Source organism: Paenibacillus pinisoli (genome assembly GCF_003605435.1).
Lineage (GTDB): Bacteria > Bacillota > Bacilli > Paenibacillales > Paenibacillaceae > Pristimantibacillus > Pristimantibacillus pinisoli.
Window position 1 is genome coordinate 230,687 of record NZ_QXQB01000005.1, and the last position, 57,277, is coordinate 287,963.

Consider the following 57,277-nt stretch of genomic DNA (forward strand, 5'->3'; position numbering starts at 1 on the left):
GGACGAACAATACGCTGACTACAAAATAAAAGATCATCAGACGCGGCAATATCTTTTTCTTGCTATAGAAACATACTAATATGAAAATAGAAAATGCAAATAACAATAGATTGTAAATAAGCTCAAACAGGATAAGCGGTTGCCACAGGGCATGGTATATAATCGAGCTTTTGTCGGTGAAGAGCTCCCATGATCCGTCTCCAAAAATGCTTAAAATGCTTATCAGTTTGAGCATTAACAAAAACATAGTACTATAGAGGCCAATCTGAACAAGTACCAGCCACCCCCCTAGTCCTGAAATTAATTGCGGGTAAGGCTGAGTGTTTGGTGTGGCCTGCGTTTGCGATTCCATTGATACACGTCCCTTTGTCAGTTATAAGTGTGAGTTATTTCGGCTTTCTCAACAAACCCTTTCCAGGTTTGTTTTTCGTCACCCAAATATACCCTATAATCACTTATCGTCACATCAAAGGAATTTATTAAGATAATGTATCTATTGTATCGTCAATAAATAAATGTATTCTGAACGCGATATGATCTTTTGAAATAAAGCACAACGACCAAACATTCAACGATCGAGGCAACTATCCACCATGCTTCGTTACCCAGTACCTCTTGTGCAAGCGGAATTTGTGCTACAAGGATTAGAAATATAAAACCGTTCAACAAGCCAACTAAAAAGAAGATGATCATCAAACGAGGTAAAAATGATCTCTTGCTATAAAAAAAGACTAGGATGAATATCAAAAAAATAATTTCAAAAATACTTACTGCAAAGAAAAACCACATAGCTGGCTTCCACATGGGATGATACATGATAGAACCTTTTTCTACCAGAAAACTCCATGCTTCATTTCCAAACATGCTTACTGATCTTATTATACTTTCAATTAACTCTATTAGATTATAATAGAGAACAATTTGCATGAGTATTAACCAGCCTCCCAACCCTGAGACATAGAGGCGCAATGGTTTGTACTTTTGCGTTGATTGCTGCATATTCAGAAATACACATCCCTTTATTAGTTTAAGGTTGAATACAATATGAACCGCTCATTTCATTAATGCTCTTCCCGTTCGGATGGAGTATGCATAGTCCTCCCTGCCATGGCTTAGCGCGAGTTGACTGGCAGCGTCCCAGTCATAAGAGACCGATACATGCTCGATTTGCCATAACGGCTGGTCTGGCATACGATTCATAATTACGTATTCCGCAAGTGGTGTAAGCGACTCCATAACATGCGGATGCGGCCACTCATCATCATAGGCAGGCAAGCCGACGCTTCCCGCATTAATAATATGTTTTCCGCAAGGCAAATATATGGATCTGTATACGTGGCTATGCCCGCACAAAATATAGGTTTGGGGAATATCTTCAAGCTCAAGCGATAACTGCTCCGCGCTTTTATACCGAACGCCAGCCTCGCTGACCTCTTCTAACATGACTATCTCCAAGATTAATAATTTGATTAATGCCTCTGCGCTCCATATCTGACAATACAGCCTCCAATGCCAAATGATTGCTATGAATATCAGAGATAACCGCTATTGATTCCATAAGTTCATATCCTTCCTGATTAATAAGCAATTTCCCCAACAATTGCGATAACATAAATAGCCACAACAATAAGGGGACCTATCAGCAGACGAAAAAAACCGACTTTTTTATGGATAACAGTCAGTTTCAAATCTCGATCCCAAGTTGTCGTCTTAGCATTTCTCAGATCATGATAGCCCATCATGTTACATACAATTGTGATCAGGCTTATCCCGAGTCCCATCCCTTTCAGCCATACGATGCTGGCTCTCTTGAACGCGATATCTCTCGAGATAGCTCCGCCATCTGCCATTTGTACTTGTATGCCCATCAATTTTTTGCCTGGTGTAGTACCGAAAGCTGCCATATAACCCCATTCAATGAACATCCACAGGAAAACCATCAAGATCGTCACCCAACTGGATATCCACTCAAAACTTGCTTCATGCACATATTGCCATATCAAACCTATCACCATGCTGTGCACCAAAACATCAAAATGTCTGGCCCAAAACCGGATCCAGGGTCTTTCTTTCTGTACTTCTTGTGTAATCGTCGCTGATTCCAATTCGTACCCTCCATGAATAGGAAATACTGGAGTCAATAAAATTCCAGATATTCATATTAACATAGATATGGAAAATTGTGCTTTATTATTTTCTGCCTGACCGCTTCGTTCAGTTTCAGTGCTCAACCTTCAATCAGCTTATAGTATCGAATATCGCCTTTATCTGTTTCCGCTATTAAGATATCCCCGCGTTCCTTAACCTCATAAATTTTTGTTCCTATTGGGAGTTTGCTGGCTGTACCATTCACAAATTTAGCGGGATCATCGGTTTGAAGCGAAATTCTCGACAATAACGTGTCTTTCGTCAGCTCGGTTTCATTCACCCAATCGCTGCCTGCTATGAGCACGACATGACTGTACATCATGATGTCTGCTGCCGGATTTCGCTGCAACACCATTTGTGGAGTTGGATTTCCCAATACATGTTCCTCAAATGAATGGTTCTTCCTTTCCTCCTGCTTAGCCTGATCAGATCCGCATCCAGCAAGCAATAAAGCTGTACATACAATCAATATCCAAGCTCTCATATCTGCAACCCCTCTCCTATAAAAATGCTATAGATAATACCCTTCGCTCTCAGGCAACGCTTGATTAGCCTCTTTATTTCTTACCATCTCTATAATCATACTTGTTAGACGTTTGAAGCCTCTATGCGTTTGGTTTTCATTAAACTCACCATTCCAATGGATGTTTTGCTCTTTGCCATCTACAAGGATTTGAAAATGATAACCTGAAGCCGGAATAACATTCATGCCTTCTATTTCATTTGGATAATTCCATAATCCAATTTCATTCATTAACTCATATACCTGCTTCATTTCCTCATCAGTTAAGCTCAGATTCGTTGTAGCAGTCCCGGCTGTCACAAGATCTTTGGTATATGTCCCTTGAACCGTATCCAGCACGTTTTTATTCATAACGCCATAGGAAAACACAAAATCAAATGAAGCCGGTTGTTCACTCTGTTTTGGTTCAGCTGGTGAACAACTGAGGAGCGACAACAACAATAAAGCGGCAAGAATTTTCATCATTCATCTCTCCCATTCAATCATCGCGATATTCAGTAAGGACTTATTCTCTAGACGACAAAGTTAACGAAAAAGTTGTAATGATTCCCAAAAATAAGAATACAAAAACAGCGACCCTAATGAAAGAGTACGCTGCTCCAAAGTCATATTCACTTATGGCAATTATAACTACGACTCCAGAATCTTATTATACAAATCGCGCATGGGTAGCAGGTTGCTGGCACCACTGACTCAGAGAGAGACCGTGTTATCCGATATTGATCGTTCCAATCTTCCTTAACAACGAACCTGCTGCTTTTGTAAATTAGCCTCTATCGAAGACTATCTGTTAATACAACCTTTTCTCATAGCTCTCTGTCAATCCTTCTCTAATCTTCTCCACTGTGAAGGGCTCTGAATTAACATGCGCGGATATCATATGCGGGATAGAGGGCAGCTCACTTTGCTCCGCCCAAGTGTCTGGATTCCATGCGCCTGACCGTTTGAACGACTTTGCACAATGGATAAAAGCTTCCTCAACTCGTACGCCAATGCCGAGTAGCGGTTTTTTTCCGTTGGCTTTCATCCGTTCCAATAGTTCATCATCCTTAATGACATACGCTTCCCCATTCACTCTAAGCGTTTCCTCTAATCCGGGAATGAGGAAATTCAGGCCGGCTCTTGGATTAGATAGAATATTTCGCATGGAATCAATCCGGCGATTTCCTGGTCGCTCTGGAATGACAATATGCCTGTGATCAATGATGTAGACGAATCCTGGCGCATCGCCGCGCGGAGATACATCGCAATTGCCATGAATATCAGAGGTAGCCATGAACAAAAGCGGCGACATCGCAATAAAATCCCGGCAGTGACTGTCCAGCTCCGTTATCGTCTTCCTCTGGACCACTTCACTTGGAAAACCAATCAGCTCCCGAATCTCCTCTTCCGTTGCAACGATATCTTTGAATGGATTCATCCCTTCACAGCCTTTCTAGCTCATCATACAGAAAAAAAAGCAATGATAATCATCATCAAAAAAATGAATAAAATATATTTTAACAATCTGAATTTCAATTCAAGTACATCTCGAACTTGTTCTACCTTTGTATAATAATGAAGATTGCCAAATATTATGGTTAGCGCTATAACAACTACAACGAATAAGAATGGGTTTTCTTTTATTGACGAGAAAAATAGTGGAATGGTTATTCCGCATACAACAACAAAACTGACAACGAAATACTTTAATCGATTCAACAATACAAATCGCGCACGATTGCGAATGCCTACAACTAAGCTCCCAATGGATAAAAGAAATAGCAGACTAAGTATGATTATTGGAACTATTATTCTTATGCAGCCCCTTCCTAATCAGTTTCTCCTAACTACTCCATCACTTGAAGCACTAGCACATATTTAGAATGCGGCAAATAAACCGCGCGTATTGTACGAATTTCATAGTTGGCTATAGCATAAACACTTTTTAACTCAATAGTTTCTTGATTCTGATTTTGGATTTTAATGTCATGCCATAGGGTTTTACTTTTAGTCGTAATGGTGCTCGAATCAATATTCTTGCCTATCACAACTTTAACTTCATTGCGTAAATAAGGACCTATATCAAAAACCACGGGAGAAAATACTGCGAAAAAAAATACAATGAGCCCTATTCCGGCGATTCCTACAATTGTTCGAATCGCTCCTCTCTTCGCTCGGTTAGTGATATGATTCAACCCCGAAGTAGTTAATAAGATTAAATATATACCCAATAATAAAATGTATATCGAAAATACGAACCAAAACCAAAAGTAGTTCAGTAAAAAAATACTGGCGATAAAAGGGGTCATAAAGATAGCTGCAAAAAAATTATTTTTAAGAAGTTTACTCATTCACTTTATTAGCTTAAGCTGTCTACAATCCTTTTGTAATAATTCGTACCGTAATAGACAGCCAGTCCATTATTATGAAGCAACATATTTAGTTTCTCCAAGTCCTGAATGAACGCATCGTCAGCGCTTAATATATCGGATCGCAAAAAGGAAAATGCATGATGTTCGGAGGTTATGCCTCCTTCAAAAGGATTCTGTTCAATCGACCAGATGATGTATTGTGCTCTATGGACCACATCAACATAATACCCGCCGCAGCCGAATATCCCGCAAGTACAGGTGAACATGGAGTACTTCCCTGGACATAAAAGTGACTCGAAAAACATGTTTGCGACGAAAACCTCATCTTCATCAAATTTTCTGTCATTCACATAAACTTCGATCGAGGCGTCAACCACGGCGGCTAACACGCGCTTGTATTTAGATATGTTCTTTTATGTAATCCGTTGATTGATCCGAACTTTGAATGACAGTTTATCTACTGTATTCATTTCTAAAGTTCCTTTATGCTATGTCATCTTTAAATGGCACTCCGTCTGTTACTGATTTCATGATTTCTTCTAACTTATATACGATTTGTTGCTTATCTTTAGTGCGAAATTGATATAGAGGTGTCGACCAGTTGTTTATTTGTTGTTCTTCGTCATATGACAACTCAATTAGATTAATGGTATACATCCCTTTTGTGCGATTAGAAGGATACCAGCCTAAATCAAGAATTTTAAACCGTTTGTGATTAGATAATTGTAAAAGGTCTTCCGCTAGAATATTATCTAGTTCGAAAAATTGATTATATTCCACTCGCCAGCCAGCGGAAATCCTTAACGGCATTAACTGGTCTATCATTCGTTATTGCCCTTATACTTTTGATACTGCTTCTCCGTTGTATTCCACGTCCATATTCCAAAGCCGACTCCTGCTACGGAGAAAATAACGAGCGAAATGATCAACGTTTGATACAGCTCTTGATTAAAGGCAATCTCTTGATGTTGGATGTATGTCCATACCGCGGTGTATAACAAGGCCATAGGAATTCCCCATCCTAATAAGCCATTAAAAATAACGTAGTTTTTCTTGCCCTTGGCACGTGTTTGCTCCCACTTTTCCCATTTCGATTTCATTTGTTTGCACCATCCTCTTTATTGATTTAATAGTCAGTTAGCCTATTATACGTTTTGCTTAGTTATTTGGAAACAATAACCACCAAATTTATGTAGAAGAATTATCATTATTTATACTTTTACCTTTATTCGTATTCCATATCGCAACTTCGCAATTCAGAAGAAATGTGATGCATACGAACAGGTTATACTAGCTTTATACCAAGAAGAGGAGCTGTGAATGATGTCGATTAAGCTTACCCCGTATCTGGTTTTAGAAGGCAATGCTACGGATGCAATCGCTTTATACCAAGAGGTATTCGGCGCAGAAGTTCTGATGCGGCAGGCGTTCGGCGATCTGCCGCCTAATCCGGAGTTTCCGCTCCCAGATTCTGTGCTTGATAAGATAGCTCATGCTCATCTGAAGATTGGCGAGTCAGAGCTTATGCTCTACGATACCTTCCCTGGATCGCCTTATACACGCGGCAATAACATGACGGTTTGTGTTACGCTGCCAAATGCAGAACGCGCAACCCAAGTTTTCGAGAAGCTTGCTGATGGCGGACATATTGTACAACCGCTCCAAGCGACATTCTTCAGCCCGGCCTTTGGCACGGTCACAGATGCGTTCGGCATAACCTTCACAGTAACGACAGAAGCTGCACAATAATTCAAACTCCGCTTCATTCATCTCCTCCTCACATAAAAAGGCCCTGTCCGCTTCAAAGAGCGGCATAGGGCCTTCCTCTAACCTTCTATTAAAATACTTTCGTCGTCCAGCTTTCGCAGTTCCACGTCTCTGTCACAACATCACGGTAAAACTCCGGTTCGTGAGAAATAAGCAGGATGCTTCCTTTGTAAGCCTTCAGAGCGCGCTTAAGCTCTTCTTTCGCATCTACGTCCAAGTGGTTCGTCGGCTCGTCAAGCACAAGCAAGTTCGTGTCGCGGTTGATCAGCTTGCACAAGCGTACCTTCGCCTTCTCGCCGCCGCTCAGCACGGTAATCTTGCTTTCGATATGCTTCGTTGTCAGTCCGCATTTCGCCAGAGCGGCGCGAACCTCGAACTGCGTATACGAAGGAAACTCTTTCCAGATCTCTTCGATACAAGTGTTGTAGTTGGCTTCCTTCGACTCCTGCTCGAAGTATCCGATCTCTAGATTGTCGCCAAGCTCCACGGATCCGGATACGGCTTGAATCTCGCCCAAGATGCTGCGAAGCAGAGTCGTCTTACCGATGCCGTTCGCCCCGACCAGAGCAATCTTCTGGCCGCGCTCCATACGCAGATCAAGCGGACGGGATAGCGGCTCGGAGTATCCGATAACAAGATCTTTGGTCTCGAAAATAACGCGGCCAGCCGTTCTGCCTTCTCTGAAGTTGAACTGCGGCTTCGGCTTCTCCTTCGCCAGCTCAATGACATCCATCTTGTCGAGCTTCTTCTGTCTGGACATCGCCATGTTGCGCGTAGCTACGCTTGCTTTGTTACGTGCGACGAAGTCCTTCAGATCCGCAATTTCTTGCTGCTGGCGCTTGTATGCGGACTCCAGTTGCTGCTTCTTCATCTCATACACTTGCTGGAAATGGTCATAGTCGCCAACATAACGAGTCAGCTCCTGATTCTCCATGTGATAGATCAGGTTAATAACGCTGTTCAGGAATGGAATATCATGCGAAATAAGAATGAACGCATTCTCGTATTCCTGAAGGTAACGCTTCAGCCACTCAATATGAACCTCGTCCAAATAGTTGGTAGGCTCGTCAAGAAGCAGGATATCCGGCTTCTCCAGGAGGAGCTTCGCCAGAAGCACCTTCGTCCGCTGACCGCCGCTAAGGTCATGCACATCCTTGTCCAGTCCGATATCGGTCAAGCCAAGTCCGCGCGCCGTCTCTTCGATCTTGGCGTCGATCATATAGAAATCCTGATTGGTTAGCGTATCTTGGATCGTACCGACGTCTTCCAGCAAGCGCTCTAGCTCTTCAGGCGATACATCGCCCATCTTGCCGTACATGTCGTTCATCTCCTGCTCCATATCGAACAGGTATTGGAACGCGCCCTTCAGCACATCTCGAATCGTCATGCCTTTCGACAATACAGCATGCTGGTCGAGATAACCGACGCGCATCCGCTTCGACCATTCCACCTTGCCGTCATCCGGCTGCAGCTTGCCCGTAATAATGTTCATAAAGGTGGATTTGCCTTCACCGTTGGCGCCAATAAGACCAATATGCTCGCCTTTCAGCAAGCGGAATGACACGTCGTTGAAGATGGCGCGGTCTCCAAAGCCGTGGCTCAAACGTTCTACATTCAATATGCTCATGAATTAAACACCTTTTCTGTTAGACTTCATACTCGCTATATTATAAGCGTTACAGGGTGCTCAACTCAATAACGAAATTGCTGATTTCCGTCGAAAATAGCCTTTAAACCCGATATTCTTCCCTTTTCTGAACGCGAGACAAGAAGTGGTTCATTAATACGGGAAGCGAAATCAGAATGGGCGGATCATCGAGCTTCGGCGGATGCAGAGACACATTCAGATGCGGCACCTCCGCTCCTGGACTAACGACTACAGCGTCCCTTGACCTTGTGCGCAGCGTCGATTGCGGCAGCAGCATATCGATAGCGCCCGTGCCCCAGGAAATCGTCGTCGCCATCAAATAATAGATGCCGGGCTCTACATTCGGAAATTCAAAGTCGCCCAGTGTGCCAAGCAAGGTGCCGTGCAGAGGGAAACCCTCCGGAATCGGCTTCGGGAACAATCCGATCAGCACCACTCCTGAGAATGGATGCTCCGAGCTGATTGTACCTCTTACGGTAGTATGCCTCGGCTTGCAATATTCCAGCGTGGTCCAGTCCCTTAATTGTTCCAGCAATTGAAGATGCTTGCTGGCGTCATGGGCAGTATTGCGAAATTGCGCAGGTGTCATGCCAACCCGTTCCGTGAATCGGGTCGTAAAGGTTCCTAGGCTCTGTTGGCCAATCTCCAGGCTGATATCCCTGACGCTCAGGTTGGTTTGCAATAGGAGATCCTTCGCCTTCTGCAGGCGCAAGGATGATACGTAGTACATCGGCGAAATTCCCATTCGTTCCTTGAACAATCGGGTGAAATGATACGGACTGTAGGAGACATGGCTGGCCAATCGCGATAATGGCAACGGATCATAGATATGCTGATGAATATAAGCAATGACTTCATCGATTTCGGTGGTCGTTGTGGTCACGTCATACACCGTCCTACCCAGGTCTAAAGCAAGACGGTTCCGCCGCCTTGATTCTTCCATAGTTTAACACCATTCCTAAAAGCGATCAAGTGTTCCCTTATTCCGATTGGCATGTTTGAAAAAAGGCCCCCATGCTCTTCGGCTTGCCGCCGAAATGGAACATGAGGGCCTCTATGATTTACTTAAGCATTCGCTGGATTTTTGAACGCTACATCCTGTTCCTTCTCTTTCTCCTTCTCTGGCATTGCGTTAGAGGTGCGGAGCGGAATTTCTCTCAGGAAGAACGATAGCAGCAGAGCTATGACGACAAGCGCTGTACCCGCAAGGAATACGGTCGTCAGCGATGCGCTGAGGGCATCGCGAAGCGTCTCAATCAGCTGGGAGATTATCGGCTGCACATCCGCTGGAAGCGTCGATTGCAGCTCAGCCAGCTTCGGCTGATCCAGCAGCATCTCCGGATTGTGGAACATCTCCAGCTGCTTCGCAAGGGCTGGATCGATATTCTCGAAGTTGAAGCCTTCTGCCGATGCCGCTTCCTTCTCCATATTGCGCACCAGGCTCGATTGCATGATCGTGCCCATGACCGCAATGCCAATTGTGCCGCCAAGGTTACGGAACAGCTGGGACGAAGCTGTAGCAACGCCGAGCTCGTTAGGCTTCACAGCATTTTGCACGGTCAGCGAGAAGACCGGCATGCCAACACCAAGGCCAATGCCGAAGACGATCATCGCGGCGACAGCAAGCCATACGCTGTTCATGAATGCCATAATGAGCATGCCCGCGATCATAATCGGCAAGCCAAGAATCGCATATTTCTTGTATTTGCCGGTTTTTGAAATTTGACGGCCGATAACCGTACTCATAATAACCATGGCTATAGACATTGGCATCGTTACGTAACCGGAGTAAGTCGGCGAGATGCCTTCAACACCCTGTACGAAGAACGGCAGATAGATCAATGCGCCCATCATGCCGGCGTTCATCAGAAAGCCGATTACATTGGAGATCGTAACAATGTCGTTGCGGAACAGATGAAGCGGAAGCACTGGGCTTTTGGCTTTCCATTCCACGAAGATGAAGATAACGAGCGATAGAAGCGCTCCCGCGAACAAGCTGAGTATTTGCCAGGAGCCCCAGTCATACTTCGTGCCTGCCCAAGAGAAGCCGAGCAGAATGCCGATAATCGTCAAGCTCAGGAAAAGCGAGCCCACATAGTCGATCTTCTCGGACTTGTTCGTCTCCACTTTCGGGAAGAGGAACAGAATCATGAAGAATGCGACAAAGCCAAGCGGCAGGAAGATCCAGAACAGCCATTTCCATGCGAAGTTATCGACCAGCCAGCCGCCAAGCGTAGGTCCGATAACGCTGGAGAAGCCGAATACGGCCATCATGACTCCTGTCCATTTGCCCCGCTCTCGAGGCGAGAACAGATCGCCGACTGCGGTGAATACCGATGCCATAATAATGCCGGCGCCGACGCCTTGAATACCGCGGTAAATGATTAATTGAAAAATATCCTTCGAAAAGCCGGTTAAAAAAGCGCCTATCATAAAGATGACGATACCCGCCAATATGAACGGCTTCCGTCCGTATATATCGGACAGCTTGCCGACCAGAACGGTGGCGAGTGTCGATGTCAGCATGTAGATCGTAATGACCCAGCTGTAATATTCCATGCCGCTCAACACTGCGATGATACGCGGCATTGCCGTACTGACGATCGTCTGGTTGATGGCGGAAAAGAACATTGCCATGATGATGGCCATCATGATTGTTATTTTGCGCTTATGGGACAAATGTTCCATTGGTTCCTACTCCTTCTTTCTCTTTGTATAAATTGATTAATAATGGCTTTATCGGCTTTGCCGTCCATGGCATTTGGAATTCTCCTGCCCGATCAGCACCATCTTCTCCAGCACTTCAGTCGCAATGCGGACCTCATCGGGATCCAGCTTATCAAGGTAAGCCCCGACAATCTCTTCTCGCATCGCTTGCGCCTTCTCCAGAATTTTAATGCCGGTTGGCGTAAGTTCAACCAGAATGACCCTGCGGTCATCCGTATCATGCGTCCGTACCACGTAATCCGATTTTACCAATCGATCAATCATGACCGTTACCGCGCTTGGCTTCACATCCAGCTTCTCCGCAAGCTCCGTCAACCGGCATCTCCCGCTCTGTCTGATGTAATGAAGCATATACATCTGAGTTCCCGTGACTTGGGAGTCGAGCCGATCCACGATTTCTGAAGCAAATAGCCGGTTAAGCTGCGTGACCGAACGCTGAAAACGACTGACGAGCGTTGGCATAGAGACACCCCCTTCTAATTCATTTAGCACTAAACACTTTAGATCTATAAACTTTAGATCTATATATTTAAACTATTTAAATAATAGTCGCCTAACCGCTCGCTGTCAAGCGCCCAATTGAAGGTTAAATATCGCCAGTTTCTTGAAAGCGAATACATGGCGGGACTGCTGATTTGAACAAAAATCCATAAGAAAAGGATACCCTCCATCATGGAAGATATCCTTATTAAGACCGTTATTTCTCCAGAAGCTTCGCCCAGAATCCGCCTCGGAAATGCCTCGGTTCATGCGAAATGACAAAGGCTTTCGGCGCTGCCGCCGATATCGAATCCAGCAGCTTTTTCTCCGCGCTTCGCTTCACCAGTACTTGCATGACGAGCCTTGGACCGCTTCGCCCCTCACCCTGCCAGACCGTTACTCCGTAACCGCTCGCCCGCAGCTGATCAGGCAAATTTGTATTTACCGTATCTGCAATGACTTGCACGACAGAATAGCCAAGCGCAAGCGCTTCTTCAATACGGCTGCCAAGGTAAACGCCAAGTCCGAAGCCTGCGCAATAGGCTGCCATGTAGATTGGCGTCGACAGATTGTTCAGCACGAGCTGCAGCCCAACCAGATACACGAATACTTCAACGGTGGAGAGAAGCGCCGCTGCCGTGCGCTTTCCTTTGATCACCAGAATAAGCCGCAGCGTGAACATCGATACATACGTGATGTTAATACCCAGAATTAATGCAACGATCAAGACCGGATTCGTCACCAGGATCTCGTCGCTATAAATTCCGGCCTTGGCTTCTGCCCCGAATACGGCTGTACCAGCCGATTGTCCACGCTGTTGTAAACCATAAATACATTGCTTCGCGGGAATGGCGAGATATTGCTGCTGGAGCCATGCATCAAATTGCAATCGAACAGCAGCACGGAGCCCGCTTTGCCGACGGGCATATGAATGCCCTTCTCCTCCGCCATGGCGCGGAGATTGTCATGATCGGGAACGCCATACTCTTGCTTGCGGAGCGAATCCTTGAAGTGATCATCCGGTGTCTTGCCTACACAGGAGATGAATGTCTGATGAGAGCCGGGAATGACCATAAGCGGACCGTTGTACGCGTAGTTGTCACTGAGCGCAATGGAGCAGCTGAGGGCGCGCATGGCCGGCATGCCGTCCTCTGCATGCCATGTCTCGAAATCAGAATGCCAATAGAACTCTTTTCCTGTAAAGCCTGGCTTAAAGTTAATGCGGGATTGATGGATGTACGTGCCGGAGCCAAGCAAATAGGAAGTAATCGCCTGCAGCTTCGGATGCTTCGACAGCGCCCGGAAGATTTCATTGTTCTCGTGGACAGCGAATACCGATCTCACCTCACGGCTTGCCGGCTCGCGAATAACATGCTCCGCATCGCTGTCGCGGTAGCTTTCCTGAAGCCGGTTCAGCTCGTTCCTCCATAGCATCAGCTCATTTTCCGAAAAAAACTGCTCCAGAAACAAATAGCCTTTGCGTTCGTAGAAGGAAGATTGCGCCTCGGTTAGCGGGCTATCGGGCGTCCATTCGCTATAGACCACTGGATCCTTTCGTTCCAATCTGGAGGGCATCTCCTCCACCCTCGTTGGATAGAGGTCGTTCTCCGCCATGCTCGTCCTGCCGTTCATTAGCTTCAGCTCCTTTTTCATCAATAGGGTTTATGGAAAAGAACTTCATGCTTATCGGACTGCTTCGCCGTTCTCATTCATTAAAGGATACACGCCGTCTTGATCATGAACCTCCGCGCCGGTTAGGGGCGGATTGAACACACAGACCATGCGGAGCTGGCTCCGGGCGCGCAGAAGATGCTTCTCATGACCGTCCAGCGCATACAGCATGCCCGGACATATCTGGTGCGTCTCCCCGCCAACAACTTCAATCTCGCCTTCTCCTTCAATACAGTACACGGCCTCCACATGATTCCGGTACCAGATAAGCGTCTCCGTCCCGGCTTTAATAATCGTATCGTGCATGGAGAAGCCCATCCCGTCCTTCTTCAATAGCAGCCGCCTGGAATTCCACGTCGGCGCATCGATATCGTGCGAGCTTCCTCTGATTTCCTCCAGTTGCTTCACAATCATCGCATATCCCTGCCTTTCCCTAATTAGCCTTTCGCTTGCAATGCCGCTCTCGGGCTTATTCCTTCATATAAATCAGACAATGCCGCCTCCAGCAGCTGAAGGCCCTTCTTCAGCAAGCTGTCCTCTATAGTCAGCGGCGGCATCAGCTTCGCCACCTCATCGCGCGGCCCGGACGTCTCCATAATCACGCCTCTCTCGAACATCAGCTTGCATAAGCGGGAGGCGTCTTCCGGTTTGTGAAAGGCAAGTCCCTGAATCATGCCTTTGCCTCTCGATTCCGCTATCCGGTCACTGTACCTGGAGGCCATGCGGCGCAGGAAGTCCGCTATGATCTCGCTTCGATCGCGGATTTGGCCCGCAAGACTGTCATCCTCCCAATACCGGAGCGCGGCGGAGGCTGCTACAAAAGCCAGATTGTTGCCGCGGAATGTGCCGTTATGTTCGCCAGGCTGCCAGAGATCATGCTCCGGCTTAATCAGCGTTAATGCCATTGGCAATCCGTATCCGCCAATCGACTTGGACAAGCACACGATATCAGGTGTAATGCCCGTTGACTCAAAGCTGAAAAATGTTCCCGTTCGTCCGCAGCCCATCTGCACATCGTCGATGATCAACAGAATGCCATGCTCGCGGCATATCCGCTCAAGGCTCCGCAGCCATTTGCCGCTGGCTGCAGAGAGGCCGCCTTCGCCTTGCAGCGTCTCCACGATTACCGCCGCTGGGGTATCCAGTCCGCTGCCGGGATCCTGGAGCAGCTTCTCGAGCAGCGCTGTCGTATCCACTAGCGGCCCCAAATACCCGTCATAGGGCAGGAAGGTTGTGCCGCTAAGCTGTACGCCGGCTCCTCCGCGCTTGAACGCGTTGCCTGTAGCGGACAAGGAGCCCAGCGACATGCCGTGGAACGCATTGGTGAAGCACACGATATTGGTTCTGCCCGTCACCTTTCTCGCGATCTTAAAAGCGCTCTCGACCGAATTCGTGCCCGTAGGACCAGGGAACATCACCTTGTAGTCCAGTCCCCGCGGCTCCAGTATCGTCTCTTGGAATCGGAGAAGGAAAGCTTCCTTCGCATCCGTCGCCATATCCAGACTGTGCGTAATGCCGTCCTCCAGCAAATAATCAATCAGCTTGGAGCGGATTTGCGGATTGTTGTGTCCATAGTTAAGCGCGCCCGCGCCTGCAAAAAAATCGATGTACTCCTTTTCATTCCGATCCTGCAGCAGCGCGTTGCTGCCCTTCACGAAGACGGTCTCAAAGCTTCTGCAATAGCTTCTCACCTCAGATTCCAACCGGTTGAACACGGTTAGCGGTTCCTTGACAGTTGTTGCCTTGCCAATCCATTCAGTCATGGTTATCCTCCTTTTTAGTGAACGTAACAGCATCTCATCTCTTAAGGGTAAAAGGGCCGATTCGGAACAGCAGCTCCGCCTCATGGCTCTCAGGGAACATGGATGCGTCATACAGCTCCGATATGCTGCACTCGCTTTCCAGCTCGCGGGCTGCGGCCATGAACCAGCGGCGCGATGCCATATTGCCGGGACTTATCGTCGCTTCCAGAACCTGAATATCCGCATTGTTATCGCGCGAGAGCACGTCCTTCAGCAGTTTCCCGCCAATTCCGTTGCCCCGAAGGACAGGATCGACGGCAATCTGCCATACGAACAGAGTATCCGGCTGGGCAGGCTTGCGGAATGCGGATAAGAATCCGCAGAGCCGGCCTTCACGCTCGGCAATGCTGCAGGTCTCGCTGAACATGTCGCTCAGCATTAAGTAGCAATATACAGAATTAACATCCAGCCCGCCTGCACGCTTAATCAGCTTCCAGATATGCCCTCCATCACTGGCGACAGGCCGGCGGTAGACAATGGCTGACGGTTGAATTCCTTTCAATCTCTCACCTCCTGCAGCCGGTTCAGAAATGTGCGTAGCCTCTCGCTCTGGGGCCTCTCGAAAATATCCTCCGGCGTGCCTTCCTCCACGATTAACCCTTCGGCTCCGAAGATTACGCGATCCGCCACTTCCCGGGCAAAATCCATCTCATGCGTGATCAGCATCATCGCCGTCTCGCCTTCCTTCGCAATCTCTTTAATGACGGCCAGCACCTCGCCTACAAGCTCGGGGTCCAGCGCTGAAGTCACCTCATCGAAGACCACAACCTTCGGCCTCATGACGAGCGCTCTAGCAATCGCGACGCGCTGCTTCTGTCCGCCGGACAGCTGCGACGGATAGCTGGAAAGTTTATCGAGCAGACCGACCTTCTCCAGCATAGACTCGGCGCGAGCTCCGGCATCCTCCCGGGTCAAGCCAAGCACTGACGTCAGCGCCAGCGTCACATTCCGCTCTACTGTCAGATGCGGGAACAGGTTGAAGTGCTGAAACACCATTCCTACCTTCTCTCTCATGGCACGCAGATGCGCCTCGTTCGCCGGCTTCCATCTCCCCTTTTTGTCTTGCATCTGCCAGAGCGGGACGCCATCGATGGACAAGGATCCCGATGTCGGACGCTCCAGCGTCATCAGCATTCGGCCCAGCGTCGTCTTGCCCGACCCGCTTGGTCCGATAAAAGCCAGCTTTTCGCCGGCATGCATTTGAAGATCAATTCCTTTAATCACTTCCAAATCGCCGAAAGACTTCGTAACGCCGCGGTATTCGACCAGAGGCTTGCCTTTCTCGCCATAGAGGCACTCTTCGCCCTGCCGCCAGACCGCTTGCGATTCCAAAATCCCTTCATTGTCTTGCGCTAGTTGGGTCATGCCGCACACTCCTTTCTATGCTGATGTCCGCCGTCTCCATCCCTTCTCCAGCCTCCCTACCAGGAATGACATGATCAGGCTGACAACAATAAAGATGATGCCTGCAATCGTATACGGCTCGAATACCCGGTACGAGATCGACGCCTCATTCTTGGCGCGGAGCAGCAGCTCAATGTAAGTGATAGCCGACAATGTAGGTGTTTCCTTGAATATCACAATCAAATAATTGCCCATAATGGGCAGCACCGGCGGTATCGCCTGGGGCAAGATGACGGACAGCCATGTCCGGCGCTTCGATAAATTCAGCGCGGTGGATGCCTCCCATTGTCCCTTCGGCAGCGCATCAATACCGGAGCGATAGACCTCCGACATATAGGTCGAATAATGAAGACCCAATCCAATCGCCCCTGTCCAGAAGGCGGTCATCGATACCGGCACCAGCATCGGCAAGCTGTAATACAAGAAGAACAGCTGCACAAGCAGGGGCGTACTTCGAATGAAATGAGCTACGCCGCTGGCGATGCGCCTGACCGCAGTGAATCTGGAACGGACAAGCGCAGCAATCGCAAGCCCGACCGTCGCGGCAATGATGAATCCGCTGAATGCCGCCAGCAAAGCCGCTGGAAGCGCCCGCAGCAGAACCAAGCTAACCTCCATCGCATAATCCCAGCTCCACATCCCCTCACCTCCATGCCGTGAGCTTGCGCTCCAGCCACTTGACCGGCACTGCGATACAGGATGCCATCACATAATAGATCAGCAGCAGCAGGCCGAAGATAAGCGGCGTGTCTGTGTAGTAGTTGTTGCGGAGAATCATGGCTTCATAGGTCAAATCTGCCATCGTAATGAAATAAACAAGCGACGTAGACTTCAGCATCTCAATCCAGAGATTGCCCATCGGAGGCAGCATTCTCGCAATTGCTTGCGGCAGGATAACCGACCGCATCCGGGCTAGCGGAGACAGATTCAGGGCGACAGACGCTTCGTATTGCCCCTTCGGTATAGCCTGTATAGCGCTTCTGACGATTTCCCCTCCGTAGGCTCCGATGTTCAGCCCGATTGCAAGGACGGCAGACCAGGTTTTCGACAGGTCCAGCCCCGCGATTGGCAATGCAAAATACACCCAGAACAAAAGCACCAGCAGCGAAGCCGCCCGGAACAGCTCAATATATCCTCCCGCAAGCCAGCGGATCGGCTTCAGGGCAGATAGTCTGCCGAGACCAGATATAAGGGCCAGCAGCATAGCCACTACGCCGGATAGCAGCGTAATCTTCACCGTCACTAGAGCGCCCTGCGCCAAATACGGCAGCCACTGGCTTATCGTACTCATCATGTTATTGTCCGCACAGCTGCTGTGCGGTGACATCGCCCGGCAGCTCTTGCTCCGTAAATCCGAACTTCGTCAAAATATCCAGCAGCTCGCCGCTTTCCTTCATCTTCGCAAGCTCCGCATTAAAGGCGTCGCGGAACGAGGTATCATCCATTCGGAAAGCTGTCGCGCCATAGCCGCGTACGCTCTCTCCATCCACAAGCGGCTGCTCGAAGTCCATGACCCGTTCTATGCCGGGATCGTCCGCCGCATTAAGCCTGGATTGGAGCGCCGGCCCGGTCATCGTCATCGCATCCGCTCTGCCGGACTGCAAGGCGCTGATCGCCGCATCCTGATCCGGCACGATGACCATCTGCTTCTCTGCAACTCCGGAAGCGGTCAAATAGCCGATCTCTACAGCGCCCGCCATCACCGCCACTTTGGCATCGCTGTTCTCAGCTATCGCCGCATAGCTGTCAAGCTGGAGAGGATTGCCCGCTTTGACCGCCAGCCCTTCTCCGATGCTGTACTCAGGATCTGCGAATAATACAGCCGCACATCGGTCAGCGTTGATGAACATGCCGGCTGTGATCATATCGAACCGCTTGGCTTGCAGGCCAGCGACCAGAGCGGAGAATTCCGTCAGCTCGCCTCTCATCTCTCCGATGCCAAGCCTCTCAAGAATAACGCTGGCGATCTCGACAGCCTCGCCTGTCAGCTCGCCTTGCTCATTCTTATACGCATACGGATTTTCACCCGCGAAACCTACCGTTATGTACCCTTGCTGAACCGCCTTCTCCAGCGTCGTCAGCCCCGCGCCATTGTTTTTTCCGTTGCCGCCATTCGTATCAGCCTCATTGTTCACGCCGCAAGCACCAATAAGCATGATGGTCATCAGCATGAAGGCCAACCATTTTCCGCGCAATTTGCATCCCAGCCTTTCCCAGTTTTTTGTTCTCTTCAAGGCTAACATGAATCCAAAGCTCCGGTCATTTCCAGGAAAAGGCGATAATATATCGTATGCTGGGCTAACTTTAGCTGAGGGAGGCTCACCCCGCTTCTCCTCCTTTTTCCTGCCATATCCTGCCTGATCGTTCCGGATAATCAAGTTTACATAACGGATGAAGTATGTTATATAAATAATCCTTATATATATTTCTGCTTGATTAACGTTTTCTAATTATAAATTTTTCTTATAAAAATATTGTCGAATGTTCCCGCTGCTTTCGTCCTCTTGTGTTTCATTTCGTCAAAAAATAACGGCTTCCCGCAGCGGCATCATTGCCGGCGGGAAGCCGTTTGACATTTCGATAACACAGCACCCTAATCGAATCTATAGCTTGCTCATCCACAGCACATACGAATGGCGGTCACGCTCCGCTCCCATCGCGGTGAGCAGCTTGGCAGCCTCAGATTGAGAAACAGGCTCTCCGTTCCATTCATCAATGACAATCTTCGCAAGCCCTTGCCGATGCAACACCGCGCTGAACATCGAACGCAGCTTCTGCATGCGCTGCTTCTCATTCTGCTCGCTGTCTGCATGAACTTCAAACACCTTCTTGCCGTTGCCCTCCAGCCAATATTGCCATTCTCCGCCGTCCAACACAACGTAGCTGCCCGCTTTCCTGGCATAGGCAGGCGCATTTGGCGTTTTTGCCGGCCAGTCGATGAACAGTCCGTAAGGATTAGCGGGATCGAGCGCTGACAGCACCGTAACCTTCCCCTCATCCTTGCCGGGCAGCGGGCTGCTCAGAGCTCTGGCGATATCCGGTGTTGTGAATTGCATAGCGGCGGCTCCTTCTACGAATACGCCCCGGGTCAGCGTCCCCCACTCTTCCAGCCTGGACAGAATAGGCAGCACCTCATCCCAGCGGAATGGCGTATAGGCCGATATAAGCTCCTTTGTAATAATGCCGTAGCTTTCTATCAATTGGTGAATCCAGCGGGAAGCGGATTTTCCTTGCAGCTCGGCGCCTGTTGAGACTGAAGGATCCTCCGGTCCGCCGCCAGTTGTGCTGGCGCCGGGCTTGCCGCCCAGCGTACCGGTCCAGTACCAGCGGCCGAAGCCGGATCCTGTGCGCGCCCAGTCCTTGCCTCTCTTGCCTATTCCAAGCCTGAGCGGCGCGAACTGATCATTGGATGCATGCCCCTCCCATGCCAGCTCCAGCAAGTCTTGCAGCGTCTCGCTTGGAGGCTTGCCGTACTGGCGGCTGAGCTGGGTCAGGAAGCTTGCCCCTCCTTCCTGAAGCAGGCGGAGCAGCTCGGGATGCGCCGTTGATCGGGTCAGCAGCTCATCGGCATAAGGGGCCAGCAAAGCGGAGTTCGATGCCAGGAAGAACGCAATCCTTCCCTCCTTCTGTCCGCTTGCCTTGCTGCCCAGCCAGATCACTTCTCCTGTGGCGCATAGCGCATCCAGCTCTTCCTTCCTGTAATCCTTCAGCCTTGAAGGAAACAGGAAGCTCTCCCAATGCGACGCCGGGAGGAACAGTCCTTGCAGACGGCTTATGATAGCGAGCAGCCCCTCTTGGCCTTGCAGCTGCGCCCCTTGCAAGGCATGCTGGCGATAAGCCAGATAGCCGCACCACCTCGCAGGCGCTATCGCGGGTACCTGCCCGCGCGCTTCACCAATCGACAGCCGGATCATTTGCTCGGCCGCCTTGCTGCTTGTCCAGATCCGCTCCGATTCGTCCGCGGCAAACGGAGCCTGTCTGATGATATTCTGCCGCAGCAGCTCATCTGTCAGTTGGCGGGCAGCCTTAAGACTCAGTGCCGGATACCGCTCGCAGAGCTCCGGCTCCGTATAGGACATCCTCCCTTCCGCATAGCGGCTAATGACGAACAGGCATGACGAAGCCGACTCCGGAAATGAAGCATAGATGTCCGCTTCGTCCGCGCATATCCAGCGAAGAATCGGCTCGGCATCTTCCGGCCCTCGCAGATCGATCTCAAGCACAGCCCCGGCAGCTGCCAGCGACTGAATCCAGCCAGAGGCATCGGCTCCCGCAACCGAGATCATCTCCGATAAGCTCATATCCCCGCGAATCTTCAAGCTGCTTCGCAGATCTTCAGCAGAACCAATCTTGCCGGAGCGCCGGACGATCCGCTCTTCAACCTTGCGCAGCACATCTTCCGAGACGCTTCGCTTCACCGCATCGCGCCCGAACAGCTCACCTGCGAGGTCTTTGCTGATATGAAGCAGGCCGGCCTTGGTCGCCGCATCAAGACCATCGCCCTCATACAGCCTCATATTGACGTAATCGGCAAGAAATTGTGTGGCCATCGGCGATGGATATTCCGTTTCCCTTACGACGACCTCAATCTCCCCGCCTTGTATCGATGCCAACAGCGTTCGCAAGGATACAAGATCGAGGTAATCGTACAGGCATTCCCTCATCGCTTCCGTCAGGAACGGGAATGATTCGGCGTACGGCAGCGATTCGCGCAGCAGCTCCTCGCTGCGCAGCCGCTTCTGCCACATGGGGACTCGTGTGAAGCTTCTGGCAAGCAGCAGCGACGTCTCCGCGATGCGGCGGAAGGCAATCGCAAGCAGCGGCGAGCCCGTCACAGCTTCCGTCAGCAGCGGCTCGGCATTGGCAGGCGTCACTTCCCAGATCATTCTTAGCCAGGAGGCATCCCACTCCGGCAGCACGAACTCAATACCATTGTCCTTCGCGTTGCCGTACAGCTGATAAGGCAGCGAGCGCTCGAACTGCCGCTGGATGGCGAGCAGCCAAGTCCGGTTCAGCCTTCTGCCATACGGATTCAGGATGATGACATGGGTCTGGTTCATCATATCCTTGTAATGCTCGATCACAATCCGACTAGCTGTCGGCAGCGAGCTGAAGGCATGCTGGGAGACGATATAGCCAAGCAGCTCTCCCGCTGTATAATCATCCAAGCCATATTCTCTCCCCAGCCACGCCACCACAGCGTCCAGGCGAGCTTCGCCAGCCTGATAGGCCGAGCGCCAGTTGCTCCACTGCTTTTGTCTGGGACGATCAGGTGACGGATCAAGCGCCAGACGCTCCGACAGGCTCTCGATTAGCTCGCCGACCTTCATGCCGAGCGCAAGCGTGCGGCCGGGACCTTCATTGCGCCAGAACGGCACCTCGCTGAAGCTGTTGGCAGCTTCAGTGACATAAACCCTGTCCTTGTCGATCTTGCGGATCATCCAAGAGCTTGTCCCGAGCAAGAATACGTCACCTACCCGGCTCTCATGCACGAATTCCTCGTCCAGCTCGCCTAGGTGGGTGCGACTGTCGAGATGATGCACAGGAAAGTGGGAGGACTGCGGGATCGTGCCCGCGCCGGTCATCGCCGCAATAGAGGTATTGCCTCTCTTCGATAGCAGCCCTGTATCGCGGTTCCAATCCAATATCGGCCTCGCAAAAGGATACAGTCCCGCCAGCACCGCAAGCGTGCTCATCAAGTGCTCCTTCTCCAGCTGCCGGTAGCTGTAGCTGCCAAGCAACAGCCCATACAGGGCATCTACCGTCAATTCGGCTGAAGCCACTATGGCAATAATTTGCTGAGATAGAACATCCAGCGGCTTCTCGGGCATGCGGATCGGTTCAATCTCCCGATTCGCAATCAGGCCGCCCAGAACGGCAGCCTCGGGCAGTACGCCGCGCTGGCGAACCACAATTACTCCTTTCGATATATCGCCGACTGCGTGGCCTGCGCGTCCAATGCGCTGTATGCCGGATGCGGCTTCCAGCGGGGAATCGATCTGGATCACCAGATCGATGTGGCCTACATCAATGCCAAGCTCCAGCGATGAGGTCGCCACGAGACAGCGCAGCTCGCCGTTCTTCAGCAAGGCTTCCGCCTCCAGCCGCTTCTCCTTGGACATGCTTCCGTGATGGGACCTCGCCATCTGATAGCCGGCATGATCGTTAATGCGCAGCACAAGCCGCTCGCACAGCCTGCGGCTGTTCACGAACACCAGCGCCGAAGTGCAGTTCGCCATCAGGTCGAAGATGCGTTGCAGAATCGGCAGCCATACGCCGTCTCTCGTCTGTGCCGGCACACTTGTATCCGGCATCGTCACGCGAACATCCATTCGCTTCTCCATCCGGCTCTCAACGATATGTACGGGCCGAAGTGAGTAGCCGAGCGGGTATTGCTCTTCCTCTGGCGCTTCCAGAGGAGGCGGACTGCCAGCTTCACGCTTCGGTTCAAGCCCGCCGAGGAATTGCGCCACCTTCCACATTGGTTTCTGGGTCGCCGACACTCCGAGCCGCTGGATACGAATCCCGTCAGCCGAGTTATGCTGGAGACGTTCCAGCGACACCGAGAGATGGGCTCCGCGCTTGTCGCCGGCCAGATCATGAATTTCATCAATAATCACATACCGGACTTCACTCAGCATTCCTCTGCCTTGCTCAGAGGTCAACAGGATGTACAGAGATTCCGGCGTTGTAATTAGCAGCTCCGGCGGGTTCTTCAGCATGGACGCCCGCTGGGAGGATGGCGTATCACCCGTCCGTACGCCGCTTCGAAACCCGGGCCATGGCAGTCCGAGCTTCTTCGCCTCCTCCTCCAGCCCTCCGGCAAAGGACAGCACATGATGCTGTATGTCATTGTTAAGCGCTTTGAGCGGCGTAATATATAACAGCTTGACCCCTTTTCGGACCGGCAATTTGCCGCCGGCTTTCGCTTGAACAATCGCGTTCATGCAGGGCAGCAAGCCTGCCAATGTCTTTCCTGATCCAGTAGGGGCGGCAATTAACGTATGCCGTTCCTCCATGATGGACGCCCACGCTCTTGCTTGCACATCCGTAGGCTCGCCGAACGAGCTGCGGAACCAGGACATGACCGCGGGATGCCATACTGCGCTATTCCAATCGTACTCAGGCATAACTTTCAACTCCAACCGGCATAATAGTGACATTCTAGTCCTTGCCATCTTATGTCCAATTATAGCAGTGATTGCAGCGGCAGAATAAGGAAATCATTCGAAATCGGTAAAGGAGTGGCATAATGAACGTTTGGGATGTGGCCATTATCGGAGGCGGACCGGCCGGGCTGAGCGCTGCGCTGGTGCTTGGACGCGCACTGCGTTCTGTAATTGTGATTGACGAGGATAAGCCGCGCCACGCCGCCGCGCGCAGCTCGCACGGCTACTTGACGAGAGACGGCATCTCTCCGACCGAATTCAGAGAGCTTGGTCGCAAGGATGTCCGCGCATACGAACTGGTTCGGATCGAGCATGATACCGCTGAAGAGGCCGTGAAACGAGACGAACATTTTCATATACAAACCGCAACAGGGAAGTCCTACATAAGCAAATATCTCATTGTAGCGACTGGCGTCCGCGACGAACTGCCCCCCATCCCGGGCATACAGGAGCGTTATGGCGTCTCTGTCTTCCCCTGCCCTTATTGCGATGGCTGGGAGCACCGCGGCGAGCCGCTGGCGGTCATCGGAAGCGGAGCGCAATTGTTCGGTTATGCGCAGCTGATCTTTAATTGGAGCCGTGACCTCGCTGTATTCACAGACGGAGCTTCCATGCTGACGCTCGATCAGAAGCACGCGCTTCAGGACCGCGGTATTGCCCTGTATGAGCAGCCAATCAAATCGCTGGCGGGCGCCGGCGGAGGGCTGGAGAAGATTGTGCTGGAAGACGGGCAGGAAATCAAGCGGCGAATTGCCTTCTTGGCAGATACGGGAGCGCGGGAGACGACCGGCATTGCAGATAATCTTGGCGTGAAGCGCGGAGAAGACGGACAATACGAGACGATGGAGCATGGCAGCACACAAATCGATGGATTATATATAATTGGCGACGCCAAGCATTATTTTACGGGGCTGATCGGGGCTGCCAGCGAAGGTTATGAGGCGGGAGTTGCCGTTAACCGGAAGCTCGTGGAGGAAGATTGGGTTTAGTGTCGATAAGTATTCAAGCTCTAGGGCCATGTTGCGACAAACATTTCACCTCCACTCTGATAGGATCATAGGCATGTCGCCTATATCTAGCAGAGGAGAGTTGCGAGAATGAAATTGATTATGAATGAAAGTTTCAACAACGAAACCATCAACTTTGACGGCTTTAGCTTCAAAAATTGCAGTTTTACGAACTGTGTCATCCTCATTACGACGCTGAACTTCCACTTCGAGGGCTGTTCGTTCTATGGCTCCGCGCTGCACGTGAACCCGGATCTGCCGATCTTCGAAGTATCCCACCGGCTCTCACAATCCGTCTATGACAGCGATACGAATTGCTATCGTGACGATTACAAATATCCGAACACGAAAGTGCCGCTGCCTACCACGAACGTCCATTAATCAACAGCTTTAGAGCTGCCCCGGAATGAAAAAAAAGAACCTCCCAAGGCGCTAGTCATGCGTCTCCCGGGAGGTTCTTTGTATATCGTCCGCTCGAATTGTATCATGTCATCATTCAGCGTGCTTTCACAATAATCTTGCGAATGCTCTCGCTGGACAGATGATACTTGCGCTCCAGCTCGGCTACGGTCGCCCCGTTGCTGTAATGCTGGAATATTTCTTTGTTGCGTTCCGCCAGAAGCTTGCGCGTGCCGCTCACTTCACCCCAGCTTGCGCGCTGGTTGGACGGTTTTGGAATGTAGATCAGATCGCCTTGGATATATTTTTGCAGCTCCAACAGGAGACTAGGGGGAAGCACGTCTCTTCCATTTTTGTAGTTCACGGTATAAGTCCTCCTCAAATAAGTTCAAACGTTTTGCCTGCAGCGTGTCATTCATCATTACAACATTTTCCATGTCTTGCCGCCTCCCTTTCGAATTAGTATTTGGGGTGGTCCCCGTGCTTCTTATGAAGCGTCACTTTTCCATTATAAAGAAAACCAATTTTGAGCACAATCGTTTTTTTACAAATAAAAAGAGGCCCGAAGGCCTCTTCGTTTACGGCGATCTCCGATTAAACGGAGATCACCTCTAAGTTGTGAATCACACGGATCAGCTCCTTTCCTTCACGTAATGCGTCGGCCCGACAACCTAAGTATACTGCCATTGCATGGAAACCAGAAAGGAATAAAACGGGTTAAAAAAAACTTTACCAAATCCGTGTTATGCGCCGATGCCCGTCGAGACTCGCCCGCCGCGCTTTATAAGCTTAGCCAGCTCCGGATACGCTACCCCGGCAAGCACCAGCACAACGCCGGTCCATTGCAGCCAGGATACCTGCTCATGCAGAACGACCGAGGAAAGCAATACCGCTACAGGCAGCTCTGCTGCGCCTAGAATGCCGGCCATCCCCTCGCCGATATGCGGTACGCCATAGGCGAACAGCAGCGGCGGGATGAATGCGCCGAACAGTCCGAGCAGCGCGCCGAATAGGAACAAGCTGCTGAACAGATCTCCGTTCCAGAGAAATTCCGGAGGGAACACGATAAAGACAAATGTCATGCCACCGGCCATCATCCATTTGCTGCGTGTAGCCGGCGGCACTTCAGGAGCCGCCTTGCCGCTGAACAGAATGAACAGCGTGTAGCTGATCGCCGCCAGGAAGCCCAGTGACAAGCCCAGCGGATGGAAGCTGCCTCCTCCGTGCTCCATAATGCCGGCGGCCAGTATTGTGCCGCCAAGCAGAATGATAAGCGTCGTCAGAATTGCCCGGTTCGGGCGCTGTCTCTGTCTGATCGATTGCACCAGCACGCCAATCCACGTGAACTGGAACAACAGCAGAATCGCTAGCGAAGCCGGGATGTAACGAAGCGAGTGGTAATAGACCAGACCTGTAATCGCTGTAGGCAATCCCGCAGCCATCAGCAGCAGACGTGTTTTCCATGTTAATCTCTGCAGGCCTTTCTTCACCGCGCCCGCCTCTGCGCCTTTGCCTGCCGTCACGGCCAGCGCTGCTTTCTTTTGCCTGCGCTCTACAATAGACGCGAACAGCCACGACAGCAAGAAACCGATGAGCAGCTGGCTGCCAACCACTTCTCCCAGCTTGTAGCCTTGCCCGTAAGCGAGCACGACGAATGTGGACAGCACGCCGTAGCTGGCTGCGCCTGCAAATACGGATATCATGTATTTCATGTTGTTTTCTCTCCCTTAGTAATCTATCGCAATAAACTCTCTGAACGCAAAAAAGCTACGGACAGCAAGGTCTGGATGTTCCAGTAGACCTGCCATTCGTAGCAAGGAAGTTAGGCTTCCCGTAGATACCCCCACCCTGTGCCCAAAGCCGTTATGTGGAGTTATACGAAAGGATTGCGTGTATCATAATCCGGCATTACAAGCGTAATGCGAACCTTATCTATTGTGTCACCATGAAGCTTTTCTGTCAAGAGCCGGATGTGCATGACATCGCTTGCTGCTATGGCATGCTACTCCATCTGCTGAATCTGAATCAGATTCGTTGCGCCTGCCCGTCCGCTCGGAATGCCTGCGGAGATAACGAAATAATCGCCGGATTTCAGGAGCTGCGTTCGGGATGCATTGCGTACCGTCGATTTGAACAACGCGTCGGTGGATTCCGCCCATTCGCCCTTCACCGGAACAACGCCGCGCACAAGCGTCATGCGCCGCAGCACATGATCATGCGCCGTGACCGCAATAATCGGCGCCTTCGGACGGTACTTGGATACCATTCGTGCCGTAAAGCCGCTTTCGGTCGGCGTCAGGATCGCTTTGGCATCCAGCTGCAAGGACGAGCTGACTACCGCCTGGCTGATTACTTCTGTCGTAGACGAGGATGGTGCTGTAAGCTTGCTGCGGAACAGCTCCGTGTAGTCGATTGTCGATTCTGCGCGTTCGGCGATCATGGCCATCATGCGCACGGATTCGAGCGGATACTTGCCCGCTGCTGTCTCGCCGGAGAGCATGACCGCATCCGCGCCTTGCAGCACCGCATTGGCCACGTCGCTGACCTCTGCGCGCGTCGGCCGAGGGTTCACCTGCATCGAATCCAGCATTTGCGTAGCAACGATGACCGGCTTGCCTGCCAGATTGCATTTCTGGATCATTTCTTTCTGAATCATCGGAACGTCTTCAGCCGGAATCTCGACGCCCAAGTCGCCGCGGGCAACCATGATGCCATCGGACACTTCGATGATGGCATCCAGATTTTCGACGCCCTCTTCATTTTCAATTTTGGAAATAATCTGAATATGACCCGCGCCTGCATCCTCCAGCAGCTGCTTCACTTGAAGCACATCCTCTGCTTTGCGGACGAACGACATCGCAATCATATCCACGCCTTCTTCCACGCCAAAGGCGATGTGCTTAATGTCACGCTCGGTTACACCTGGCAGCGTCGTGCGGATACCCGGCAGATTGACGCCCTTGCGCGGCTTAAGCGGCCCGCCGTTCAGCACGCTGCACAAAATTTCGGAATCCTCTACCGCATCTACGCAAAGCTCGATTAGGCCGTCGTCGATCAGCACTTTATCACCGGCCTTGACTACCTTCGGCATATCGGGGTAATTGACGGCCACACAGCTGCCATTGCCTGTAATCGGTCTGCTGGTCAACGTAAGCTTATCGCCCGTTTTCAGCTCGTAGCTGGATTCCTCCAATGTGCCGATCCGGATCTCAGGTCCTTTAATGTCCATCATCACTGCTACGACAGCCGATGCCGCCGATGCCGCCTCGCGGATCAAGGCGATGCGCTCGCTATGATCGCTAAGCTCGCCATGCGCCATATTCAAACGGGCAACATTCATGCCCGCATTCATCATTTCCTTCAGTATGGATATCGAATTGCTGGATGGTCCCATTGTACATACAATTTTCGTCAGACTCATGTCGTCATCCCTCCATCTTTGGCTTTGTCCATTGTAGAGGAAAAAGAAGACAACGTACATGCACTATAGTATGATGGTTTTATTATAGTATGATTCGAGGTGTCGTATGCTGTCGTTCGAAGGAATGCGTCAACATCAAGGCATGAACTGGTATGCAGAGCGCCCTGCCGGGGAGAACTATGCCGTTCTAATCGCGATGACATATGGAAAATGCGTCTATTGGATTAATGGGGAAAAGCTCCTGCTGGAGAAGGGCGACTTTATGTTCATCTCCCCCGGTGCGGCTTATTACGGCAAAAGCGTGCCGACTGTATTTCATGAGCAATTTGTATTGACCTTTCGCTTGGAGAAGTCTGCTCTCGATGGGCCATTATCCAGCTCGTTCCCCTTCATCAAGGCCAAAGCCGGATGCTACGATATGGTCATGGAGAGGCTGCGGACCGTATGGAGCGAATGGCAAGAAGGCTTGCCGTATATTCAGCTTCGGGCAGCCGCACTCACATTGGAGGCTCTAGCGTTATGGAGCCGAGAGCTGGTCCGAGGTGAACAGACTGCCGTATCGCAGCACCATACCGAGCGGATGAAAGCCTATCTGCAAGATCATTACCGCGGCAAGGTGACCAAGGAACACCTCGGCGAATGCATCGGCAGATCGCCGAATCATGCCGCAACCTTGTTCCGGCAGGTGACGGGACAGACCATCAGCGAATATGTGCATAGCCTCCGCATGCGCACGGCCGTCTATATGCTGACGGAATCGCTGCTCACCGTATCGGAAATTTCCGATTACTTGGGCTATTCCGACGTCACCTACTTCCAGCGCGTCTTCAAGCGCTCGCTGGGACACTCCCCTTCGGCATATTTAAAAGAGCGCCGCCAGCACGTATAATGAACAGATAGACTATTTAAGACTTAACAAGATTTCGGAGTGATTCTACTATGACTGCTTTCACAGATAACGGCGTCGTACGTTCCGTCTGTCCGTTCGACTGTCCCGATACATGCGGCCTTCATGTCACGCTTCAGGACGGGCGGGTAATCGGCGTTACAGGCGATCCCGATCACCCCGTTACGCGCGGAGCGATATGCAACAAAGTGAGACAATTGCCAGACCGGGTCCACCATCCCGACCGGCTGCTGTACCCTATGCGAAGAACCGGCCCGAAAGGATCACAGCAATTTGAGCGGATCAGCTGGGATGAAGCCTACGAGGAAATTGCCCGCCGAATGGCTTCCGTTCGAGATGAATACGGCGCCGAAGCCATATTGCCCTACAGCTTCTATGGCAATATGGGCGTGTTGAATGCCGAGGGCATGGACCGCCGTTTCTTCCACCGTCTTGGCGCGAGCAAGCTGGACCGTACGATCTGCAATGCTGCCGGCTCCAAGGGCTACAGCTACACGATGGGCGGCTCCATCGGCATTGATCCTGAGGAGACCGTGCATACAAAGCTGTTCCTCATCTGGGGAGCCAATCTGGTCTCAACCAACATGCATCAGACCATGCTCGCTACGGAGGCCCGCAAGAAGGGAGCCCGCATCATTCATATCGACGTGCACCGCAACCGCACCTCCTCCTGGGCGGACGAATTTATTCTGCTCCGCCCAGGCAGCGACGGCGCGCTGGCGCTCGGCATGATGCATATCCTTATTCGCGACGGATATGTGAATGATGAATTTGTTAAGCAGAATACGGTCGGTTATGAGGAACTGAAGCTTGAAGCCGCCAAATATCCCCCTGCGGTGGCTGCGGAACTTACCGGCATTCCGGTCGAGAAGATCGAGGAACTGGCCACCGCCTACGGGACAACCACCCCATCTTTTATCCGCATCGGGAATGGGCTGCAGCATCATGACAATGGCGGCATGATCGTCCGCACCATCGCCTGCCTCCCTGCTCTGACGGGGCAATGGGCCGAAATCGGCGGCGGCGCCATGAAGGGCAACAGCTGGTACTCCCGGATTAACAATGCCGCCATCGAGCGTGAAGATCTGCTGCCCGATCCGGATGTGCGGACCGTCAATATGAATCAGCTAGGCGACGCGCTGACTTCGCTCGAGCCTGCTGTCCGCATGCTGTTTGTCTACAACAGCAATCCTGCTATTGTAGCGCCGGACCAGAGCAAAGTAAGAGAAGGGTTGATGAGGGAGGATCTGTTCACGGTCGTTCACGATTTGTTCCTGACCGACACATGCAAATACGCGGATATCGTACTTCCTGCAACCGCCCATCTTGAGAATTTGGACCTTTATTCCTCTTATTGGCATCATTACGTCCAAATTAGCAAGCCGATCAAGCCGCCTGCGGGCGAAAGCAAATCCAACTTTACGCTCTTCAAGGAATTGGCTCTGCGCATAGGCTTCGAGCCGGAGCTGTTCGACCTGTCCGAAGAGGATATGATTCGCATCGCGCTGGACAGCAGACACAATCCGCTGCTGAAGGATATCACCTTCGAGGCATTAATGGAGCATGATTGGATGAAAGCAAGCGATGGCACCCGCTATCCGAAGACGGACTCCTTGCCGACGCCAAGCGGGAAGATTGAGCTATATTCCGAGTCGATGCGCGGAGCAGGATTGCCGCCGGTAGCGACCTATACGCCGCTTGCCGAGCCGGAGAAGTATCCGTTTCTGCTGACGACCGGGCCTAACCACAGCTATATTAATTCCACATTCGCCAATCAGGCGAAGCTCCAGAAGCTGGAGAAGAAGCCGGTTCTCCATATGCATGCAGATGATGCGGAGAGATTGGAGCTAGTTGACGGAGAGCGCGTGCTGGTCCGTAATGACCGCGGCGAGGTTCGGCTAACGTTAAAGGTTGGCGGAGATGTGCTTCCAGGCGTGCTGGTCACGCAAGGCCTCTGGTGGGATGATGAAGCGGAGGGCTTCAGCGCAGTGAACGCCCTCACGCCGCAGCGACTCGCCGACATGGGCGGCGGAGCTACCTTCTTCTCCAACCGCGTAGAAGTCGTCAAGCTGCCAGCTGCTGATGCCAATTAGAACGATTGGCAGACCAATCTACAGCATTAGCGAGGAGTCTTGAGCTGATTAGGCGAAATAACGGTGCAACGCTGCGAAATTCGTTGTAGTAACGCCACGCGGTGTTATACGCGCTAAGCGGGTGAAATTACGCAAATAGCGGTGTGTAGCACCGTTACAGGCTCGGAATCGCTGAAAATTTCGATGTAGCAAGGCCACACGCTGTTAGACGCGCTAAACGGGCGAAATTACGCAAATAGCGGTGTGTAGCACCGTTACAGGCTCAGAGTCGCTGCGAAATTCGTTGTAGTAACGCCACACGATGCTATTCGCGACAATAGAACGGGGCTGTCCCAAAGTCATTGACGACTTAGGGACAGCCCCTTCTTGTGTAGAACCCATGGCATGCCGCCGATCCGATCTCCAGATCAGTTCTTGAACTCCGGAACGCGATGAGGCGGCTCCTCCCCTTGCAGCGCTGCCACAAGATTGCGCGCAGCCAGCATGGCCATGTCCTCTCTCGTCTTCGTTGTAGCCGAGCCGATATGCGGCAGCAACAACGCGTTAGGGAGCGCGAGCAGCGGATGCTCGGCAGGCAGAGGCTCCTGCTGGTAGACATCCAGGCCGGCAGCTCTGATCGTCCCCTTCTGCAGCGCTTCAATCAACGCTTCTTCATCGATCGTAGCTCCCCGAGAGGCGTTGATGAAGATAGCGGAAGGCTTCATCAAGCCGAACTCCCGCTTGCCTATTAATCCTTTTGTCTCATTCGTTAACGGCGCCAGCAGCACGACATAATCCGAAGCGGATAGCAGCTCGTCGAGTGCCATGTAGGCCGCGCCATATTTCGCTTCGGCCTCCGGCTTGCGGCTGCGGTTATGATAGTTCACCTTCATCCCGAAGCCCAGCGCGGCTCTGCGGGCAACCGCCTCGCCGATGCGGCCCATGCCGATGATTCCGAGCGAGGCGGAATGGACATCGATGCCGAACAAATTGTCGCCGTCTCCCCGCTTCCAGAGTCCGTCCCGGACATAGCGGTCGAGCTCCGCCACTCGGCGGGCGCTGCCCAGCATAAGCGCGAATACAAGATCGGCCACTGTCTCATCCAGCACCTCCGGCGTATGCGTCCCCGTGACGCCATGTCGCTTCATGGCGCCGATATCGAAGTGATTGTAGCCTACGCTGATTGTGCTTACGACTTTGAGCTTCGGCGCTGCCGCCAGCAGCTCATCGTCAATGCGCCTTCCGCTAGTCAAATAACCCTCCGCTGCCGCCAGTCGCTTGTGAAGCTCTCCTCTAGGCACGGTATCCTCTTCCGTCCAGGCATCAACCGTGCAATGCTCACGCAAATAACTCATGACAGCATCCGGAATGGCGCGATCTACAAATATAGTCGGTTTCATGTATGTGCTCCTCTCTAGTTGCTACGGCACGGCAAGCGGCGTATAGCCAGTCTCTGCCACAAGCTTCTGTCCTTGCTCCGACCGTATCCAATTTATCAAGGATTCGACATGAGGATTGCTTGTTCCTGCCGTGATGGCATAGAACGGGCTGCTAAGCGGATAAGCTCCATTTGCGATCGTCTCTCTGGATGGATAGACGCCATCTATCGAAAGCAGCTTGATATCGCCGTTCCCTACCATTTCCGTCGCATAATACAGGAAAGTAAAACCAAGCGCATTCGGATAATTGCGATAGTCTGCCGTGCGCTGGATCATGCCGCCCATACCAGCTGGCACATCATCTCTAGGCGCAGCAGCCAGGCTCCTTCCTTTCATGATCCGCTGAAGCGCCGACTGGCTGCCGCTGCCCTCCGGTCGCTGGAACGCCTTGATCGGGGCAGGCTTGCCGCCAAGTTCTTCCCAATTGGTCAGGTCTCCCGCATAGATATCCTGTATCTGCTCCATCGTAATCCCGCTAACCGGATTGTCAGCATGCGTAAAAAACACAAATGCCTCCTGGCCGATCGGCGTCAGCTTCAATTGCACGCCGGCTGCCAGCGCATCTCCCCTCTGCCGCTCTGAGGGCTCAGCTGCAAAAATAAGATCCGCTTCCCCCGAAATCAGACTGTCGTACGCCTGGCTCGTCTTGGTGGAGCGCACTTCGCTGCGGAGATGATCGTATTCTTTCTCTGGGTACACGGCCATCGCGAATGCCGAATATAGCGGGTACAGCGCCGTAGCCCCATCCATGATAGGCAGCTCGTCTTCAATTCTGAGCGTCGGCGTCTCATTCAGCACCACGGCCTTGGAGCCGCGCACGAACGGCTCATAAGCGGCGAGATCCACTTCGCTTTCCGCAACTTGGGGAATGCTGTCGTGATACAAGCGGTTCATCTCATAGCCGAATATGACAGCGGCAATTATAAGCAGCACTCCCGCCATGCAGCTCCAATAAACTTTGCGCCTCAGCCATTGCCCCAGACCGAGGACCAGCATGACCGACAGCACTGCGCATATGCTAATGATCGTCCAAATATAAAACAAACCGGCGCCTGACAACACAGCAAAGATAAAAACAAAAAAGCCGGCGATCCAGATGAGCGGCACAAAAACCAGCCCCGTCAGCACCCTCGACCAGAATGATTCTTTTGCAGCCAAATCCCCTCACCCATCCCCTCATAGCTATTTTTTCTTTTTCTATCTATCCACTATAAGGAAATATTTAGATGCGGAACAGTACTATTTTGCGCTAGTACCGAGTCCTTTGAACCAGTTCCGCAGAAGGGCAAGCCCGCATAGCAGCATGGGGAAAACAACAAATCCGATCAATATATAGCTGGTTCCTATATTTGCAATAAAGGTGGACACCGTCTGAAAATCCGGCCCTACCCAAAAACATACGAAGAGCAGCAGCAAGCCGACGGGCATGACGATCGCTTCCGGCTTCTGAAGCCGGAATGTATCGGAGATGCCACGAGTGATCGCATAATAATAGACGCTGATTTTGATATATTCGCCTAATACCCATACCATCATCACAATTGCCTCCAAATGCTCAAAAAACTCGGCATAAGCGATATATCTGGCTGCCATTAGCACGGGGTATGTATAGTAGCCGGCGCTTTCCCCTACCAGCATAAAGACGGCCAGATTAGACGCCACCATGACAAACGTGATGCCGGTAACGCACCAGAAGCCCCATTTCTTGATGTTGTTCTTGTCCCGCACCAATGGCAATATATATACTGCCAGCAGCAACTGGCTGAACCAGCCGTCCACCACAAGAGAGCCCTGAAGGACGGGTGCCGGCCCTCTCTCAAGCAGCGGCAGCAGATGGTGGGGATTAAGCTCCGGTATAAGCAGCACGAGTATTAGCAACGTAAATAAAGTAATAATCGGAACAAAAATTTGACCGGTACGCGCAATTACCTCAAATCCCCTTCTTACCGCCCATCCGCATAAAATAAGCATTGTCCCGATAATGACGACAATTGGCGTCTTCAGAAAAAAGTTGGATTCAATAAACTCCGCGTAATCGCGAATGGAAATGGAGACGATGTGAAATTGGAATGCGATGAACAGGATGCTGACCGCTTTCCCTAGATAAGTGCCAAATAGAGATTCCATCAGCCTGACAACGGAACCTTCCGGCGAAAGCTTGAATAATTGGTATGCAAGCCATACAACCAGATAGCCTACAGCCATTCCAATAAGGGGCGTCAGCCACATATCCTTCTCCGACAAACGAGTCGTAATGGACGGCATGAGAAGCACAGTAGAACTGAGCACGAACTGGAACATTATGATGGCCAGCTGGAAGGAAGAGATTTTCCCGTTCAGCATATCAGCTCACCGGCTCCAGAAGCGGCTTCAGCGGCGTCAAGGCCTGCTCCACCCACTCCGTCAGATTAGGCAGCTGCGGATTGATAGCCATGCCTATCGCCAGCGCCAAGCTCAGCGCAAGCAGCATGCCTGCAACCCAGGCCTCCCGTTTTTTCAGGCTGCGCCAGGTGCCGTTAAGAAAACCTAATGCGATGGCGAACAACCAGACAAGCAGCATAAAGGGGATGGACATACGGACATCACTCCATTGGGATGTTGTTGATTTGCTTTACAAGCGCACCGGGTCTGCGAATCTGAAAATTTACACTCGTGTCCGTCTTGATCCTTAGGAACGTCTCGCTCCATTCCGGTTTGGCAGCAGCCCATTGCTTCGGATATTTTCTGCGGAACAGCCTGCTATAGCCCAAAATATCCGATTTATATTTTTGCTGAATGACATTCAGCGATTTGTCGACGTTTTTTTTGATCATCGCTTCAAAAAGATCCTCTATTTCCGTCAGCTGCTCCGGTACGGAATAATCCATCCGGCTGGCGTTCTGGATCAGGTTCCCCTCACATTCTATGATCAGCTCCATTCTCCACTCGCCGCTGCTGTCGATTTTGGGGATAAGCTTGGACTTGCTTGCCGTTAAATTCACAGCAACAGTCTCATCCTTCGCCACAGCTGCCGTCAATATCGTACTGGCTTTGATCTGATTCGTAATCCAGAAGTATCCATGGGTCAGCTCATTGTCCAGGCTGCCGATCATACGGCCTTTTTTGAATATGGTAAGTCCTCTAAAATAAGGAACGTTGGCATTGCGCAGATGCTTCTTCTCCGACATGACGGCACTGGTCAGAATATACGGCACCGTATAGGTCTGCTCCGGCGTCTCCACGATCTGCTCCATCACGGTCTTCAAATCCACATCGATGCTGACCTCCGTCTTGGACAGCTCCGTCAGCGCCTCCATCAAGTTCTGGTCCAGCCTGGGTATTACGCCCATCGTATCGATCGCTTTCCCTTGCGTCACATATATATTGGTCCGCTCTCGTGCCCGAACATACCTGAGGAAAAAGTCGAGATCGTCATTGAAGCCGCGCTCCGCTCGTTCTTTCCCAAATACATAGACATTGTTATGGCCCCAGTACAGCCTGCGAGACAGCCTCTTCTGGAGCTTCGACATCGCATCAGCCATCGAGGACCCTATGGCGCTGGATACGAGAATGTTGCCGTTTTTGCTCCCGGAATCCATTCCTTCTTGTCCGCCGCCAGATTCGTTATTGTCGGGAGCAGGGAGATAGATTTCCACAGACAGCTTCACCTTGTTATTCTCTTCCTGGTCGATGCCGGCCCCCAGAATGATGGCAATGTCATTAACTTCAATTCGGTCCCAGCAGCCTGTAAGCAGGGCTATTGCAGCGATTGACGCTGCCGCGCGAATGAGATAGCGCATTGGTATTGTCATAGCCGCATCTCACTCCTGTTTTCGATGCAATTTAGAGACATGCATGCCCGGTTTGCTGCGCCAGCTTCCCCCGCTTTTCGTCAGCCTCGGCCGCTTTCGCGGAAGCCAGGCGGGCGGACGCATCACGACGTCCGTCCATTCTCCGACCATCATTGGCGCGATGGGAGACAAATACGGCAGTCCGAATGACCGCAGCGAACAGAGATGAATCGTTATGCCGATAATCCCCATCAGCAGGCCAAGCAGGCCGAATATGCCGGCCAGCAGCATCATCGGGAATCGAAGCAGTCTGATGGAGATGCCTACCGAGTAATGCGGCAGCAAGAATGAGGCAATCCCTGTAATCGCGACGACCATGACCATGGGTGAAGAGACCAGCCCGGCTGAGGTTGCGGCTTGGCCGATGACCAGCGCCCCAACGATGCTGACGGCTGCGCCAACCTGCTTGGGCAGGCGCACGCCGGCTTCTCTCAGCGCCTCGAACATCGTCTCCATCATGAATGCTTCCATCAGGGCAGGAAACGGAATCGATTCCCGCGACTTGGCGATGCTAAGGAGCAAAGCGGACGGCACCATCTCGTGATGGTAGGTAAGCAAAGCAACGTAACCGGATGGGACAAGCAGCGCAATGAAGAAGAAGGAATAACGGAGCCAGCGTATCGCCGTAGCGATGAGGAAGCGCTCATAGTAATCTTCCGGCGATTGCAGCAAGGAGAACAGGCTGACGGGCGCAATCAAGGCCATAGGGGTATTGTCTGTCAAAATCACGATACGGCCCTCGAGCAGGCCGGCTGCCGCTGCATCCGGCCGCTCCGTGCATAGCATCTGCGGGAACGGAGAATACGGCTCGTCTTCGATATATTCCTCGATTGTGCCGCTCTCCAGCACGCCGTCGATCTCGATCATGCCAATGCGGTCCTCTACCTCCTTGACCAGCTCCGGCGCCGCCAATCCTTCAATATAGGCAATCGTAATATGCGATTTTGTCAACCGGCCAACCTCAATTCCCCTCATCTTCAGCTTTTGGCTTCTCAGCCTTCGCCGGAGCATTGCCCGATTGTCGACCATGCTCTCTGTGAATCCTTCGCGGGGACCGCGAATGACGGATTCCGCAGCGGGATCCTCGATCGCTCTCTTCCGCCATTCCGCCAAGGAGAAAGCGTAGCCGCGGTCGATTCCGTCGACAAGGAGAATAACGCTGCCGGACGAGATATGATCGACCAGCTCTTCCATCGAGGATATTTCTTCGGAGCACACACCTGCAACTCTATATTGAAATTGCTCCTGCAAGGAGCCGTTATCTTCATGGAAGCTCCAACCAGCCATTTCTTTGCGGAGCTCATCCATTCGGTCCTCATGCGTCAATCCGCTGAAAAAAACAAACATGCCGGGCAATTGCTCGCCAATCCTGAAGTGATACATTGAAGCATCGCTGCAATCATGCAGGAAATGCTTTAACTTCTCCCGCGATTCTTCAATATTGGCGGCCAGTGGCGTTTCATGGTCATTCATAGACATCCCCCTTGTTTCGCGGGTGAGTTGGACGTCCTTATCTTTTGCCAATACCTTCTTTTTTATCCTTATCCCTTCCATGGCGAGCATTTCCGCGAAAGATGGGCGTGCAAGCTGGAGAACTTAATAAAGCCTGATTTGCGAAGCAGAGGTCAGGCCACTATACGCAAGGGGTGGAGGAATAAGCCATGGGTCGTCACAAGCAGCGCTCCTCAGCAGGCAGAAACGTGTCGTTCGCGATTCGCTCCAGGCAAGCAGAGAATGACGTAGCAGGTACAGCGGCTCAACATCGGAACCAGAAGGGTCATACGCCGAACAGCCCGTCGACAGGCTAGCTGCCAGTCGGACGAATTTTGGGAAATGATCTTTTTGGTTTGTGCTCAAGCTATGCTTGCATAGCTGCATCCGAATGCGGTATAGCAGAAAAAAGACTGCCGGGTAATACCCGGCAGTCTTCCCTTTTAACAATCCATACAGCATGAATATTATTTGCCCTGCAGCCTTGCTACCAGCGTCTCGCTAGGCACTTCAGGCCCGCCATTGATCCGTTTAAGAGCAAATAGCGAATCCGGGTCACCTTTGACGATCTGGTTAATGCCCGATTTCGTCGACAGCGTGGAGCGATAGCCCATGTCCTTCAGGATTTGCTCGGACAGGTGGGAATAGAAGCCGAACGGATAGGTGAAGATGTTCACCGTATTGCCTAGATGCTGTTCGATAGAATCCGCCATGCCCCCAATATCGGAATGAAGCGCTTTGGCATAATCCCCGTTCGATTCGCCTTCCATTTGCAGCACACCGCTGCGTACGGAAGGGTCATCCGGATTCGATTCATGCATGTCATAGCTGTGATTCTGAATATCGATAATGCCGGAGTCTTGCATTTCCTTAGCCTGCTCCCACGTAAAATGCGGATAGAACTGCTTGCCCGGAATCCGGTGCTCACTGCGTCCAGTGGACCAGCCGATTATGGAGATGGTCGCATTAAAGCCCAGCTCCTTCAGCACTGGATATCCGTATTCATAATTGCTCAGATATCCGTCATCGAATGTGATCGCCACCGGATTGTCCGGCAGCTCCTTCTTCCCGTCTACATAGTCGATCAAATCAGAGATCAGCACCGTATTGAAGCCTGCAGCTTTGACCGCTTCCATGTCGCTGCGGAACTTGGCAGGCGGCGTAATGAGCGAGTTCGGCTCATACGGATCATCGTCGATATGATGATAGACCAATATTGGAAGGTTGACCGTTTCCTTGGACGGCGCAGCAGGACGCTCGAAGACCGCTGCCGCATGCTCCGCCACATTATCCTTGGTCGTCAAGTGACCGAAGCCCTTCGGCACATAGACGCTCTCATCCTGGAAGATGTACCCCAGCATCATGCTGCCAAGGGTATTGCGATAGTGCATCGTATCATAGAAATAACGCGGATCGCCGCTAATCGGCGTATAGCCGGAGAAGTCCCAGAAATCCGTAACTTCCGCCAGCTTGGACCAATATTCCTTCAGGTCTTCCATGTCATAGCTGAGCAGCTCCTGCTCCGAAGTCGCCCCCGTAATTAGCCGGAACGTTGCGCCGTGCGATTCCGCATATGCTTTCATTCGCGCAAGCGCATCAACGTTCTTGTCGAGAGCCGATGCCTCCAGCTTGCCGAATGGAGCGAAGGCCGCTTTGTTCGCCTGCATATAAGCTTCGAGATCATCAACCTTCTCCGCATCTCGCTTCACTTTATTATAGACGCCGGTCTCCGGTATGAACTGCGAGTATTCGAATGAATCGACTGCCCGCTTGGCGTAACCCTCCAGCTTGGAATAGCCGTATGAAGGATTCAGCTTCAAATAATCCAAATAAAACTTAAATGTCGACTCGCCTGATACTTTAGCATGGAGCGATTGCTTGAAGTCAGTCGCCTTCTCGTTGAAATGGCTGAGTTCTTGCAGGCTCATATGCACTACGATATTTTGGGGCTTGTACTCATCTACAAGATAATAAAGCGTCTTCTCGTAATCGTTGAAATCCCCGCCGTACATCAGCATGCTGTAGAACTTCGCATCGTCTCCGTAATATTGGTTCAACAGCTCGGGAGAGATCGAGCTTGATTTGGAACCGCCGATAATATACGAATTATAGCGTTCATGGTACTGGTCCAGGTAGCCGATCTTGGCTACGCGCGGATTATTGACCATGTTGTAGGAGTGCCATTTGAGCACCTTGTCGCCGAATACGCCGAAGGGATCGACGACGATGTTGAAGCCTGCCACGACCGCCGCCGCCAAACCTAGCGACGCGACGAACGCGATCAACCATTTGCGCAATTTCACCTATTGTCACCTCAGAATTGGAAATATAGGAAATTGGATACCGAAGTCATCTGTGCCAGCGAGATGCCTAGCAGCAGCGCTGCCGCGACCGCGTGGCGAACGCTGGGCTTGAAGTCATGCGACATCTGCGCCGAGTTCTTCCCGAAGAACGAAATCGCCATGCCGATGAGCACCAGCGCAATCGTATAGGCGTTGTAAGCTGCGAAGCTTGCCACCTTGTCGAATGCGGCTGCCATGTCCATGCCCGTGAAATCCTTTAAGCTGAGCATCTTGCGGATCACCGTCCACGCTTCGCCCATCGTATCGGATACGAACAGAATCCGGGTTCCGATTACACCTGCGAACGTAAGCGTCCATGCCAGGATGAACGGCAGCTTCCACTTGTTGCGGTACATGAAGTGGGACATGCATACGAAGACGCCGTTGATCAGTCCCCACACGATGAATTGCCAGCCCGCGCCGTGCCAGAAGCCTGATACAAAAAACGTCATCATGACCGAAAAGTAGAAGTTGAAGCTCCCGCTTCCCTTACGGTAGAAGCTGCGGAAGATATAGTCCGACAGGAACTTCGACAGCGTCATATGCCATCTCTGCCAATACTCGCGGAAGTTCCGCGCCTTATACGGCGAGTTGAAGTTATGCGGCAGCCTGATATTGAACAGCAGCGCAAGACCTAGCGCCATATCGGCATAACCGGACAGATCGAAGTAATAAGAGATCGTATATCCGACCGATGCAAGCCACGCGGACAGCGTATCGCCGGCCCCGACATTCGCATAGAACGATGCGGCATAGCTCGTAATCGGGTCAGCCAGCATAATCTTCTTCGCGCAGCCGATGGAGAACAGGAACATGCCCAGCATGATATTCGCCGGATTGATGCGGCGCATCGCATTGTCCTGGTATTGCGGGATAACATCGGCATGATGCACGATCGGTCCCACGATCAATTGCGGGAAGAAGGTTATGAACAGCAGGAAGTCTACAATCGGCGTTTCCTTGGTCAGTCCTTTATAGCAATCGACCAGATAAGCGATCAGTTGGAATGTATAGAACGATATCCCGAGCGGAAGCACGATCTCCAGCAGCGGAAAAGCTTGTCCGGTCAAATGATTGACATTTTCGATAGCGAAGTTCGCATATTTGTAATACCCCAGAAACGCGACATTGAGCAGCAAGCCGATGGTGAGCAATAGCCGCTTCGTCCATGTCGCTCCCTGTTTGCCTGCTTTCACGATCATGCTGCCGATCGCAAAGTTGACGAGGATGTCGAGCATGAACAAGATTACAAATGTTCCGCTGCCTTGCGCGTAGAAGTATATCGACGCCATGACAAGCCATAGCTTCGCGACGTTCGGCTCCTTCACATAAGTAAGCAACCGGTAGACGAGAAAGGTCACCGGCAGAAATAAGAATATGAACGTATAAGTGGAAAAGATCAACGTGGCAACCTTCTTTCAATAAATGCGTATGCGACTGAAGCGTTCCCTCTGCAGCTTGCTCTTACAATTTCTTGATCATGCGGATGTGCGGAATGCCTTCCTCCATGAACTCATCGGAGTCTGCCTTGTACCCGAGCCGCTCATAAAAGCCCGCCGCTTGTGTTTGCGCATGGAGCTTCGCTTTGGGCAGATCGGCCTCCCTGGCCACTTCCTCCAGCTCTTCCATGACAGCAGCGCCGATTCCATGCTTGCGGAATTGCGCCAGCACACAGATACGCTCCAGCTTCGCCATTCCTTCTACCACCCGGATGCGGCCAGCTCCAGCCGGCTCTCCATTATACTTGACCAGCACATGGATGGCATCTTCCTCATGCTCGTCGATTTCGACATCAGGCGACACGCCTTGTTCATTCACGAATACTTCCATCCGGATGCGGTAAGCCTCATCCAGCTGTTCCTTTGATTCTACTCTTTCAGTTGTTACCATGGCTCCATCCGCCACTCCCTTCATAATATCTTCTCTATTATAATGCTATTTTTCACCGTTTGCCAAAAGGCTTCAAAAATCGACGTTGCTCCCCCATGCATTCCTTTATTGATGAAAACCCATAATAGACATATAATGTCTTGTGACAGCTGTTAAAGTCTGGTTATGGAGGGTCAAGATTTTATGGGCAATTTTTGGGCGCTTGTCAAAAAAGGCAATACATCATCCGCCACAGCAGCACTTGGCAATACCGGACTCGCCATCATTAAAGCTATCGGAGCGTCCTTCAGCGGCAGCGGCACCATGTTCGCCTCCGCCATGCATTCCGTGGCGGATGCAGTGAACCAGGGGTTCGTCTTCCTCGGCAGCGTGCTTGCCGAGCGGCAGCCGACCAAGCGGTTCCCGACAGGCTTTGGCCGCGTCGTGAATCTGTTCTGCATGATCGCCGTTATCGTCGTTACGATTATGGCGTATGAGACTTTCCATAAGGGGCTTAAATTGATCAAGCATCCCGAGGAAGCCTCGAATTTCTGGCTCAACTTTATTATTCTGCTCATTGCAATCGTCATTGACGGCTCTATTCTGATCAAAGCTATGAAGGAGATTGTCAAGGAGACGCGCAGCGGAGCCAAGGGACTGGGCATTATTCCTTCCGCTATCCGCAATGCAGGCAGAGCGGCCCCGCCGACACGGCTCGTATTCTATGAAGATGTAGTGGCCACGCTCGGCGCGTTATTTGCCTTAATCGCCATTATTCTCGCGGAGTACTCCAGCTTCAAGCTGATGGACGGCATTGCTACCATCCTGATCGCCTGCCTGATGATTGGCGTCGCCTTCAAGGTCGGTTACGACAACATGGTGGGCCTGATCGGCGTTGCGGCTCCGAAGGACGTAGAGGACCGGATCGGCGCCATCATTCTGGACAATCCTGACGTTACCGATATCGGCAAGATGCGCATCGTCCAGGAAGGCAAGAACTATCATGTCGAAGCCTACGTAGAGCTTCGCAAAGGCTTCTCGCTAGCCGAAGCGACAGAGATCAATCATCGGGTGCGTGCCAAGCTGCTGGAAGATCCCGACGTCGCCGATGTCACGCTTGGCATTATGGACGATAACGGCATTATATCCTGGAAGCGGCCTTGACACCTGACACGATAGCAATTAAGCATGCCCGTTTGCGGCGGCAATGACCTTTTCGAATGTCATTGTCCTCTGCAAGCGGGCTTTTTCCTTCATTGACACAGGTTTCCGCCCCGCTCTATAATTACTCTAGTCTTATGGTGATAACCATTATCAAAGGTAACGGAGGGGCCGTTCATGTCTCAGGAGCTTGATTTTAGCGTAATTAAAGACTTTTATCATATTTCACCCGAAGGTGCTGACGAGCCATATTACGAGCTGCCTGCATCCGGACTAACCAATGCAGCTACAGCCCAAGAAGCGCTGGGGCAAATGGGAAGGCTGTGGAAGGCCGTCGGCATGGAGTTGCCAACCTCCTTCACCGGCATTACGCTGTTCAACCTGACGGTAATGAACGTATTTTTCTCCGCAAGCCATAACGTATTTCTCAGGCTTCCTCTGGACCGCATGACATTCCAATTGGAGCAGCATCACGACCATGCCCATTACGGTTTCAAGCTGCTGGCGCTGGAGCCCGTCTCCTTGCCTTCTGACGAGATGGAGCGCACCGGGATTCTCGTTCGTGAATGGACGGCATTATTCCAAGAAACGATCATCCCCGCAGTCAATGGTGTTGCGGCCGCTGGCGGCCTTAAGCCGGATTTGATCTGGAACCAGTTCGGCGGCGGCATGCATGGCGTAATCGCTTATGTGCGGCAAGCCTTCGACATCCCCGGTCTGGCTGATCGCATGGATGCGGAATTTGCCGTCCTGGAGGGGTTGCCTGCCGATGTATTCCAGCGAAGACGCAATCCGTTCCTTCATAAGCCCCGTTATATTGACAATCCGTGGGATCCGGACCATCCGCAAATGCTGCGCTCGTCCTGCTGTATGTATGACCGGCGCGAGAACGGATCGAAATGCTATAATTGTCCGCAGATGCTCCCGCAAGAGCGTGATGAGCGCCGCAAGCAAGTGTTGGAAGAGCTGGCGCATGCTCATTCTTGATGGCGGCAAACGACTATAGACAGATATATGCCTGTTCATTCAGGCAACCGACTACTTACGGAGGGGCTGCAACCTGATGAAATGGCTGAAATGGATTCTACTCCCCATTGCAATCGGCATTGCGGCAGGTTCGGCCTCCGCCTTGTTTCTCGCCAGTCTGGATAGCGTGATAGCCCTGCAGACCGGACACTCCTGGCTATTGTGGCTGCTGCCCGCCGGCGGCGCTGCTGTGAGTCTGATGTATATGAAGGTTGGCAAAGACGCCATACGAGGCAACAACCTCGTACTGGAGCAAGTACATAACGGCAACGGCAGCATTCCGTTGCGTATGGCGCCGCTTGTATTAATCGGGACGCTGGTCACGCATCTCTTCGGCGGCTCGGCGGGACGCGAAGGGACCGCTGTTCAGATGGCCGGCAGCTTGGCGTCAGCGATTGGCGGAAGGCTCCGCCTTGACGAGCAAGAACGCAGAATGGCGGTATTATGCGGGATCGGGGCCGGCTTCGGCTCCGTATTCGGCACACCGATCGCAGGCGCCATCTTCGGCCTGGAAGCAAGCAGCCGCGGCGCGATGCGTTACCAGGCGCTTATCCCTTGTCTCATAGCCAGCTTCACCGGCCATTATGTGACGTTGGCATGGGGCATCAAGCATACGCATTATGCGATTGGCGTGCTTCCGTCACTCCACTGGCTCACGATATTGAAGGTCATCGTTGCCGCTCTTGCTTTCGGCATCGCAGCATGGCTCTTCATCCGTCTTATTGCCATGCTGAAAAAGCTGTTCGCGCGCGGGTTCAAGCACCCGGCGCTGCGCAGCTTTGTCGGCGGTATAATAATCATAGCGCTTGTATACGGATTGGGCAGCCGCGAATACTTGGGACTGGGGCTCCCGCTCATGGCAGACGCCTTCGCCGGCGAGAGCTCGCCGCTTGCCTTTCTTTGGAAGCTCCTGTTCACTTCCGTCACGCTAGGCTCCGGATTTATGGGCGGCGAAGTGACGCCGCTGTTCGTCATCGGATCCGCTCTTGGCAGCTCCCTGTCAGCCTACTTGGACCTGCCTGCGACGTTTCTTGCTGCACTTGGACTCGCCTCTGTATTCGGTGCTGCTTCCAAGACGCCGATCGCCTGCACCATTCTTGGCTTGGAGCTGTTCGGTGTCCAGGGCGCACCCTATATGCTAATAGCATGCCTCGTCAGCTTCGCAGTCTCAGGACGTACAGGAATATATGAATCCCATGTCCGCACCTACGTACCGAAGCGCTGACGATAGCCGCACTTGCGGCACAGCTCCTCGACGGCTTCTCTGCGAGAGAAGCCGTCGTGCAGGTTCGTCGCCCGCTCCCCTTCAATGATGTCCGCGAATGGTTTATCGTGAATATTGCCCAGATTGATGACGCCTTCTCCATCCAGACAGCAAGGAATGACCGTGCCGTCAATCAAGACGCCGGCTTGATTGCGAAGAGCATAACAGAATCCCTTCCCGTCATCCTCCGGCTCCTTCAGATCAGGCCACTTGAATTCTGGATCTTGGTTCAAGTAGATGCGCTCCGCTATCTTAACTCCTGTCCCAGGCTTGAACCTCTCTTCAATACGGAAGTCCAGCGAATATGCCTCCTCGATCATGCCAAGAAGCTCCCGGTTTTTGTCCCGCTGCTTGTTCACTTCGTTATCCATATCCAGATTCCAAAGGCGATAAGAGATAATGACATCGCTCTCCTCTTTCGCTTCCTTCACAAAGGTTAATATATCGGCCAAATAACCCGCTTTGTCCTCGGAGCCGGGATGACCGTCGAAGCTATGCAGCGAGAAGTTGATTTGCCTCAATGCCGGCTTGCCTAGCAGCTTAGCTTTGTTTTTCGTAATCAGCGTTCCGTTCGTCGTAATATTGACCTTAAAGCCTTTCTCATGCGCGATATCCAGCAGCTTATCAATCTTCGGATGCAGCAGCGGCTCGCCTTTTACATGGAAGTAGATGTAGTCGGTGAATGGTTTCACCTGATCCAGTGTTTTGCTAAAGTCCTCTACAGACAAGAACCCCTTCGCTCGTTGGGTCGGCGGGCAGAACGTACAGGACAAATTGCATATGCTGGTCGTCTCTATATAAAACTTTTTAAACTTTTTCATCCGGTTTCTCTCCAAATCAGCAAGTGGTTACGATGGCGAAGCGAGGCCGTCCTTCACGAATCGGGACATCACTTCAGGAGTAGGCATCAGGCATGATGGCGCGCCGCCGCCAAAACGATGGCGTTTCCTCGCTACCCACCGATATATAGCATCGCGCAAAGGCGCAGGAACGGCAATGAATGCATAGAGCATGCTTCTCCAGCCTCCAAGCCCTCTAAAAACTCGTAATGCTGCGCCAGAATTCATGTAATATCGCCCGCTGTCATACAGAACGAACGAATCCCAGTTATCCGTCTTCAATCCGCCTTGCCGCAGCAAGCGCTGGCCTGCGGGGGATTGGAGCGTAGCGAAGCTGAACACGCGCTTCTGGTCATGCTCTATCAAATAACGGGTAATATGCTGGCACAGATGGCATTCCCCGTCAATCAAGACGACCGACCCGTCACCGGCCTTGCTATCATTCTTCAGCAATTCCATGCCATCATCGTCCTCTCTCGTATGATTACTTTCATCCTATCATATTCTTTGCAAAGTTGCACTTGACCCCTGCCCTCTAGTGTACTATAATCAAACGAAACTTCATGAACAATAGTCTTCTAGGGTTCCGCGGCAGCTGCCGGCCTGGTCCGAGGGAAGACACGCGGCTGCGGCCGCGGCAACACGGAGGGATAAAAGCCCGGGAGATCATCGACCAGATGCTTCCAGGGCTTTTTTTTGTGCCTATTTCAGTCATCTGCCGCCCTGCTCTGGTCCGATGAATGAAGTTTTAGGCATCATCAAAAACTATAGAAAAGGAGTGGACGCACCATGCAATCGAGCCAGAACAAGTATTGGCTGCTCGTCATCGTGGCAGCTTGCTTCGAAGTGCTGTGGGTAATGGGTCTCAAGCATGCCGAAGGAATAGCGGCGTGGGCCGGCACGATCGTGGCCATCATCGTCAGTTTCCTGCTGCTGATCTATACAGCTAAGAAGCTGCCCACCAGCACGGCTTATGCCGTCTTCGTCGGACTCGGCACAGTCGGTACCGTTATCGTCGAGATGGCGGTGTTCGGAGAGCCGTTCCGCTGGAGCAAGGTTGGTCTGATCGCCGTGCTGCTAATAGGCATTATCGGCCTGAAGATGGTAACGCACGACGGAGATGAAGAGCATTCTGCCAAGAAAGAAGGTGAGCCTGCATGAGTTGGTTCCTTGTTATAATGGCGGGATTGTTCGAGGTTGTCGGCGTAGCCGGCATTGCCCAGTACAATAAAAAAGCGTCGCTTCCTAATGCCCTTATGCTTGGCGGCGGCTTCCTGATCAGCTTCATTCTGCTGTCCCTTGGCATGAAGGATATGCCGATGGGCACCGCTTATGCCGTATGGACTGGAATAGGCACCGTCGGCAGCGCGCTGATAGGCATCTTGTTCTTCCGCGAATCCAAAAGCTTTATGCGTATTCTATTCATCATCCTTGTGCTAGGCGCTGTCATCGGCCTCAAACTTATCGGATAATTCACGACATTAACAATCGCCCATGCTCCTATTCGGAACATGGGCGATTGTATTTAGGATCGCTAGAAATCTGATTTCGGTTTGCGCGGCTGCGATTTTGCTTTGTTCTGAACAGGAGGGAGATGGCGCATGCTTCGGTGCATCGGACCGCTGCAGATTGGGCATTTCTGCTCCGTTGCGGCAAATTCGTCCCTTACCCATGCTTTGCATTCCGCGTTTTTGCATTTCCAAATCTTCGTAGGCTTAAGATTTTCTTTCGTGTCTGTGCTGGTTGCCAAAAATAACGATCCCTTCATATATCCAATTTCATTCGGACTTCTCTTTTTTATTTTATGTTGTTAATTATTTATGCGTTAAAGTATACGGGAATGACACACACCGGCTTTGTTGCTTCCGCTTCATAACCCGTAGCCTGCAGTGTCCCTTTCTCGGCATCTACGCGGAACGTCACGATATTGTTGGCATCGCGATTGGCGGCAAGCAGATATTGGCCATTCGGCGTTAAGGAAAAATGCCTTGGATGTCCGCCGCCGGACGAAATGTGTTGAATAAGGCTTAGGCTGCCGTTCTCCGGATTCACGCCAAATACAACGATGCTGTCGTGTCCGCGATTGGAGCCGTACAGATAACGGCCGTCACCTGAGATTGCAATCTCTGCTGTGCCGTTCTCTCCAGTATAATCTGCAGGAAGCGTGCTGACCGTTCCCAGCACCTCAAGCTTGCCTTCCGATGCATCATACGCCAGCGATGTGATCGAGGAATCCAGCTCGTTGATGACAAAAGCAAATTTGCCGCTCGGATGGAACGTCAGATGGCGGGGACCCGCTCCGCCATGAAGCTTAACCGTGTCATGAGCCACAAGCTTGCCCTCTTCGGCATCAAGACGATAGACAGCGATCACGTCCAAGCCCAAATCCTGTACAAGCAAGAAGCGGCCGTCTGGACTATAGAAGCTGGAATGCGGATGAGGCCTGTCCTGCCGCTCGGCATCGACACTGCTTCCCTCATGCTGGCGCACATCGGCGAGCTCGCCAATTGAACCGTCCCCTTCAATACGCAGCAGCCCGGTCATGCCTCCATGGTAGCTGGTCACCGTCAAGAAGCGGTTGCCTTGATCTCGCTGGATATGGCAAGTCGTGCCCGCTACCGTCAGACGCTGGCTTATCCGTCTAAGCGTCCCTTCCTGGACGTCAATCCGGAATGAAGCCGCCTCTCCAGCCTTCTGTCCATCAGCATTAACGCCCTCCGATATCGAGTAGAGCAGCTTCCGCTCGGCATCGACATGGATGAACGTCGGATTTTTTAAGCCGGCATAAGAGCCCGTCTCCGTTAATTGCCCGCTCGACTCATCAAGGCGGAATACGCGCAGTCCCTGATCGGACGCTTCAGCGTAAGACCCCGTGAATACAAGCAATTGACGTTGTTCAGCCACAACCTATTCCTCCCCAAGAAATCAGATAGTTAGTATGGACGCCCGCGGGCCAGTCCATTCGCCTTATCAGGCTTTGTTGTCCGTGCCGGGAGCGCAATATCCGTCCGTGCACGCTGCGCCTTCCTGGACGTCGCCTACTTGCTCCAGTACCGGATATTTGGCTTCCCACGCTTTATTCAGCGTATCGAGAAATACAGCTGGAGATTGAGCGCCGGATACAGCGTACTTGCGGTCGATGACGAAGAACGGCACGCCGCGAATGCCAAGCCGGCTGCCCTCTTCCTCTTGTCCGCGAACCACATCCGCGAGCTGCTCCGTCTCCAGAACCGCTTTAGCTCCTGCCTCGTCAAGGCCAGCTTCGACTGCAAGCTCTACAAGGCGTGCCTTATCCGATATATCCTCATTATCGGTAAAGTAAGCGCGGAACAAGCGTTCCGACATCTCTGCTCCCCGGCCTTGTGACTCGCCGTACTGCGCCATGCGGTGGGCATCGAATGTATTCAGCGACAACGCGCCATCAAATCTGAATGTAAGTCCGACTGCGGCTGCCTGCTGCACCAGATTGTCACTGGAGGCTTTGGCTTGTTCAATCGTCATGCCGTATTTCTTGGACAACATCTCATACGTGTTCATTCTCGCGCTTGAATCCGCATGCGGGTCCAGCTCGAAGCTTCTGAATTCCGTCACAATGTGTTCCTTGTGAGCGAACTGGGCTAGCGCCGTCTCGAATTTCTTCTTGCCGATATAACAGAACGGACATACAAAGTCCGACCATATTTCAACTTTCATGTACTTCCACCTCCTGTATGAATATAACCTTTATTATACCATGATCCTTGCCAATGAACGAATAGCTGCAATCAAAAAACAAGCCCCGCCATTCCAATGGCGGGGCTTGATGTCTAGACTGCAAATATATGGCGTCCGATCTTGCCTGTCTGTGTCCGTGTCCAGATCCAAGCAGATGTCGCAGTGTCCGGATTGAAGTAATAGAGTGCGCCGTTCGTCGGATCATAGCCGCGAACCGCGTCCAGCGCCGCGAGATATGCTGTCTTGTCCGGCACTAGATAATATTGGCCGTCATCTACAGCGGTGAACGCTCTTGGCTGTTCAATAACGCCCTTTACTGTATTCGGGAAGCTCGAGGATGCCAGCCGGTTCATCACGACTGCTCCAACAGCAACCTGGCCTACATAAGACTCGCCTCTTGCCTCGCCATAAATAATTCTGGCCAGCAAATCCAGCTCGTGCTTGTTCACTGAAACCTTCTTGAGCATGGCCCATGTCTGTTTCCCTGCGATGCCGTCAGCGGCAAGTCCATAGTCCCGCTGGAACCGGACAAGCGAATCCCTGGTAACCGGTCCGAAAAACGGCGTAATATCTGTATTGAAATAACCTAACACTTTCAAGCGATATTGTAAGTCCGGAACATCCGGAGCTGAGCTTCCATAAGACAATGTCTGCGGCGCTGCTGCATGTGCAGACGGTACCGTCAAACCAGTTAACGCGGATAATCCCAAAGCAAATGCTAATGTCATGATAACAAGTTTCTTCTTCATCTAGAGACATGACCTCCTTCATTCATTGCCGCTCAAGCGACTCGTTGTAGTGTAACATAGAATAATTAATCATGTAACAGAATTGAATGAATTACATGAATTTACTAAAAGAATAAATACAATCAACAAAATTATTAAATTTATTAGAAAATATTTTAGTATCACGATTGTTTGTTTGAGTTTTTCAGGAATTATACTCGTAAAATTATATTGCCTAGATCAGAATTGGACAAAAAAAGGCCAACCGAAATTGCTGGTTAGCCATTAACCTGTTTATTGCCATGTGGATAAAGTCCCACTCGCTCGTGTCTTCCGAAATTTGACGGTGTATGGACGCCAATAGCTTTAATTTTATGGGCAATCACTCCATGAATACGGCCTATTTCGAGTTGAATTGTCACCTTGTTAAGAGCTGAAAATTCTAGCAATTGATGAGAAACCGGGCCTGCTTTTTGATGATAAAATTGCGGTATGAGACTTCAGGGATACTTACAGACTGGATGCACAAACATTTTACAGAATATAAACACGTATTTAGAAGCTATGAAAAAAAGGAGATATAATAATGGCAAAAGTTATTATTCACGCAACAACAACACTAGATGGATACATGGCCGACAAAGACGGTGGAATCGATTGGATGTTCGATTTTGAAGCTACGGACCAAGATTACGCAGTGGTCAATAAAGTCATGGAGGAAATAGGTGCTATAGTTGGTGGAGGAAACAAAACGAACACCATTAAAGAAGGAGAAATACCGTACGGTGGTATGCTGAAAGTCCCCATATACCTCATGACCCACGAAGCCCATGAACCGGTTGAGAAAGATGGTATCACGTATCGTTTCGTCGTTAACGACATGAAGCAAGCCGTTGAGGCTGCCAAAGCAAGCGCTGGCGATAAAAGTGTCGCACTATTGGGCGGCAGCATCTCTAGGCAATGTCTCAAACTTGGTCTAGTGGATGAGATCGTATTAGCTGTAGTCCCCCTGCTGCTGGGTGACGGCATTTCATTATTTGACGGGCTCGGAGAAAGTATTAAGTTGGAGCGGATAGAAACATCAGCCTTTGCGAGTGAGACCCACCTGCGATACCGGGTTGTAAAGTAGCGGCTTTTCCATTTTCAAGATTGTCCCCCGTCCCGCCCATTGGTACAATAAGCTAAAGAGCAAGTTGCGAGGAGTCAAGCGATGAATATTATAAAGATGAAAGACAGACAGGAGCTGGACGCCAAGCTTCCGACTATGCCTTGGTACATCGAGCAGTTCATCAATTACAAGCTGCCCGACCTCTCCCCGTCTTCGCTTGTGGAATATATGAGGGATTACGAGACCTTCCTGCATTGGCTCATCAGCGAGGGGCTTACTGATGCGGCCAATCTGAAGGAAGTCCCGCTTCAGGATTTGGAGACGTTAAAGATGGAGAGCATTGATGCATATCGCATGTTTCTCTCCACGTACAAGCCGGAACGCAACAACCGTACGACGATCTCACGGAAGCTGTCCTCCCTTCGCTCGTTATTTCATTACTTGAGTCAAATCGCGGAGGATGATGATTTCTATCCATTGCTGAAGCGCAATGTGATGGCGAAGGTCTCGATCAAGCGCACGCACAAGCCGAAGGATACAGCGGCCAAGCTCGAGGGCAAGCTGCTGCAGGAAGAGGAGATTACGGAGTTTCTCGATTACGTCAAGCAAGGTTACGGTGTAGAGATTGCCAGCAACAAGCAAGCGTCCTATTCCTATGAACTGAATAAGACCAGAGATGCCTGCATTATCAGCTTTATTCTCCATTCAGGGCTTCGCGTCTCGGAGCTGGTCAATCTGAATACCGATGACATCGACCCCAAGAAGAAGCTGTGTTATGTATACCGCAAGGGCAAAAACGACGATGACTTCAAAACCCCTGTCTACTTCCGGAACGATGCGGTTGAAGATTTGAATCTTTATTTGTCACTGAGGGAAACGCGGTACAAATGTCCGAGACGCGAGAAAGCGCTGTTCCTGGCCATCGCCAATGGCAACAGCGAAGGCTCGCGCATGACGAAACGCGCAATCCAGGCGATGGTGATCAAATACGCCAAGCGATTCGGCAAGCCTTATCTGTCCGTCCATAAGCTGCGCCATTCCTTTGCCACGGACTATTATTTGCAGAACGATATCTACAAGACGCAGGAGCAATTGGGGCATGCTTCCCCGGAGACGACGCAAATTTATGCGCATCTGACCGATAAAACGATGGCAGAGGCGATCGACCGCAGGCAAAAAGAAGGCAAGTCGGACGAATAAGGGCAGCCGCCCCCGTCCAACTTGCCTTCTTCATTGCTATACTTCCAAATCCTCGGCAGAGATGCCTTCCTCCACCGCAAACTCGAAATCCTCGATATCATATACTTGCACAGGCACTTCGGCCTCGATAAGCTTATCTTGAAACTCGAATTGGTCGGACAGCAGCGGTATGCCAAGCTTCATGCCGGTCAGCAGCAGCTCCGTCTCGATCGGATCGAAGATTTCGCCGTATTGCGCATTATCCATCGCATTCACTACCGTAAAATGAATATCTTCGCTTAGCAGAAGCGCCGAGCTTTCCCGCCAAGGCACCTGGAGAGCCTTCTCGATCTTCTTACGGTTAAGCGAGTCCTCGAAAAACGCGATTAATTCAATTATCTTCTCTTTCACATGACCGTCATCATCGGGATTGTCCATCACCGGATCCGAACCGTCCCTCATATCGTATAGCTCCGCAATGGAGGAATAGGGAACAACATATTCAACCGGACGACTCGGGACGAGAAGATGCCCATACGTTGCTACCATTACTGCTTCTATTACAAACCGTCTACGCATGCCACTCCCCCTGATTCATTCTGTTTTACGTTAAGCTTCCACCATATTATACAATAAACAGATGCACGTACAAGATAGTTATTCGCCAAATTTGCGCACTCGCGCAGTCCGAAGTACAATGTGAATAATCATTATAGGCCAAAGAAACCGTTCCACAGGAGGATTCATGCATGACTAATCATACGATCGAGCATACCATTATTATCGGCGCAGGACCTTGCGGCCTCGCTGCGGCTATCGAGCTGCAGCGCGAAGGCATCAGCCCGCTTATTATCGAAAAAAGAAACATCGTCCATTCCATTTCCCAATATCCTACATACATGCATTTCTTCAGCTCGCCCGAAAATCTGGAGATCGGCGACATCCCGTTCACGACAGCGAACGAGAAACCGTCTCGGCTGGAGGCGCTGAACTACTACCGCACCGCCTCGCAGCGCCATAACGTACGCGTACAGCCCTTCGAGACCGTCTTGTCGATCGAGCGCACCGAAGACGGCTTCAAGCTGAGCGGCGAAGACCGCTTCGGAAATCCAAGGGTGCGGTATTGCCGCCATGTCATCATCGCCACCGGCTACTTCGACCATCCGAACCGGCTCGGCATCCCAGGAGAAGAGAAGGATAAAGTGAGCCACTTCTTCCGCGAAGCCCATCCTTATGCAGGTATGGAGGTCGCCATCATCGGTGGCAGCAACTCTGCTATCGATGCCGCTCTGGAACTGGAGCGTGTCGGCGCGAAGGTAACCGTCGTCTACCGCGGTGCGCAATATTCCTCCAGCATTAAGCCTTGGGTGAGACCAACCTTTGAGGGCAAAGTAACGAAAGGCGCCATCTCCATGAAATTTTCGTCCCGTGTCGTCGAGATCGCCGATACCTATGTAGTGATTCAGCATGAAGACAGCGAAGAGAAGCTTGCGAACGACTTTGTGTTAGCCTTGACCGGCTTTCATCCGGACCGCGGCTTCCTGATGGAAAGCGGCGTAACCATTGAAGCAGAGGGATATCCGACCTTTGATGAGAATACGATGCAGACCAACGTGCCGGGCATCTATCTGGCAGGTGTCGTAGCTTCAAAGCTTGAGGCCAATGAAATCTTTATTGAGTCCGGCCGCTTCCATGGGCGCAAGATCGTTCAGCATATGCTCGACCAACAAAAATAACGGCGATTTCGCCGTTATTATTTGTTACGCTTATGAGTCTGCAGTTTTGCTCGGAATTGCTGCACTAGATCATCTTGAGGCTCTTTGTCGCCATAGCGGACTGCCTCGTATTGATCTATAAAGGGATGAACCCACTCCCTGTCGCTTGGCTGCTCCAAGCTCCCTTGATCGGCAGCGGTCTCGCGCGGCGTCAGATGCGGCTTATGCTCATAGCCTCGCTTCTTTGCATCTGCTATCCAGCTTCGGTACAAATACCTGACTCTGTCGCGATTCGTTGATAAGGAATCCCATTCATCGCCTTTGCCCCCGCCTGAACCGAATAAGGAACGAAGCCTGTTCTTCATCCGGTTGCGAAGGTCGGAAAAAGACATTAAGCTCTCAATTTCATCGGTAAACCCCGTATCAGGCTCCGCCAGCGCCACTCTGCGGCCAAGCAGCTTATCCATCATCGCCTTAATGGCATGGCCGAATTTCTTGTACACCAGCTTAATAACATATACTGTAACCACGATCATTAAAATCGCGAAACCGACATATAATATCACTTCCAAATAGTCCCAGAAACGATAGCTTTTCTGATTAAGCCTTGGCAGTATTAGCCTCGGCAGAGTCGGTAGCTCGGGCTCCTCCGTCATCGGCTCGCCTGATCCGAAATGGGCGAATATCGCACGAAAGATGGAGCGAATCCAATCCTCTATTGTATGTCTGAGCTGCGCAATTGCCATCACCAAGCCCAGCAAAGCCATGAGAGAAACGATCCAAATGCGGTTCTGTCTGCGTGTCGCACTCAACGCTTGGGATGAACGATGATCGACCACTTCATTCGTGACATGACGTTCATTCATAAGGATCAGCAGCAGGAATATGGAAACTAAAATACCTGTATTCAAAATAACTGTATACGCGCTTAGCGGCTGAATAAGCACCATCTTCAGAATCTGGGTCGCAATATAAGCTGCCAGGCCTACCACCATATGAATAGTGTGGAAGCTTGCACTCCAGCCCAGATTCAATTGCTGAAAGCCCCTATTCGCGAATAGCGTGCCGAATAACGACATGACGACTAGCGGAATCGGGGACAAGCCCGTGCCTGTGAGCAAGGCGACAAAGGCTGCATGGGCCGCGCCTGCTGCCAGTATCAAACACAAACGGGTTATGAGACGTATCCGAGTATGCACGCTGAGTACAGCAAGAGGTACACAATACGCTAGCGGCAGCGTTGCCAACCACCAGTTCATTGTCGGGGCCGGCAATAACAGGATTGTAAGCGTCAATAGAATCGGAAGATAAAATAAGAGCTCGATATACCCTGTTGCGAGAGCTCGCCAGAGAGGAATACGCGCGTTATTCTTCATGCGCTAATCTCCTCCCCGGCTTGGTACGAATCCAATCCTTCTCTCGGAATCTCCCAGACCGTCACTGAATTGCCGCAAGCGCGCAGCTTGTCCGCTGCATACTCCAGCGTGTCGTTCCAATAGGCTGACAGAATTACAATGTCACGGTCTGAGTATCCAAGCGACGCTTCATGCTCAAGCAGCTGCTGGAACTTGACCGTACGGCTAAGCTCAAGCATAGCCATGACCTCCAGCAGAAGGAGCATATGCTCATGTCCGCGATTGCTCTCGATGCGGACGCTGTCGGGACCGGAATCCACCGGCATGTTCGCGGTGAAGCCTGCTGCCATGCCTTGCACTATAGCGGCGTCCGCTACGCCTGCTGCCCATTCGATCCCCCGCTCGATTAGCGCTTTGTTCGATACCGTACGCCACATTGTCTCTCTGTCTTCCACATTCAGCAGAATCATCATATTCCGCTCCGCCGTGTAATCGTACTGGTGAACTTGAAGCACTCCCGTACGCGCGCTTGCTTTCCAGTTGATTTGCTTCATGGAATCGCCCGGCTGATACTCTCGAGCTCCTGAGACAACGAAAGGATCAGGCACAATAAAGCGCTTGACGGTGTATTCGCCTTGCATGCTTCGCGAAGGCAGCAGATGAAAGGGAACTTCTGCAGGACGGGGATAGACGACCAGCTCATCATTTAATTGAAATT

At 51.5% G+C, this 57,277-nt stretch carries 59 protein-coding genes and 1 riboswitch (2 of these 60 cut by a window edge); of the genes, 14 read left to right on the forward strand and 45 right to left on the reverse strand.

Annotation, left to right across the window (positions count from 1 at the left end):
• From D3P09_RS22030 to D3P09_RS22080, 10 genes are all read right to left on the reverse strand, one after another.
• Positions 1–352: the 5' portion of a DUF2569 domain-containing protein gene (locus D3P09_RS22030; RefSeq protein ID WP_120113578.1), read on the reverse strand. It extends 155 nt beyond the left edge of the window; only the first 352 of its 507 coding nucleotides appear in the window; the start codon lies at positions 350–352; its stop codon lies off the left edge, out of view.
• 152 nt (positions 353–504) lie between these two features.
• Positions 505–999 (reverse strand): DUF2569 family protein, encoded by a 495-nt coding sequence (locus D3P09_RS22035; RefSeq protein WP_120113579.1) that lies wholly within the window; start codon positions 997–999, stop codon positions 505–507.
• A gap of 54 nt (positions 1,000–1,053) precedes the next feature.
• Positions 1,054–1,443 carry a hypothetical protein gene (locus D3P09_RS22040; protein WP_207892539.1) on the reverse strand — a complete coding sequence of 130 codons (390 nt, stop codon included), beginning with the start codon at positions 1,441–1,443 and terminating at the stop codon, positions 1,054–1,056.
• 134 nt (positions 1,444–1,577) lie between these two features.
• On the reverse strand, positions 1,578–2,105 hold the full coding sequence (locus D3P09_RS22045; RefSeq protein ID WP_165867542.1) for an RDD family protein: 528 nt from the start codon (positions 2,103–2,105) through the stop codon (positions 1,578–1,580).
• Positions 2,106–2,227: 122 nt separating this feature from the next.
• Positions 2,228–2,632 carry a hypothetical protein gene (locus D3P09_RS22050; RefSeq protein WP_120113581.1) on the reverse strand — a complete coding sequence of 135 codons (405 nt, stop codon included), beginning with the start codon at positions 2,630–2,632 and terminating at the stop codon, positions 2,228–2,230.
• Positions 2,633–2,659: 27 nt separating this feature from the next.
• Positions 2,660–3,136, reverse strand: a complete 477-nt coding sequence (locus tag D3P09_RS22055; protein ID WP_133305044.1) for a hypothetical protein — start codon at positions 3,134–3,136, stop codon at positions 2,660–2,662.
• Positions 3,137–3,461: 325 nt separating this feature from the next.
• Positions 3,462–4,091: a pyridoxamine 5'-phosphate oxidase family protein gene (locus tag D3P09_RS22060; RefSeq protein ID WP_120113583.1), complete on the reverse strand. Its 630-nt coding sequence runs from the start codon at positions 4,089–4,091 to the stop codon at positions 3,462–3,464.
• A gap of 409 nt (positions 4,092–4,500) precedes the next feature.
• A complete protein-coding gene (locus D3P09_RS22065; protein WP_120113584.1) occupies positions 4,501–5,004 on the reverse strand; it encodes a hypothetical protein in 504 nt (167 codons plus the stop codon).
• A gap of 504 nt (positions 5,005–5,508) precedes the next feature.
• Positions 5,509–5,850, reverse strand: a complete 342-nt coding sequence (locus tag D3P09_RS22075; protein ID WP_120113586.1) for a hypothetical protein — start codon at positions 5,848–5,850, stop codon at positions 5,509–5,511.
• The gene (locus D3P09_RS22080; protein WP_120113587.1) at positions 5,847–6,125 is read right to left on the reverse strand and encodes a hypothetical protein; all 279 of its coding nucleotides are present in this window, start codon (positions 6,123–6,125) and stop codon (positions 5,847–5,849) included. The genes D3P09_RS22075 and D3P09_RS22080 overlap by 4 nt, the downstream gene beginning before the upstream one ends.
• A 220-nt stretch (positions 6,126–6,345) precedes the next feature.
• On the opposite strand from D3P09_RS22080, the gene D3P09_RS22085 reads away from it, so the two are divergent.
• Positions 6,346–6,774: a VOC family protein gene (locus D3P09_RS22085; RefSeq protein ID WP_243644390.1), complete on the forward strand. Its 429-nt coding sequence runs from the start codon at positions 6,346–6,348 to the stop codon at positions 6,772–6,774.
• An 88-nt stretch (positions 6,775–6,862) separates the two neighbouring features.
• Here D3P09_RS22085 and D3P09_RS22090 read toward each other — a convergent pair whose 3' ends face one another.
• The 14 genes from D3P09_RS22090 to D3P09_RS22155 form a co-directional block, all read right to left on the reverse strand.
• A complete protein-coding gene (locus D3P09_RS22090) occupies positions 6,863–8,419 on the reverse strand; it encodes an ABC-F family ATP-binding cassette domain-containing protein (RefSeq protein WP_120113588.1) in 1,557 nt (518 codons plus the stop codon).
• Positions 8,420–8,522: 103 nt separating this feature from the next.
• Positions 8,523–9,323, reverse strand: a complete 801-nt coding sequence (locus D3P09_RS22095; RefSeq protein WP_243644392.1) for a helix-turn-helix transcriptional regulator — start codon at positions 9,321–9,323, stop codon at positions 8,523–8,525.
• A gap of 182 nt (positions 9,324–9,505) precedes the next feature.
• Positions 9,506–11,128, reverse strand: a complete 1,623-nt coding sequence (locus D3P09_RS22100) for an MDR family MFS transporter (RefSeq protein WP_120113590.1) — start codon at positions 11,126–11,128, stop codon at positions 9,506–9,508.
• A gap of 48 nt (positions 11,129–11,176) precedes the next feature.
• Positions 11,177–11,629 (reverse strand): MarR family winged helix-turn-helix transcriptional regulator, encoded by a 453-nt coding sequence (locus tag D3P09_RS22105; protein ID WP_120113591.1) that lies wholly within the window; start codon positions 11,627–11,629, stop codon positions 11,177–11,179.
• A gap of 235 nt (positions 11,630–11,864) precedes the next feature.
• Positions 11,865–12,374, reverse strand: coding sequence for a DUF2179 domain-containing protein (locus tag D3P09_RS22110; protein WP_279387143.1), 510 nt, complete (start codon positions 12,372–12,374; stop codon positions 11,865–11,867).
• 11 nt (positions 12,375–12,385) lie between these two features.
• Positions 12,386–13,279: an ectoine hydroxylase gene (gene thpD, locus D3P09_RS22115; RefSeq protein WP_120113592.1), complete on the reverse strand. Its 894-nt coding sequence runs from the start codon at positions 13,277–13,279 to the stop codon at positions 12,386–12,388.
• A gap of 51 nt (positions 13,280–13,330) precedes the next feature.
• Positions 13,331–13,732 (reverse strand): ectoine synthase, encoded by a 402-nt coding sequence (locus tag D3P09_RS22120; RefSeq protein ID WP_120113593.1) that lies wholly within the window; start codon positions 13,730–13,732, stop codon positions 13,331–13,333.
• A gap of 23 nt (positions 13,733–13,755) precedes the next feature.
• On the reverse strand, positions 13,756–15,081 hold the full coding sequence (gene ectB, locus D3P09_RS22125) for a diaminobutyrate--2-oxoglutarate transaminase (protein ID WP_120113594.1): 1,326 nt from the start codon (positions 15,079–15,081) through the stop codon (positions 13,756–13,758).
• A gap of 34 nt (positions 15,082–15,115) precedes the next feature.
• On the reverse strand, positions 15,116–15,622 hold the full coding sequence (gene ectA, locus D3P09_RS22130; RefSeq protein ID WP_207892541.1) for a diaminobutyrate acetyltransferase: 507 nt from the start codon (positions 15,620–15,622) through the stop codon (positions 15,116–15,118).
• Positions 15,619–16,485 (reverse strand): amino acid ABC transporter ATP-binding protein, encoded by an 867-nt coding sequence (locus D3P09_RS22135; protein ID WP_120113595.1) that lies wholly within the window; start codon positions 16,483–16,485, stop codon positions 15,619–15,621. The genes ectA and D3P09_RS22135 overlap by 4 nt, the downstream gene beginning before the upstream one ends.
• Positions 16,486–16,500: 15 nt before the next feature.
• Positions 16,501–17,163, reverse strand: coding sequence for an ectoine/hydroxyectoine ABC transporter permease subunit EhuD (gene ehuD, locus D3P09_RS22140; RefSeq protein ID WP_120113596.1), 663 nt, complete (start codon positions 17,161–17,163; stop codon positions 16,501–16,503).
• A gap of 4 nt (positions 17,164–17,167) precedes the next feature.
• The gene (ehuC, locus tag D3P09_RS22145) at positions 17,168–17,818 is read right to left on the reverse strand and encodes an ectoine/hydroxyectoine ABC transporter permease subunit EhuC (protein ID WP_120113597.1); all 651 of its coding nucleotides are present in this window, start codon (positions 17,816–17,818) and stop codon (positions 17,168–17,170) included.
• Between the two features lies 1 nt (position 17,819).
• Positions 17,820–18,695, reverse strand: coding sequence for an ectoine/hydroxyectoine ABC transporter substrate-binding protein EhuB (gene ehuB, locus D3P09_RS22150; RefSeq protein ID WP_120113747.1), 876 nt, complete (start codon positions 18,693–18,695; stop codon positions 17,820–17,822).
• Between the two features lie 432 nt (positions 18,696–19,127).
• On the reverse strand, positions 19,128–23,654 hold the full coding sequence (locus tag D3P09_RS22155; RefSeq protein WP_120113598.1) for a DEAD/DEAH box helicase: 4,527 nt from the start codon (positions 23,652–23,654) through the stop codon (positions 19,128–19,130).
• 122 nt (positions 23,655–23,776) lie between these two features.
• Here D3P09_RS22155 and D3P09_RS22160 point away from each other — a divergent pair, with 122 nt between their 5' ends.
• Together D3P09_RS22160 and D3P09_RS22165 are read left to right on the forward strand one after the other, a co-directional pair.
• Positions 23,777–24,682: an NAD(P)/FAD-dependent oxidoreductase gene (locus D3P09_RS22160; RefSeq protein ID WP_120113599.1), complete on the forward strand. Its 906-nt coding sequence runs from the start codon at positions 23,777–23,779 to the stop codon at positions 24,680–24,682.
• A 108-nt stretch (positions 24,683–24,790) separates the two neighbouring features.
• Positions 24,791–25,081, forward strand: coding sequence for a hypothetical protein (locus D3P09_RS22165; RefSeq protein WP_120113600.1), 291 nt, complete (start codon positions 24,791–24,793; stop codon positions 25,079–25,081).
• Positions 25,082–25,196: 115 nt separating this feature from the next.
• Here D3P09_RS22165 and D3P09_RS22170 read toward each other — a convergent pair whose 3' ends face one another.
• The 3 genes from D3P09_RS22170 to pyk form a co-directional block, all read right to left on the reverse strand.
• Positions 25,197–25,463, reverse strand: a complete 267-nt coding sequence (locus D3P09_RS22170; RefSeq protein WP_119799745.1) for a CD3324 family protein — start codon at positions 25,461–25,463, stop codon at positions 25,197–25,199.
• Positions 25,464–25,842: 379 nt separating this feature from the next.
• A complete protein-coding gene (locus D3P09_RS22175) occupies positions 25,843–26,811 on the reverse strand; it encodes an EamA family transporter (protein WP_120113601.1) in 969 nt (322 codons plus the stop codon).
• A gap of 290 nt (positions 26,812–27,101) precedes the next feature.
• Positions 27,102–28,520, reverse strand: a complete 1,419-nt coding sequence (pyk, locus tag D3P09_RS22180) for a pyruvate kinase (protein ID WP_120113602.1) — start codon at positions 28,518–28,520, stop codon at positions 27,102–27,104.
• Positions 28,521–28,626: 106 nt separating this feature from the next.
• Between pyk and D3P09_RS22185 the strand changes: the two genes are divergently transcribed.
• Both D3P09_RS22185 and D3P09_RS22190 read left to right on the forward strand, forming a co-directional pair.
• Entirely contained in the window at positions 28,627–29,409 is a 783-nt protein-coding gene (locus tag D3P09_RS22185; RefSeq protein ID WP_120113603.1) for a helix-turn-helix domain-containing protein, read from the forward strand.
• A 50-nt stretch (positions 29,410–29,459) separates the two neighbouring features.
• Positions 29,460–31,520 carry a molybdopterin-containing oxidoreductase family protein gene (locus D3P09_RS22190; RefSeq protein WP_120113604.1) on the forward strand — a complete coding sequence of 687 codons (2,061 nt, stop codon included), beginning with the start codon at positions 29,460–29,462 and terminating at the stop codon, positions 31,518–31,520.
• 407 nt (positions 31,521–31,927) lie between these two features.
• Here the strand turns inward: D3P09_RS22190 and D3P09_RS22195 are convergent, their stop codons facing one another.
• The 6 genes from D3P09_RS22195 to D3P09_RS22220 all read right to left on the reverse strand — a co-directional run bounded on the left by D3P09_RS22195 (position 31,928) and on the right by D3P09_RS22220 (position 38,241).
• A complete protein-coding gene (locus D3P09_RS22195; RefSeq protein WP_120113605.1) occupies positions 31,928–32,899 on the reverse strand; it encodes a 2-hydroxyacid dehydrogenase in 972 nt (323 codons plus the stop codon).
• A gap of 21 nt (positions 32,900–32,920) precedes the next feature.
• Complete coding sequence (locus tag D3P09_RS22200; RefSeq protein WP_243644396.1) at positions 32,921–34,096, reverse strand: PstS family phosphate ABC transporter substrate-binding protein; 1,176 nt, start codon at positions 34,094–34,096, stop codon at positions 32,921–32,923.
• 81 nt (positions 34,097–34,177) lie between these two features.
• Positions 34,178–35,281: a GerAB/ArcD/ProY family transporter gene (locus tag D3P09_RS22205; protein WP_120113606.1), complete on the reverse strand. Its 1,104-nt coding sequence runs from the start codon at positions 35,279–35,281 to the stop codon at positions 34,178–34,180.
• A 1-nt stretch (position 35,282) separates the two neighbouring features.
• Positions 35,283–35,513 (reverse strand): hypothetical protein, encoded by a 231-nt coding sequence (locus D3P09_RS22210; RefSeq protein WP_120113607.1) that lies wholly within the window; start codon positions 35,511–35,513, stop codon positions 35,283–35,285.
• 7 nt (positions 35,514–35,520) lie between these two features.
• Positions 35,521–36,729, reverse strand: a complete 1,209-nt coding sequence (locus tag D3P09_RS22215; RefSeq protein ID WP_120113608.1) for a Ger(x)C family spore germination protein — start codon at positions 36,727–36,729, stop codon at positions 35,521–35,523.
• A 9-nt stretch (positions 36,730–36,738) separates the two neighbouring features.
• Positions 36,739–38,241, reverse strand: coding sequence for a spore germination protein (locus D3P09_RS22220; protein WP_243644397.1), 1,503 nt, complete (start codon positions 38,239–38,241; stop codon positions 36,739–36,741).
• Between the two features lie 188 nt (positions 38,242–38,429).
• Between D3P09_RS22220 and D3P09_RS27825 the strand changes: the two genes are divergently transcribed.
• The gene (locus tag D3P09_RS27825) at positions 38,430–38,576 is read left to right on the forward strand and encodes a hypothetical protein (protein WP_165867543.1); all 147 of its coding nucleotides are present in this window, start codon (positions 38,430–38,432) and stop codon (positions 38,574–38,576) included.
• Between the two features lie 150 nt (positions 38,577–38,726).
• On the opposite strand, the gene D3P09_RS22225 is transcribed toward D3P09_RS27825, so the two are convergent.
• From D3P09_RS22225 to D3P09_RS22235, 3 genes are all read right to left on the reverse strand, one after another.
• The gene (locus tag D3P09_RS22225; RefSeq protein WP_120113610.1) at positions 38,727–40,562 is read right to left on the reverse strand and encodes a polysaccharide deacetylase family protein; all 1,836 of its coding nucleotides are present in this window, start codon (positions 40,560–40,562) and stop codon (positions 38,727–38,729) included.
• A gap of 11 nt (positions 40,563–40,573) precedes the next feature.
• Positions 40,574–42,004 (reverse strand): MBOAT family O-acyltransferase, encoded by a 1,431-nt coding sequence (locus D3P09_RS22230; RefSeq protein ID WP_120113611.1) that lies wholly within the window; start codon positions 42,002–42,004, stop codon positions 40,574–40,576.
• A gap of 61 nt (positions 42,005–42,065) precedes the next feature.
• Positions 42,066–42,491, reverse strand: coding sequence for a GNAT family N-acetyltransferase (locus D3P09_RS22235; RefSeq protein WP_120113749.1), 426 nt, complete (start codon positions 42,489–42,491; stop codon positions 42,066–42,068).
• A 183-nt stretch (positions 42,492–42,674) separates the two neighbouring features.
• On the opposite strand from D3P09_RS22235, the gene D3P09_RS22240 reads away from it, so the two are divergent.
• The 3 genes from D3P09_RS22240 (at position 42,675) to D3P09_RS22250 (ending at position 45,882) form a co-directional block, all read left to right on the forward strand.
• Positions 42,675–43,634 carry a cation diffusion facilitator family transporter gene (locus D3P09_RS22240; protein WP_120113612.1) on the forward strand — a complete coding sequence of 320 codons (960 nt, stop codon included), beginning with the start codon at positions 42,675–42,677 and terminating at the stop codon, positions 43,632–43,634.
• Between the two features lie 174 nt (positions 43,635–43,808).
• Positions 43,809–44,618, forward strand: a complete 810-nt coding sequence (locus D3P09_RS22245; protein ID WP_120113613.1) for a (2Fe-2S)-binding protein — start codon at positions 43,809–43,811, stop codon at positions 44,616–44,618.
• A gap of 76 nt (positions 44,619–44,694) precedes the next feature.
• The gene (locus D3P09_RS22250; RefSeq protein ID WP_120113614.1) at positions 44,695–45,882 is read left to right on the forward strand and encodes a voltage-gated chloride channel family protein; all 1,188 of its coding nucleotides are present in this window, start codon (positions 44,695–44,697) and stop codon (positions 45,880–45,882) included.
• Here the strand turns inward: D3P09_RS22250 and D3P09_RS22255 are convergent.
• Positions 45,864–46,742 carry a radical SAM/SPASM domain-containing protein gene (locus tag D3P09_RS22255; protein WP_120113615.1) on the reverse strand — a complete coding sequence of 293 codons (879 nt, stop codon included), beginning with the start codon at positions 46,740–46,742 and terminating at the stop codon, positions 45,864–45,866. The genes D3P09_RS22250 and D3P09_RS22255 overlap by 19 nt on opposite strands.
• 27 nt (positions 46,743–46,769) lie before the next feature.
• Complete coding sequence (locus tag D3P09_RS22260; protein ID WP_120113616.1) at positions 46,770–47,219, reverse strand: thiol-disulfide oxidoreductase DCC family protein; 450 nt, start codon at positions 47,217–47,219, stop codon at positions 46,770–46,772.
• A gap of 108 nt (positions 47,220–47,327) precedes the next feature.
• Positions 47,328–47,427, forward strand: a riboswitch (guanidine-I (ykkC/yxkD leader).
• Positions 47,428–47,549: 122 nt separating this feature from the next.
• On the opposite strand from D3P09_RS22260, the gene D3P09_RS22265 reads away from it, so the two are divergent.
• Together D3P09_RS22265 and D3P09_RS22270 are read left to right on the forward strand one after the other, a co-directional pair.
• Entirely contained in the window at positions 47,550–47,921 is a 372-nt protein-coding gene (locus D3P09_RS22265; protein ID WP_120113617.1) for a DMT family transporter, read from the forward strand.
• Positions 47,918–48,232, forward strand: a complete 315-nt coding sequence (locus D3P09_RS22270) for a DMT family transporter (protein WP_120113618.1) — start codon at positions 47,918–47,920, stop codon at positions 48,230–48,232. Before D3P09_RS22265 ends, D3P09_RS22270 begins: the two co-directional genes overlap by 4 nt.
• A gap of 62 nt (positions 48,233–48,294) precedes the next feature.
• Here the strand turns inward: D3P09_RS22270 and D3P09_RS22275 are convergent, their stop codons facing one another.
• The 4 genes from D3P09_RS22275 to D3P09_RS22290 all read right to left on the reverse strand — a co-directional run bounded on the left by D3P09_RS22275 (position 48,295) and on the right by D3P09_RS22290 (position 51,223).
• Positions 48,295–48,528, reverse strand: coding sequence for a cold-inducible protein YdjO-related protein (locus D3P09_RS22275; RefSeq protein WP_120113619.1), 234 nt, complete (start codon positions 48,526–48,528; stop codon positions 48,295–48,297).
• A gap of 50 nt (positions 48,529–48,578) precedes the next feature.
• Positions 48,579–49,664 carry a lactonase family protein gene (locus D3P09_RS22280; protein ID WP_120113620.1) on the reverse strand — a complete coding sequence of 362 codons (1,086 nt, stop codon included), beginning with the start codon at positions 49,662–49,664 and terminating at the stop codon, positions 48,579–48,581.
• Positions 49,665–49,730: 66 nt separating this feature from the next.
• Positions 49,731–50,453 (reverse strand): DsbA family oxidoreductase, encoded by a 723-nt coding sequence (locus D3P09_RS22285; protein WP_120113621.1) that lies wholly within the window; start codon positions 50,451–50,453, stop codon positions 49,731–49,733.
• Between the two features lie 113 nt (positions 50,454–50,566).
• Entirely contained in the window at positions 50,567–51,223 is a 657-nt protein-coding gene (locus tag D3P09_RS22290; protein ID WP_120113622.1) for a cell wall hydrolase, read from the reverse strand.
• A gap of 565 nt (positions 51,224–51,788) precedes the next feature.
• On the opposite strand from D3P09_RS22290, the gene D3P09_RS22295 reads away from it, so the two are divergent.
• The gene (locus tag D3P09_RS22295) at positions 51,789–52,331 is read left to right on the forward strand and encodes a dihydrofolate reductase family protein (protein ID WP_120113623.1); all 543 of its coding nucleotides are present in this window, start codon (positions 51,789–51,791) and stop codon (positions 52,329–52,331) included.
• 81 nt (positions 52,332–52,412) lie between these two features.
• Positions 52,413–53,510 (forward strand): tyrosine recombinase XerS, encoded by a 1,098-nt coding sequence (xerS, locus tag D3P09_RS22300; protein WP_120113624.1) that lies wholly within the window; start codon positions 52,413–52,415, stop codon positions 53,508–53,510.
• Positions 53,511–53,546: 36 nt separating this feature from the next.
• Here xerS and D3P09_RS22305 read toward each other — a convergent pair whose 3' ends face one another.
• Positions 53,547–54,068, reverse strand: coding sequence for an ADP-heptose synthase (locus D3P09_RS22305; RefSeq protein WP_120113625.1), 522 nt, complete (start codon positions 54,066–54,068; stop codon positions 53,547–53,549).
• Between the two features lie 170 nt (positions 54,069–54,238).
• On the opposite strand from D3P09_RS22305, the gene D3P09_RS22310 reads away from it, so the two are divergent.
• Positions 54,239–55,225: a YpdA family putative bacillithiol disulfide reductase gene (locus D3P09_RS22310; RefSeq protein ID WP_120113626.1), complete on the forward strand. Its 987-nt coding sequence runs from the start codon at positions 54,239–54,241 to the stop codon at positions 55,223–55,225.
• A gap of 17 nt (positions 55,226–55,242) precedes the next feature.
• Here the strand turns inward: D3P09_RS22310 and D3P09_RS22315 are convergent, their stop codons facing one another.
• Both D3P09_RS22315 and D3P09_RS22320 read right to left on the reverse strand, forming a co-directional pair.
• On the reverse strand, positions 55,243–56,580 hold the full coding sequence (locus D3P09_RS22315) for a DUF4129 domain-containing protein (protein WP_120113627.1): 1,338 nt from the start codon (positions 56,578–56,580) through the stop codon (positions 55,243–55,245).
• Positions 56,577–57,277: the 3' portion of a DUF58 domain-containing protein gene (locus D3P09_RS22320; protein ID WP_120113628.1), read on the reverse strand. It continues 415 nt past the right edge of the window; the window shows 701 of its 1,116 coding nt (coding positions 416–1,116); the start codon falls outside the window, past its right edge; the stop codon is at positions 56,577–56,579. The genes D3P09_RS22315 and D3P09_RS22320 overlap by 4 nt, the downstream gene beginning before the upstream one ends.

Coding starts and splice junctions, on each gene's coding strand:
- D3P09_RS22090 (WP_120113588.1), bottom strand. CDS start 8,419: ATGAGCATATTGAATGTAGAACGTTTGAGCCACGGCTTTGGAGACCGC.
- D3P09_RS22105 (WP_120113591.1), bottom strand. CDS start 11,629: ATGCCAACGCTCGTCAGTCGTTTTCAGCGTTCGGTCACGCAGCTTAAC.
- D3P09_RS22265 (WP_120113617.1), top strand. CDS start 47,550: ATGCAATCGAGCCAGAACAAGTATTGGCTGCTCGTCATCGTGGCAGCT.
- D3P09_RS22255 (WP_120113615.1), bottom strand. CDS start 46,742: ATGAAAAAGTTTAAAAAGTTTTATATAGAGACGACCAGCATATGCAAT.
- ehuC (WP_120113597.1), bottom strand. CDS start 17,818: ATGATGAGTACGATAAGCCAGTGGCTGCCGTATTTGGCGCAGGGCGCT.
- D3P09_RS22275 (WP_120113619.1), bottom strand. CDS start 48,528: ATGAAGGGATCGTTATTTTTGGCAACCAGCACAGACACGAAAGAAAAT.
- D3P09_RS22205 (WP_120113606.1), bottom strand. CDS start 35,281: ATGCTGAACGGGAAAATCTCTTCCTTCCAGCTGGCCATCATAATGTTC.
- ectB (WP_120113594.1), bottom strand. CDS start 15,081: ATGACTGAATGGATTGGCAAGGCAACAACTGTCAAGGAACCGCTAACC.
- D3P09_RS22290 (WP_120113622.1), bottom strand. CDS start 51,223: ATGAAGAAGAAACTTGTTATCATGACATTAGCATTTGCTTTGGGATTA.
- ehuB (WP_120113747.1), bottom strand. CDS start 18,695: ATGCTGATGACCATCATGCTTATTGGTGCTTGCGGCGTGAACAATGAG.
- D3P09_RS22075 (WP_120113586.1), bottom strand. CDS start 5,850: ATGATAGACCAGTTAATGCCGTTAAGGATTTCCGCTGGCTGGCGAGTG.
- D3P09_RS22220 (WP_243644397.1), bottom strand. CDS start 38,241: ATGAATGACCATGAAACGCCACTGGCCGCCAATATTGAAGAATCGCGG.
- D3P09_RS22175 (WP_120113601.1), bottom strand. CDS start 26,811: ATGAAATACATGATATCCGTATTTGCAGGCGCAGCCAGCTACGGCGTG.
- D3P09_RS22185 (WP_120113603.1), top strand. CDS start 28,627: ATGCTGTCGTTCGAAGGAATGCGTCAACATCAAGGCATGAACTGGTAT.
- thpD (WP_120113592.1), bottom strand. CDS start 13,279: ATGAACGGCAGGACGAGCATGGCGGAGAACGACCTCTATCCAACGAGG.
- D3P09_RS22160 (WP_120113599.1), top strand. CDS start 23,777: ATGAACGTTTGGGATGTGGCCATTATCGGAGGCGGACCGGCCGGGCTG.
- xerS (WP_120113624.1), top strand. CDS start 52,413: ATGAATATTATAAAGATGAAAGACAGACAGGAGCTGGACGCCAAGCTT.
- D3P09_RS22155 (WP_120113598.1), bottom strand. CDS start 23,654: ATGCCTGAGTACGATTGGAATAGCGCAGTATGGCATCCCGCGGTCATG.
- D3P09_RS22310 (WP_120113626.1), top strand. CDS start 54,239: ATGACTAATCATACGATCGAGCATACCATTATTATCGGCGCAGGACCT.
- D3P09_RS22085 (WP_243644390.1), top strand. CDS start 6,346: ATGATGTCGATTAAGCTTACCCCGTATCTGGTTTTAGAAGGCAATGCT.
- D3P09_RS22315 (WP_120113627.1), bottom strand. CDS start 56,580: ATGAAGAATAACGCGCGTATTCCTCTCTGGCGAGCTCTCGCAACAGGG.
- D3P09_RS22260 (WP_120113616.1), bottom strand. CDS start 47,219: ATGGAATTGCTGAAGAATGATAGCAAGGCCGGTGACGGGTCGGTCGTC.
- D3P09_RS22210 (WP_120113607.1), bottom strand. CDS start 35,513: ATGTCCATCCCCTTTATGCTGCTTGTCTGGTTGTTCGCCATCGCATTA.
- D3P09_RS22295 (WP_120113623.1), top strand. CDS start 51,789: ATGGCAAAAGTTATTATTCACGCAACAACAACACTAGATGGATACATG.
- D3P09_RS22190 (WP_120113604.1), top strand. CDS start 29,460: ATGACTGCTTTCACAGATAACGGCGTCGTACGTTCCGTCTGTCCGTTC.
- D3P09_RS22305 (WP_120113625.1), bottom strand. CDS start 54,068: ATGCGTAGACGGTTTGTAATAGAAGCAGTAATGGTAGCAACGTATGGG.
- D3P09_RS22240 (WP_120113612.1), top strand. CDS start 42,675: ATGGGCAATTTTTGGGCGCTTGTCAAAAAAGGCAATACATCATCCGCC.
- D3P09_RS22270 (WP_120113618.1), top strand. CDS start 47,918: ATGAGTTGGTTCCTTGTTATAATGGCGGGATTGTTCGAGGTTGTCGGC.
- D3P09_RS22065 (WP_120113584.1), bottom strand. CDS start 5,004: ATGAGTAAACTTCTTAAAAATAATTTTTTTGCAGCTATCTTTATGACC.
- D3P09_RS22165 (WP_120113600.1), top strand. CDS start 24,791: ATGAAATTGATTATGAATGAAAGTTTCAACAACGAAACCATCAACTTT.
- D3P09_RS22135 (WP_120113595.1), bottom strand. CDS start 16,485: ATGACCCAACTAGCGCAAGACAATGAAGGGATTTTGGAATCGCAAGCG.
- D3P09_RS22120 (WP_120113593.1), bottom strand. CDS start 13,732: ATGATTGTGAAGCAACTGGAGGAAATCAGAGGAAGCTCGCACGATATC.
- D3P09_RS22055 (WP_133305044.1), bottom strand. CDS start 3,136: ATGATGAAAATTCTTGCCGCTTTATTGTTGTTGTCGCTCCTCAGTTGT.
- D3P09_RS22235 (WP_120113749.1), bottom strand. CDS start 42,491: ATGGTAACAACTGAAAGAGTAGAATCAAAGGAACAGCTGGATGAGGCT.
- D3P09_RS27825 (WP_165867543.1), top strand. CDS start 38,430: ATGGGTCGTCACAAGCAGCGCTCCTCAGCAGGCAGAAACGTGTCGTTC.
- D3P09_RS22040 (WP_207892539.1), bottom strand. CDS start 1,443: ATGTTAGAAGAGGTCAGCGAGGCTGGCGTTCGGTATAAAAGCGCGGAG.
- pyk (WP_120113602.1), bottom strand. CDS start 28,520: ATGAGTCTGACGAAAATTGTATGTACAATGGGACCATCCAGCAATTCG.
- D3P09_RS22080 (WP_120113587.1), bottom strand. CDS start 6,125: ATGAAATCGAAATGGGAAAAGTGGGAGCAAACACGTGCCAAGGGCAAG.
- D3P09_RS22050 (WP_120113581.1), bottom strand. CDS start 2,632: ATGAGAGCTTGGATATTGATTGTATGTACAGCTTTATTGCTTGCTGGA.
- D3P09_RS22060 (WP_120113583.1), bottom strand. CDS start 4,091: ATGAATCCATTCAAAGATATCGTTGCAACGGAAGAGGAGATTCGGGAG.
- D3P09_RS22285 (WP_120113621.1), bottom strand. CDS start 50,453: ATGAAAGTTGAAATATGGTCGGACTTTGTATGTCCGTTCTGTTATATC.
- D3P09_RS22250 (WP_120113614.1), top strand. CDS start 44,695: ATGAAATGGCTGAAATGGATTCTACTCCCCATTGCAATCGGCATTGCG.
- D3P09_RS22215 (WP_120113608.1), bottom strand. CDS start 36,729: ATGACAATACCAATGCGCTATCTCATTCGCGCGGCAGCGTCAATCGCT.
- D3P09_RS22245 (WP_120113613.1), top strand. CDS start 43,809: ATGTCTCAGGAGCTTGATTTTAGCGTAATTAAAGACTTTTATCATATT.
- D3P09_RS22035 (WP_120113579.1), bottom strand. CDS start 999: ATGCAGCAATCAACGCAAAAGTACAAACCATTGCGCCTCTATGTCTCA.
- ehuD (WP_120113596.1), bottom strand. CDS start 17,163: ATGTGGAGCTGGGATTATGCGATGGAGGTTAGCTTGGTTCTGCTGCGG.
- D3P09_RS22100 (WP_120113590.1), bottom strand. CDS start 11,128: ATGGAACATTTGTCCCATAAGCGCAAAATAACAATCATGATGGCCATC.
- D3P09_RS22195 (WP_120113605.1), bottom strand. CDS start 32,899: ATGAAACCGACTATATTTGTAGATCGCGCCATTCCGGATGCTGTCATG.